51 protein-coding genes and 1 pseudogene (1 of these 52 running past the window's edge) are annotated in these 55,721 nt (G+C 66.3%); 25 read left to right on the forward strand and 27 right to left on the reverse strand.

Annotation, left to right across the window (positions count from 1 at the left end; genetic code table 11):
- Nucleotides 1–494 precede the first annotated feature (494 nt).
- Entirely contained in the window at nt 495–2,600 is a 2,106-nt protein-coding gene (locus R1L06_RS01675) for a phosphoglycerol transferase I (protein WP_317216759.1), read from the reverse strand.
- Nucleotides 2,601–2,844: 244 nt separating this feature from the next.
- Nucleotides 2,845–4,491: pseudogene (locus R1L06_RS01680) on the reverse strand (ABC1 kinase family protein); the annotation flags it as partial.
- A gap of 208 nt (nt 4,492–4,699) precedes the next feature.
- Between R1L06_RS01680 and R1L06_RS01685 the strand changes: the two are divergent.
- A complete protein-coding gene (locus R1L06_RS01685) occupies nt 4,700–5,626 on the forward strand; it encodes a DUF808 domain-containing protein (RefSeq protein ID WP_317216760.1) in 927 nt (308 codons plus the stop codon).
- A gap of 272 nt (nt 5,627–5,898) precedes the next feature.
- On the opposite strand, the gene R1L06_RS01690 is transcribed toward R1L06_RS01685, so the two are convergent.
- On the reverse strand, nt 5,899–7,437 hold the full coding sequence (locus R1L06_RS01690; protein ID WP_317216761.1) for a diguanylate cyclase domain-containing protein: 1,539 nt from the start codon (nt 7,435–7,437) through the stop codon (nt 5,899–5,901).
- Nucleotides 7,438–7,542: 105 nt separating this feature from the next.
- On the opposite strand from R1L06_RS01690, the gene R1L06_RS01695 reads away from it, so the two are divergent.
- Together R1L06_RS01695 and R1L06_RS01700 are read left to right on the forward strand one after the other, a co-directional pair.
- Complete coding sequence (locus R1L06_RS01695) at nt 7,543–8,178, forward strand: Rossmann-fold NAD(P)-binding domain-containing protein (RefSeq protein ID WP_317216762.1); 636 nt, start codon at nt 7,543–7,545, stop codon at nt 8,176–8,178.
- A complete protein-coding gene (locus R1L06_RS01700) occupies nt 8,178–8,885 on the forward strand; it encodes a helix-turn-helix transcriptional regulator (protein ID WP_317216763.1) in 708 nt (235 codons plus the stop codon). Before R1L06_RS01695 ends, R1L06_RS01700 begins: the two co-directional genes overlap by 1 nt.
- Before the next feature lie 55 nt (nt 8,886–8,940).
- Here the strand turns inward: R1L06_RS01700 and R1L06_RS01705 are convergent, their stop codons facing one another.
- Nucleotides 8,941–10,413: a S1 family peptidase gene (locus R1L06_RS01705; RefSeq protein WP_317216764.1), complete on the reverse strand. Its 1,473-nt coding sequence runs from the start codon at nt 10,411–10,413 to the stop codon at nt 8,941–8,943.
- Nucleotides 10,414–10,766: 353 nt separating this feature from the next.
- Here R1L06_RS01705 and R1L06_RS01710 point away from each other — a divergent pair, with 353 nt between their 5' ends.
- On the forward strand, nt 10,767–11,153 hold the full coding sequence (locus R1L06_RS01710) for a VOC family protein (protein ID WP_317216765.1): 387 nt from the start codon (nt 10,767–10,769) through the stop codon (nt 11,151–11,153).
- Nucleotides 11,154–11,189: 36 nt separating this feature from the next.
- Here the strand turns inward: R1L06_RS01710 and R1L06_RS01715 are convergent, their stop codons facing one another.
- The 5 genes from R1L06_RS01715 to pdhA all read right to left on the reverse strand — a co-directional run bounded on the left by R1L06_RS01715 (nt 11,190) and on the right by pdhA (nt 16,290).
- A complete protein-coding gene (locus R1L06_RS01715; RefSeq protein WP_317216766.1) occupies nt 11,190–12,173 on the reverse strand; it encodes a hypothetical protein in 984 nt (327 codons plus the stop codon).
- A gap of 234 nt (nt 12,174–12,407) precedes the next feature.
- Nucleotides 12,408–13,796, reverse strand: coding sequence for a dihydrolipoamide acetyltransferase family protein (locus R1L06_RS01720; RefSeq protein WP_317216767.1), 1,389 nt, complete (start codon nt 13,794–13,796; stop codon nt 12,408–12,410).
- Complete coding sequence (locus R1L06_RS01725) at nt 13,793–14,146, reverse strand: SH3 domain-containing protein (RefSeq protein ID WP_005411349.1); 354 nt, start codon at nt 14,144–14,146, stop codon at nt 13,793–13,795. Before R1L06_RS01725 ends, R1L06_RS01720 begins: the two co-directional genes overlap by 4 nt.
- 1 nt (nt 14,147) lies before the next feature.
- Nucleotides 14,148–15,215 (reverse strand): alpha-ketoacid dehydrogenase subunit beta, encoded by a 1,068-nt coding sequence (locus tag R1L06_RS01730; protein WP_019338598.1) that lies wholly within the window; start codon nt 15,213–15,215, stop codon nt 14,148–14,150.
- Nucleotides 15,208–16,290 (reverse strand): pyruvate dehydrogenase (acetyl-transferring) E1 component subunit alpha, encoded by a 1,083-nt coding sequence (gene pdhA, locus R1L06_RS01735; RefSeq protein ID WP_049461216.1) that lies wholly within the window; start codon nt 16,288–16,290, stop codon nt 15,208–15,210. Before pdhA ends, R1L06_RS01730 begins: the two co-directional genes overlap by 8 nt.
- Before the next feature lie 335 nt (nt 16,291–16,625).
- On the opposite strand from pdhA, the gene R1L06_RS01740 reads away from it, so the two are divergent.
- From R1L06_RS01740 to R1L06_RS01755, 4 genes are all read left to right on the forward strand, one after another.
- Entirely contained in the window at nt 16,626–17,501 is an 876-nt protein-coding gene (locus R1L06_RS01740) for a tryptophan 2,3-dioxygenase (RefSeq protein ID WP_032127145.1), read from the forward strand.
- A gap of 181 nt (nt 17,502–17,682) precedes the next feature.
- A complete protein-coding gene (locus R1L06_RS01745) occupies nt 17,683–19,182 on the forward strand; it encodes a peptide MFS transporter (RefSeq protein WP_032127146.1) in 1,500 nt (499 codons plus the stop codon).
- Between the two features lie 19 nt (nt 19,183–19,201).
- Nucleotides 19,202–19,807, forward strand: a complete 606-nt coding sequence (locus tag R1L06_RS01750; protein WP_125894233.1) for a thioredoxin family protein — start codon at nt 19,202–19,204, stop codon at nt 19,805–19,807.
- A gap of 226 nt (nt 19,808–20,033) precedes the next feature.
- The gene (locus tag R1L06_RS01755) at nt 20,034–21,173 is read left to right on the forward strand and encodes a hypothetical protein (protein WP_317216768.1); all 1,140 of its coding nucleotides are present in this window, start codon (nt 20,034–20,036) and stop codon (nt 21,171–21,173) included.
- Nucleotides 21,174–21,204: 31 nt separating this feature from the next.
- Here the strand turns inward: R1L06_RS01755 and R1L06_RS01760 are convergent, their stop codons facing one another.
- Nucleotides 21,205–22,260 (reverse strand): PDDEXK nuclease domain-containing protein, encoded by a 1,056-nt coding sequence (locus R1L06_RS01760; protein WP_317216769.1) that lies wholly within the window; start codon nt 22,258–22,260, stop codon nt 21,205–21,207.
- Nucleotides 22,261–22,641: 381 nt separating this feature from the next.
- Nucleotides 22,642–23,199: a MarR family winged helix-turn-helix transcriptional regulator gene (locus R1L06_RS01765; protein ID WP_088027642.1), complete on the reverse strand. Its 558-nt coding sequence runs from the start codon at nt 23,197–23,199 to the stop codon at nt 22,642–22,644.
- Nucleotides 23,200–23,265: 66 nt separating this feature from the next.
- On the opposite strand from R1L06_RS01765, the gene hppD reads away from it, so the two are divergent.
- Complete coding sequence (gene hppD, locus R1L06_RS01770) at nt 23,266–24,378, forward strand: 4-hydroxyphenylpyruvate dioxygenase (RefSeq protein WP_176433087.1); 1,113 nt, start codon at nt 23,266–23,268, stop codon at nt 24,376–24,378.
- 103 nt (nt 24,379–24,481) lie between these two features.
- Nucleotides 24,482–25,789 carry a homogentisate 1,2-dioxygenase gene (gene hmgA / locus R1L06_RS01775; RefSeq protein WP_317216770.1) on the forward strand — a complete coding sequence of 436 codons (1,308 nt, stop codon included), beginning with the start codon at nt 24,482–24,484 and terminating at the stop codon, nt 25,787–25,789.
- 133 nt (nt 25,790–25,922) lie between these two features.
- Here the strand turns inward: hmgA and R1L06_RS01780 are convergent, their stop codons facing one another.
- Nucleotides 25,923–26,456 carry a hypothetical protein gene (locus R1L06_RS01780; protein WP_317216771.1) on the reverse strand — a complete coding sequence of 178 codons (534 nt, stop codon included), beginning with the start codon at nt 26,454–26,456 and terminating at the stop codon, nt 25,923–25,925.
- Between the two features lie 125 nt (nt 26,457–26,581).
- On the opposite strand from R1L06_RS01780, the gene R1L06_RS01785 reads away from it, so the two are divergent.
- On the forward strand, nt 26,582–27,235 hold the full coding sequence (locus R1L06_RS01785) for a hypothetical protein (protein WP_317216772.1): 654 nt from the start codon (nt 26,582–26,584) through the stop codon (nt 27,233–27,235).
- Nucleotides 27,236–27,308: 73 nt separating this feature from the next.
- Nucleotides 27,309–28,274, forward strand: coding sequence for a sodium:calcium antiporter (locus tag R1L06_RS01790; RefSeq protein WP_032127153.1), 966 nt, complete (start codon nt 27,309–27,311; stop codon nt 28,272–28,274).
- A gap of 459 nt (nt 28,275–28,733) precedes the next feature.
- Here the strand turns inward: R1L06_RS01790 and R1L06_RS01795 are convergent, their stop codons facing one another.
- The 8 genes from R1L06_RS01795 to R1L06_RS01830 form a co-directional block, all read right to left on the reverse strand.
- Nucleotides 28,734–29,123, reverse strand: coding sequence for a Na+/H+ antiporter subunit G (locus R1L06_RS01795; RefSeq protein WP_049401677.1), 390 nt, complete (start codon nt 29,121–29,123; stop codon nt 28,734–28,736).
- Complete coding sequence (locus R1L06_RS01800; protein WP_005411334.1) at nt 29,120–29,404, reverse strand: K+/H+ antiporter subunit F; 285 nt, start codon at nt 29,402–29,404, stop codon at nt 29,120–29,122. Before R1L06_RS01800 ends, R1L06_RS01795 begins: the two co-directional genes overlap by 4 nt.
- The gene (locus tag R1L06_RS01805) at nt 29,401–29,907 is read right to left on the reverse strand and encodes a Na+/H+ antiporter subunit E (RefSeq protein ID WP_049401676.1); all 507 of its coding nucleotides are present in this window, start codon (nt 29,905–29,907) and stop codon (nt 29,401–29,403) included. The genes R1L06_RS01800 and R1L06_RS01805 overlap by 4 nt, the downstream gene beginning before the upstream one ends.
- Nucleotides 29,904–31,439 (reverse strand): monovalent cation/H+ antiporter subunit D, encoded by a 1,536-nt coding sequence (locus R1L06_RS01810; protein ID WP_049401675.1) that lies wholly within the window; start codon nt 31,437–31,439, stop codon nt 29,904–29,906. The genes R1L06_RS01805 and R1L06_RS01810 overlap by 4 nt, the downstream gene beginning before the upstream one ends.
- Nucleotides 31,436–31,828, reverse strand: a complete 393-nt coding sequence (locus R1L06_RS01815; RefSeq protein ID WP_317216773.1) for a Na+/H+ antiporter subunit C — start codon at nt 31,826–31,828, stop codon at nt 31,436–31,438. Before R1L06_RS01815 ends, R1L06_RS01810 begins: the two co-directional genes overlap by 4 nt.
- On the reverse strand, nt 31,828–34,659 hold the full coding sequence (locus R1L06_RS01820) for a monovalent cation/H+ antiporter subunit A (RefSeq protein ID WP_317216774.1): 2,832 nt from the start codon (nt 34,657–34,659) through the stop codon (nt 31,828–31,830). Before R1L06_RS01820 ends, R1L06_RS01815 begins: the two co-directional genes overlap by 1 nt.
- Nucleotides 34,660–34,991: 332 nt before the next feature.
- Nucleotides 34,992–35,477: an Mpo1 family 2-hydroxy fatty acid dioxygenase gene (locus R1L06_RS01825; protein ID WP_317216775.1), complete on the reverse strand. Its 486-nt coding sequence runs from the start codon at nt 35,475–35,477 to the stop codon at nt 34,992–34,994.
- A gap of 372 nt (nt 35,478–35,849) precedes the next feature.
- The gene (locus R1L06_RS01830; RefSeq protein WP_317216776.1) at nt 35,850–36,776 is read right to left on the reverse strand and encodes a phosphoribosylaminoimidazolesuccinocarboxamide synthase; all 927 of its coding nucleotides are present in this window, start codon (nt 36,774–36,776) and stop codon (nt 35,850–35,852) included.
- Between the two features lie 141 nt (nt 36,777–36,917).
- On the opposite strand from R1L06_RS01830, the gene R1L06_RS01835 reads away from it, so the two are divergent.
- From R1L06_RS01835 to yegS, 4 genes are all read left to right on the forward strand, one after another.
- Complete coding sequence (locus tag R1L06_RS01835) at nt 36,918–37,247, forward strand: J domain-containing protein (protein ID WP_005411327.1); 330 nt, start codon at nt 36,918–36,920, stop codon at nt 37,245–37,247.
- 30 nt (nt 37,248–37,277) lie between these two features.
- Nucleotides 37,278–37,952: a ribulose-phosphate 3-epimerase gene (gene rpe / locus R1L06_RS01840; RefSeq protein WP_032127160.1), complete on the forward strand. Its 675-nt coding sequence runs from the start codon at nt 37,278–37,280 to the stop codon at nt 37,950–37,952.
- Nucleotides 37,953–38,010: 58 nt separating this feature from the next.
- Complete coding sequence (locus R1L06_RS01845; RefSeq protein WP_317216777.1) at nt 38,011–38,493, forward strand: GNAT family N-acetyltransferase; 483 nt, start codon at nt 38,011–38,013, stop codon at nt 38,491–38,493.
- Nucleotides 38,494–38,794: 301 nt separating this feature from the next.
- Entirely contained in the window at nt 38,795–39,730 is a 936-nt protein-coding gene (gene yegS / locus R1L06_RS01850; protein WP_032127162.1) for a lipid kinase YegS, read from the forward strand.
- Nucleotides 39,731–39,745: 15 nt separating this feature from the next.
- Here the strand turns inward: yegS and R1L06_RS01855 are convergent, their stop codons facing one another.
- Complete coding sequence (locus R1L06_RS01855; protein ID WP_317216778.1) at nt 39,746–40,819, reverse strand: ankyrin repeat domain-containing protein; 1,074 nt, start codon at nt 40,817–40,819, stop codon at nt 39,746–39,748.
- Here R1L06_RS01855 and R1L06_RS01860 point away from each other — a divergent pair.
- The 7 genes from R1L06_RS01860 (at nt 40,715) to R1L06_RS01890 (ending at nt 48,793) form a co-directional block, all read left to right on the forward strand.
- Complete coding sequence (locus R1L06_RS01860) at nt 40,715–43,072, forward strand: Tle-like phospholipase domain-containing protein (protein WP_317216779.1); 2,358 nt, start codon at nt 40,715–40,717, stop codon at nt 43,070–43,072. The two genes, R1L06_RS01855 and R1L06_RS01860, sit on opposite strands and share 105 nt — an antisense overlap.
- Before the next feature lie 178 nt (nt 43,073–43,250).
- Nucleotides 43,251–44,726 (forward strand): anthranilate synthase component I, encoded by a 1,476-nt coding sequence (gene trpE / locus R1L06_RS01865; RefSeq protein WP_317216780.1) that lies wholly within the window; start codon nt 43,251–43,253, stop codon nt 44,724–44,726.
- Nucleotides 44,727–44,793: 67 nt separating this feature from the next.
- Complete coding sequence (locus R1L06_RS01870) at nt 44,794–45,573, forward strand: SIMPL domain-containing protein (protein ID WP_049461246.1); 780 nt, start codon at nt 44,794–44,796, stop codon at nt 45,571–45,573.
- A gap of 2 nt (nt 45,574–45,575) precedes the next feature.
- Nucleotides 45,576–46,163 carry an anthranilate synthase component II gene (locus R1L06_RS01875; RefSeq protein WP_014038739.1) on the forward strand — a complete coding sequence of 196 codons (588 nt, stop codon included), beginning with the start codon at nt 45,576–45,578 and terminating at the stop codon, nt 46,161–46,163.
- Nucleotides 46,164–46,179: 16 nt separating this feature from the next.
- Nucleotides 46,180–47,211, forward strand: a complete 1,032-nt coding sequence (gene trpD, locus R1L06_RS01880; RefSeq protein ID WP_049401667.1) for an anthranilate phosphoribosyltransferase — start codon at nt 46,180–46,182, stop codon at nt 47,209–47,211.
- A gap of 74 nt (nt 47,212–47,285) precedes the next feature.
- Nucleotides 47,286–48,080 carry an indole-3-glycerol phosphate synthase TrpC gene (gene trpC, locus R1L06_RS01885; protein ID WP_049401666.1) on the forward strand — a complete coding sequence of 265 codons (795 nt, stop codon included), beginning with the start codon at nt 47,286–47,288 and terminating at the stop codon, nt 48,078–48,080.
- Nucleotides 48,077–48,793 (forward strand): haloacid dehalogenase-like hydrolase, encoded by a 717-nt coding sequence (locus R1L06_RS01890; protein WP_032127168.1) that lies wholly within the window; start codon nt 48,077–48,079, stop codon nt 48,791–48,793. The genes trpC and R1L06_RS01890 overlap by 4 nt, the downstream gene beginning before the upstream one ends.
- Nucleotides 48,794–48,961: 168 nt before the next feature.
- Here the strand turns inward: R1L06_RS01890 and R1L06_RS01895 are convergent, their stop codons facing one another.
- Complete coding sequence (locus tag R1L06_RS01895) at nt 48,962–49,723, reverse strand: sulfite exporter TauE/SafE family protein (RefSeq protein WP_014038735.1); 762 nt, start codon at nt 49,721–49,723, stop codon at nt 48,962–48,964.
- A 62-nt stretch (nt 49,724–49,785) separates the two neighbouring features.
- Nucleotides 49,786–50,475, reverse strand: coding sequence for a cAMP-activated global transcriptional regulator CRP (gene crp / locus R1L06_RS01900; RefSeq protein ID WP_010482649.1), 690 nt, complete (start codon nt 50,473–50,475; stop codon nt 49,786–49,788).
- Nucleotides 50,476–50,624: 149 nt separating this feature from the next.
- Here crp and speD point away from each other — a divergent pair, with 149 nt between their 5' ends.
- A complete protein-coding gene (gene speD / locus R1L06_RS01905; RefSeq protein WP_006473908.1) occupies nt 50,625–51,419 on the forward strand; it encodes an adenosylmethionine decarboxylase in 795 nt (264 codons plus the stop codon).
- Nucleotides 51,420–51,587: 168 nt separating this feature from the next.
- Nucleotides 51,588–51,908 carry a DMT family transporter gene (locus R1L06_RS01910; RefSeq protein WP_005411314.1) on the forward strand — a complete coding sequence of 107 codons (321 nt, stop codon included), beginning with the start codon at nt 51,588–51,590 and terminating at the stop codon, nt 51,906–51,908.
- A 109-nt stretch (nt 51,909–52,017) separates the two neighbouring features.
- Here the strand turns inward: R1L06_RS01910 and R1L06_RS01915 are convergent, their stop codons facing one another.
- The 4 genes from R1L06_RS01915 to R1L06_RS01930 form a co-directional block, all read right to left on the reverse strand.
- Nucleotides 52,018–52,644, reverse strand: coding sequence for a superoxide dismutase family protein (locus tag R1L06_RS01915; protein ID WP_317216781.1), 627 nt, complete (start codon nt 52,642–52,644; stop codon nt 52,018–52,020).
- 31 nt (nt 52,645–52,675) lie between these two features.
- Nucleotides 52,676–53,245, reverse strand: a complete 570-nt coding sequence (locus tag R1L06_RS01920; protein WP_317216782.1) for a superoxide dismutase family protein — start codon at nt 53,243–53,245, stop codon at nt 52,676–52,678.
- Nucleotides 53,246–53,338: 93 nt separating this feature from the next.
- Nucleotides 53,339–54,787: a nitrogen regulation protein NR(I) gene (gene ntrC, locus R1L06_RS01925; protein ID WP_317216783.1), complete on the reverse strand. Its 1,449-nt coding sequence runs from the start codon at nt 54,785–54,787 to the stop codon at nt 53,339–53,341.
- A protein-coding gene (locus tag R1L06_RS01930) for a two-component system sensor histidine kinase NtrB (protein ID WP_317216784.1) crosses the window boundary here: on the reverse strand, nt 54,780–55,721 show its 3' portion. It continues 120 nt past the right edge of the window; only the last 942 of its 1,062 coding nucleotides appear in the window; its start codon lies beyond the right edge, outside the window — the gene reads right to left on this strand; it ends in the stop codon at nt 54,780–54,782. Before R1L06_RS01930 ends, ntrC begins: the two co-directional genes overlap by 8 nt.

A 55,721-nucleotide genomic window follows, 5' to 3' on the forward strand; every position in this document is an offset into this window, starting at 1 on the left:
GCTCGATGGCGCCATCCATGGCGCCAACGGTCCTGCAGCCCCACACCGCCCCACCTCCGACAGATTCCCGCTGCTGTGGGTAGGTGTCGACCTTGGTCGACACGGTAGATCCACGCCATGCGTGGATGCTCTTCTTTCAATCTTCGAAATATTCGACTTCGATTGAGATCCATCCACGCATGGCGTGGATCTACGACAGATCGAAGGAAACTGTCGAAGGTGGGGCGGTGTCGGAGTGCGGGGGTGTCAGCCGCATGGGCCCGAGGCATGCCTCGGGCGGGTTGGGGAGGACGCCCAACCCCGGTCTTGCCATGTGCGCAGGACTGCGCACACGAGCAAGCGGCTGCCAAGCCTACAGGGACGTACTTGCGGCGTCCCCGCACTCCGGCACCGCCCCGCCAAACCACGGAATGCACGCTGTTGCTGTTGCTTCTGAGGTTGCCGGCCAGCGGCCGGCACTACCACGGGTGCAGGGCGCAGCCCTGCAAAGAACCCTATCCTCGTGGTCGGCTGCGCGAGGGCACCAGTGCGAACGTATCCACCGCCAGCTTCTCGGCATGGTTCAACCACGCGCGGATCTCCAGATCATCCACTTCGTGGTCCAGCCCGAACGACACGTTGATCTTGCCGTTGGCATCGGGCTGCACCCACTGTTGCGCCAGCACCACCTTGCGCTGCGAGGACACCGCCTCGATCCAGAAGCCGCGATCCGGGCGCGTGCTTGCCACCAGCTGCAGCATGTACTGGCCGGCACGGGTACGGCGACCCTTCTGCGTGATCATGTGCGCCTGGCGCACGCTCGGGCGCGGGCCCTGGAACGCATCCAGCGGTGCATCCACGGTGATGCCGCCACGCAGGTCGTTGTCGCGGTACAGCTTGATGCCGTTGTCGCGGTTGACCAGCAGGGCGCACCAGTCACCGTCGGCCGAGCCGTCCTCGAACGCGGTGCAGCGGTCGACGTAGGCCAGGGTGTTGTCCGGGTTGGCATCGTCGAACTGGCGTGAGGTGTTTTCCAGGTACACGGACTTCAGACTCCAGTCCTTGTCGTACTCCAGCAGCACCGGCGGCTGCACGTGCTGCAGGCCGACCACCACCTGGTCATCGCCGTCGATCTTCAGCTCGCGGGTCGGTTCGCCCAGCCACAGTGAACGCGCGAAGGCCAGGTACTGCGGGTAATCGCGGCCGCCATCGCGCCGGGTGGCCACGCTGGCGCTGGGCGCGCGCTGGCTGTCGATCAGCGAACGGCCGAAGCCCATCGTCTTCAGGTTCGGGTCCAGCAGGCTGAGCAGGGTCGCACCGGAATCCAGCGTGGTGCCGGCGTCGGCGCTGAGCTGCTGCGGGGCAATGCCATCCCCCAGGAACAGCAGCAGGTTCTCGCGCTTCTGCCGGGTCAGGATATGGGTCAGATCGTTGGGCATCGCCAGGTGGTCGGAAGCGATGACGATCAGCGTGTCCTTGCCGTACGGGCTGGCCTGGATGCGTTCGACGAGCTGCGAGATCAGGCGGTCGCTGCACTTGAGCGCGTTGAGCATGTTGATGTTGCCGTACTGGCTCTGGTAGCGCTCGCCCTTGCACGACACCGGCAGATGACCGGCCGGGTGGTGGGTGTCCATGGTCAGCGTGGTCAGCATGAACGGCGAACCGGCGCGCGAGAGCTGCTCGAAGCGCTGGTAGGCGGTATCCAGCAGCACGTCATCGTGCACGCCCCACGCCGAGTAGTGGATGCGGCCGATCTTCTTCTGCTGCTTGAACCATGCCAGATCATGGACTTCATCAAAGCCGTGGCTGGCGAGGAACTGGCCCTTGCCGGCGAACTGGCCGTTTGCACCGCCCAGGTAATGATTGGTGTAGCCCTGCTGCTTCAGGTAGTCGCCCAGGCACACCGCCTTGGGCAGGAAGCTGCCCATGCGGTCCATGCTGTTCTCATCGCCCTGCGAAGTGGTCAGCGGCACGCCGCACATCGACGAGACCAGGCCGGCGATGGTCCAGCCGCTGCCCTCGGCCGAGGCCAGGTTGCGCACGTCCAGCGACTCGGACGCCAGGCGGTTGAGGTTGGGCATCAGACCGGGAAACACGGCCTCGTCCAGGTAGGTACGTTCCAGGCTTTCGCCGTAGATCCAGACGATGTTGCGCGGGCGCTGCAGCGGCTGCGTCGGCACCTGGTACTCGGGGGCGATGCGGGCGAAGTCGACCGGGCGCAGCTGCTGGTACAGGCGCTGGCCGTCGCGGGCCAGCGGACTGATCATGATCGTGGTCACCCATACGGCCGCGAAACCGGCGAACAATGCGCCACCATGGCCGGGCCGGCGCCAGCGCTTCACCCGTGTGGCGAACAGCGGTAGCAGCGAGACCAGCGCCAGCACGATGAAACCGGCGATATAGCCCTTGAAGTCGGAGACACCGGCGCCTTCCATGTCGGCGCCCAGGTGGTACAGGGTGGCGGCATTGAGCCCATCACCGGACAGCTTGTCGATCAGCCACCACGCGCTGAGCATGAGCAGCAGCAGCGAGAATGCACCAGCCTTCCACCACACCCACTTGTCGGACGCGAGGAACAACCAGCACAGCAGCAACAACGACAGCAGCAGTATCCAGAGCATAGGCAGCTTCGGCAGTGACGGGGTGGTGGTGATGGACGTCGTACCGACGCGTGTCCATCCGACCGACGCTGCCACAAGCACATGCACATGACAGGCCGATGACCCGATAGTGCATGCACGAACCTGACTGAAATGTTTGTTGAAATAACACGCGCGCAATCTCGCTCAGAAGGTAAAACGAGCGTGAAGGGCTTCGTTGGATTACATTAAAAACCGCATGAATACGGCGGTTTTCGCTGATGCGCTAGCGATGCCCGCGTTCTTCGCGTGCCCGCGCACGACGGTCGAACAGCAATGCACTGGTCACGATGCCAAGGCCGAGCACCACGCCGATGAACAGCAGAATCAGCGCAATGAGCGGGTAGCCGAACAGGTGCCAGCCGGTGTCGATCTTCATCATCATCGCCGCAGCCATGATCAATGCGGCACTGATGATGCCGGCAGCCACGCGGTTGGCGATCTTCTGCAGGTTCTCCATCAACCGCGATTCTTCCAGGCCGGTTACCTTCATCTGCAGGCGGTTTTCGGCCAACAGCGCCATGATGTCCGACAGCTTGCGCGGCCCATCGCGCAGCAGCTGCTGCAGCTCCATCGCCTCGCTGGCGAGGTTGGCGGCAGACAGCGATTTCTTCAGGCGCGCACGCATCACGTGCTGCAGCTGGCGCTCAACGATGCGGCGGGTTTCCAGCTCGGGTGCCAGCAGCCGGCACACGGTTTCCAGATTGAGCAGCGCCTTGCCCAGCAGGCTCAGTTCCGGCGGCGTGCGCAGGCCGCAGGCGGTGGCGATGCGCACCATGTCCAGCACCACGCGGCCTTCGGAGAAGCTGCCGCTGGCGGCGTAGCGCGCGATCAGCTGGCCGGTCTCGCGCAGGTAACGCTCTTCGTCGAAGGCCTCCAGCCGCGTGCTGATGCTGATCAGATCGTCGGCTACTTCCTCGCCACGGCCATCGACCGCGGCGAACAGGATCTTCAGCAGCCGCTCGCGCAGGCGCGGCGGCATGTGCGCGACCATGCCCAGGTCGAAGATCGCCAGACGTCCATCGGGCATCACCCGCAGGTTGCCGGGATGAGGGTCGGCGTGGATCTCGCCATGCACGAAGATCTGGTCCAGGTAGCCGCGGATCAGCGCCGCCGCAAGCGGGTCCATCGACTGCTCGGTGCGGCGCACATCGGGAATCGCATCCACGCGCACGCCGGTGGCCAGTTCCATGGTCAGTACGCGCTGGCTGCTGTAGTCCCACAGCGGCTGCGGAATCCACAGGCGGCGGAACGGCTTCAGGTGCCGGCCGAAACGGGCCAGGTTCTCGGCCTCGGCGTGGTAGTCCAGCTCCTGCATCAGTGTCTTGGCGAACTCGTTGAGCCAGTCGCGCAGGCGCACCCGACGGCCGACCTGGGTCAGGTGGTCGGCCGCCAGCGCGAAGCTGCGCAGTGCCTCCAGGTCCGAGCGCAGCTGCGCGGCCACCTCGGGCTTCTGCACCTTCACCGCCACCTGGCGCCCATCGTGCAGCACCGCGCGATGCACCTGCGCGATCGACGCGCATCCCAGTGGCTCGGGATCGAACGCGGCAAACAGCTTGTTCACCGGCGCGCCCAGCTCCTGCTCGACGATGGCATGGATGCGCTCGACCGGGATCTCGGCCACCTTTTCCTGCATGCGCTCCAGCGCCGTGGCGAACTCCACCGGCACCATGTCCGGGCGGGTGGACAGCATCTGGCCCAGCTTGACGAAGGTCGGCCCCAAGGCCTCCAGGTCGCTGACGAACTGTTCCGGGTTGCCATCGGCGGGGACGTCGGCCTGGTTGCTGGCGGCATCCAGGTTCATGCCCGAGAACACGCCCGAATGGCGGTAGCGCATCAGCAGGCGCAGGATCTGGCTGCGCCGGTTCATGCCTTTGACCAGCGGGGGATTGCCATTGGCGGTGGGCGGATTGCTCAAGCGGAACTCCCATGCGACGAATACAGGTAGTGCCGGCCGCTGGCCGGCAATGTCCGGATTCCGCAGTGTCGCCGGGGGGCGGTAGGCATGCGGTGAACCCGATCTCTTCCGCAGTCCACGCCGGATCGGTCAGAATCCGCTCATTCCCTCACTTGGACGCCCCATGGCCGGTGCCAGCCTGTTCGCCCTGCTCGACGATATCGCCTCCCTGCTGGACGACGTCTCGGTCCTGACCAAGGTTGCGGCGAAGAAGACCGCCGGTGTGCTCGGCGACGACCTGGCGCTGAACGCGCAGCAGGTCACCGGGGTCAACGCCAACCGCGAACTGCCGGTGGTGTGGGCGGTGGCCAAGGGCTCGCTGGTCAACAAGGTGATCCTGGTACCGGCGGCGCTGGCGATCAGTGCACTGGAGGCGTGGCTGCACAGCCGTGGCTGGAACGTGCCGCTGATCGTGCCATTGATGATGATCGGCGGTGCCTTCCTCTGCTTCGAGGGCGTGGAGAAGCTGGCGCATCGCTTCCTGCATTCGGCTGACGACGATGCCGAGCATCAGGCCGAGCGGCGCAAGGCGCTGGCCGATACCCAGGTGGACATGGTGGCGTGGGAGAAGGACAAGGTAAAAGGCGCGATCCGCACCGACTTCATCCTCTCGGCCGAGATCATCGTGCTGACCCTGGGCGTGGTCGCCACCGCACCGTTCACCAAGCAGGTGGTCACCCTGGCCGTGGTTGCACTGGCGATGACGGTCTTCGTCTATGGGCTGGTCGCGGGCATCGTGAAGCTTGATGACGTCGGCCTGTACCTGTCGCGCAAGGGCGGTGCCATTGCTGCCTTCGGTCGTGGCCTGGTGGCCTCGGCGCCGTGGCTGATGAAGTTCCTGTCGGTGGCCGGCACCATCGCCATGTTCCTGGTGGGTGGCGGCATCCTGGTGCACAACGTGCCGGCACTGCACCACGCGGTGCAGGCACTGGGTGGCGAAGGGCAGTGGGGCTGGCTGATCAGCGCTGCGGCCAATATGGTGGTGGGCATCATCGCCGGCGCCATCGTGCTGGCGGCGGTGACCGGCTTCCAGAAGCTGCGCGGTAAGTAAGCGGCGGCCCATTGCCCGGTGGAGGCCGACCTTGGTCGGCGCATTGTTTCCGCGTGTGCCAACCAAGGTTGGCACCTACCGAAGCGCTGTCCTTTGCGTTGGTAGAGGCCGACCTTGGTCGGCGCTTTGCCCCGGCGTGTGTTAACCAAGGTTGGCACCTACCGAAGCGATGTCCTTGGCGTTGGTAGAGGCCGATCTTGGTCGGCGCTTTGTTCCGGCGCGTGCCAACCAAGGTTGGCACCTACCGAAGCGGTTCGCGGTGGGCCGGGCGATCAACCCGCCTGCACCCGGTTCTTGCCCTGCCGCTTGGCCGCATACAGCGCGTCATCCGCGCGCCGCAGCAGGGTCTCGGTATCGTCGCCGGGCTGCCATTGCGCCAGCCCGGCACTGAAATGCACCGGCACGCGCTGGTCCTGCACGGCCAGCACGCGGTGTGCCAGTGAACGCTGCAGGCGCTGCACGGTGGCCATGCTGTCGGCGCCCTGGGTCTCCGGCAGCACCAGCACGAACTCGTCGCCACCCAGCCGCGCGATGCCATCGGTGGCGCGCAGCAACAGCTTGCAGACGGCCACCAGGTGCTGCAGCAGTGCATCGCCACCGGCATGGCCATGTGCATCGTTGGTCTGGTGGAAATCATCCAGGTCGATCACCGCCACGCCCAGCGGCGAGTTGTTGCGCGCGGCGCGGGCCAGTTCACGCTGCAGCAGTTCGTCCAGGCCGCGGCGGTTCAGCGCCTGGGTCAGTGGATCGATGCGCGCCAGGTCACCGGCGGCGCGCAGTTCCTGCTCCAGCTCGGCGATGCGCTGCTCTGCACGTTCCACTTCCTGCCGCGCGTTGGCCAGGTGATCGCGCGCCTGCGCGGCCTGCTGCTGCACCTTGCCGGTGTCGCGCATCACGTCCTGCAGCAGCTGGTTGAGGTCGGCGATGCTGCGTGCCTCGCGCAACTGCAGCGCGTAGCTGCCGATGCGGTCGTGGTATTCGCCGGTGCTGGTGGCCATGCCATCCATGCGCTCGATGAACTCGCCCATCAAGCCGCGCATCGCCGCCTTCGAATCGTCGATGCCCTGGCGCAGCAGGCCCTGCTTGTAGATCACTTCGCGCAGTTCGGCGCGGGTGCGCTCGACCGCCTCAGCTTCCAACGGCCCGTCCAGCAGCTGGCGTACTGCGGCGATCTGGCCCTGCAGCCAGCTGCGGTCATCCAGCAGCTCGCTCACGTTCTCCAGCAGCAGCGCGAACAGCTCAAGCAGCAGCGCCTGCTGCTCCTGCCAGCTCTCGGCACGCACGCCGACCTGGTGGCCGAGCTCGCGCACGCCCTGTTCGATCGGTTCCAGCGCCGTGCCCGGTTGCCACTGGCGCAGCTGCATGGCCAGCGTCTGCGCCTGCTCGCGCAGGTCCGGATCGTGCTGCAGCAGGGCCACCACCGCGCCGCCCAGCAGCAGGCGCAGCTGCTCGGACAGGCGCAGGCTTTCCGGCTGCCCATCCGGCGAATGCTGTTCGATGGTGCGGATGTACTTGTCGATCAGCTGCCGCATCGCGCGCCCATAGCGCGGCCAATCGGCGCTGGCCTGCGCCGACTGCAGGCGGTCGCCCATGTCGCCCAGTTCGCCGGGCAGGGTGGCCATGCCATTGGCGAACGCGGCCAGCAGCGGCTCCGGTGCGTCGGCCCCGGCGAACAGCTGCTGCAGGGCCACGCCACCGCCACCCTGCAGCACCACGCGATCGCCCAGCCCATCGTCCACCACCGCGCGCACGCGTGCCGGCGGCCCAAGGGCGGTACCGGGGGCAGGGCGGTGGTCGGGCTGGTCCGTCATGGAGCGAATCCTGGGGCTGGCAGGGACTGGTTCCAGCATATCGGCGCGGCCGCCGACGGCTTGAACGGCTAGGATGGGCGACAGGATGCCGCAGTGGAGGTGGTGATGCGCGTGATGTTGCTGGGGGCGACCGGCCTGGTCGGCGGGCTGGCCCTGCCCCGGCTGCTGGACGACCCGCGCTGCAGTGGCGTGGTGGCGCCCACCCGCCACCCTTTGGGCATGACCCACGGGAAGCTGGAGAACCCGGTACTGGCCTTCGACGCGTTGCCCACTTCGCCAGCATGGGCGCGCGTGGACGCGGTCATCTGCGCGCTCGGCAGCACCATTGCCCAGGCCGGCAGCCGCGAGGCTTTCCACCGCATCGATCATGACTACCCGCTGGCGTTCGCGCGGCTCGCACAGGCACAGGGTGCGCAGACTTATGTGCTGAATTCCGCGGCCGGTGCCAACCCGCAGTCGTCGATCTTCTACAGCCGGGTGAAGGGTGAATTGGAACGTGACCTTCGTGCGCTGGGCTTCCATTCGTTGACCCTGGTCCGCCCAGGGCTGATCGGGGGCGAGCGCAACGAGGTGCGTCGTGGCGAGCGCCTGGCGTTGATGGTGCTGGGTGCTTTGGGGTCGATGTTGCCACGGGCGTGGCGGATCAACCCGGCCAGCGAGATCGCCAAGGCACTGGTCGAGGCCGCGCTGGCCCCGCGGCCGGGTGAGCACGTGGTTGCATCGAGCGAACTGGTCGGCTGATGTCACGTGCGCTGCGCCTGACCCAGTTGCTGCAGCTGCTGCGCCGCCATCGGCGGCCGGTGGCCGGGCAGACGCTGGCCGAAGCGCTGGGCATCAGCCTGCGCACGCTGTACCGCGATATCGAGACCCTGCGTGAGCAGGGCGCTGACCTGCGTGGCGAGGCCGGCGTTGGCTACCAGCTGGCGCCGAGCGACACCCTGCCACCGATGACCCTGCCACCTGCGGAGATCGATGCATTGGTGCTGGGCCTGCGCTGGGTCGCGGCACGCACAGAGCCTGCGTTGGCCGAGGCCGCGCGTGATGCCCTGGCCCGCATCGCGCATGTGTTGCCTGCCGCGCGGCGCGAAGCGCTGCGTGATTGCGGCCTGCGCGTGGGTCCCTCGCGTGCGGCAGCCAAGGTACCCGCTGCGCGCCTGCAGGCTGTGCGCGAAGCGGTGAGCGCGCAACAACGACTGCAGTTCGGCTACCAGGATGCGCAGGGCCAACGTACCGAGCGCATCGTCTGGCCGTTCGCACTGGGCTACTTCGATGAAGTGCCGATGCTGGCGGCGTGGTGTGAGAGTCGCGAGGACTTCCGTCATTTCCGCTTGGACCGCATCCGCCAGGTGCGCGTGCTGGAGGATCGCTACCTCGTGCCACGCGCCACCCTGCTGCGGCGCTGGCAGAAGGCGCAGGGCATCGCACCGGATTGGTTGGACCGCTCGTAACCCCAACGAGGAATGGCGCTGTGCATCAACGCGGTGGGCTTACACAGCTGGTGGGCTATGTGCCGGGGGAGGCCGGGGTGGTACAGGTAATCGTCGACTCTATGGCCTGGGTTACGAGGCCCGACGCATCTTCCAAGAATGTCCTGACTCTCGAAACTTGAGGTTCACCAGGTTTACTGGGTGTACAACCCCAAGTGAAGGTGATGGGGGATGGGATGTTCTTATCGACTTTAGCGCGGCCCCCGTAGCAGATCCATCCGGCGGGACACGTCACGATCTCGAGGTTGATATATACCGGAAACCTCGGATACCCACTGAAGTTCATCGTGGCAGTAACACTGGCGCCTGTTCCAGACACGTTCGGAACGCTGTCCAGCTGAAATGGCTTCGTCAGGGTAGCGACGCCCAGGGTGGACATTCTCTCTATGGGCATGAAGAAAAGGTCATTCTCCCAAGGAGAGCCATCGTTTCCCCTGCCATGAACAAGGCCGTAGGCGGAGTTGCCGGCATAGACGGGACCACCACTATCGCCGCCTTTGTTCATCACGGTTCCATCAAGGCTGACGACTTGGACGTAGGTGCCGGCTTCCCCCTTCCAGTTGGCTGCGAACTCTGCGTCTTTGATGGATCCGCATGTGCGACCGGTCGTTACGCCGAACTTGCAGACCGTTGTGCCTGGTGTCATGTCGGCAAGTGATGCCTCATCGGTTATCGCCAGCTTTTCCCCATCGACAATGATTTCGTTCGACTGGGAGAAGATGACGCCGCCACGCTGCTGTGCACCCCACTGAACGTCGTAAGATCCTTTGTTGCGTTCACTCTTGAACAGAATGCGAGCGGTTGGGTTGCGTTGATAATTGTCGTTGTCACAGTGACCGGCAGTGGCCAAGCCTAGTTCGCGAGTTGCAGTTTCGACCACGTTGAAGCCTGCTGTGCAGAGTTGCTGCTGGTAGCCCTCCAGTCGCCGCCCGCCCGCCACACTGTTTGTTGGCTCTATGAAACCTGTGGTCTCTTTTACGCGGATGAAGTCGACGACGGAGAGAAGATTGGAAAGTCTGGCGCGTACGGCATCGGGATCGCGTACATATACCTCGACGATGGAATTCTTTATGTCTACCGTGGCCGCAAATTCGATGCCCGCCTTGACGAGCTGCTCGGACACTTCCGCCTGGGTGGCGCGGAGAAGCTCGAGAGAGCGTGGCGAATTTTCCGCGACGTAGAGGCGATCTTTGGTATAGGCAGATAGTTGGCCCGAGGCATCGCCAGTGAACTTCACGACGATCCTGAATTCAGGGGAGTGTTCGATGTAAAGGCCGGCGAACGTCTCAGGCTTCTCCCTCTGAAGCCGTGCGCTGAGTTTACCGGCGGCGCGTTCCGCATCCATTCGTTGCGCGGCTTCGAACGTGCCTATGTGCATGGTTTCCGCGTAGTGCTGTATTGCCACATCCTTGGGGGCGTCGTCCGCAAAGGCGGGAGAAGCGGTGATGATGGCTGCCAATAACGGGAGATATCTGCGTATTGTGATCATGAACTTTCCTTTTCATGTGTATTATGTGAAGTTGCGTTCCGTCTGCATTTGACTCTAAATCACTTCTGTCTGTTGCAACTGGTAACTGCGTCTCCCTTTGATTGGTCCGGGGGGCTCCAAAAGAGCGAAGGTCCATCGCCGACGACAGCTCCCATCATGACTTGGCTTTGCGATATGTCGCGAGATCACAGTGGGTCGCCTGTTTTTCCATCCGATGGCGGAAGTGCCCGCAATACGCGAGATGTTCGAACGACGATCGACTCTACCCGGTCGACTTCATCTGCTTGATCTACTGACAGAATCTGTCAGCAGACGTGTTCCACCATGATCGCTCCCAACAACGGAGCTTCCCCATGTTCACGCCCAGCACCCTGCTGCAGTACGTGCGCGACGTCGCCACCAGCGCCACCTTCTACAGCGGCATCCTCGGCAAACCGCCGGTCGAGCAGTCGTCCGGCTTCGCCCTGTTCCTGCTCGGCGATGGCGCCGCACTGGGCCTGTGGCAGCGTGACGGCGTGCAGCCGCCGGTGTCCGCGCAGGCCGGCGCCGCCGAACTGGCAATGGTGGTGGCCAACCCCGACGCCGTGCATCAGATGCACGATGCGTGGCGCGCACTCGGCGTGCAGATCCTGCAGGCGCCGTTGACGCTGGAGTTCGGCCATACCTTTGTCGGGGCAGATCCTGATGGCCACCGCCTGCGTGTGTACAGCCGCGCCGAGGGGTTGGTGGCGCGGAGTTGATTCAGGGAGGGAGCCGGTACGTGCCGGCTCCTGGAACTACCCTTGCTTCTGCGCTGCTTCGATGACGATTGAAAATGTCTCGTCGTCTTCCGAATTCCATGCAATGGCCAGCTGGGCCAGCTCTCCGACCACATCGCGGCCGGGATTGCACCGCCGGAGTTCCTTGATGAACTGCCGTATCCTACGGGGTGTCAGTTCACAACCTGGATAATCAAACAGATTGAGCGCGGCATCTGAAGAACGGTCCAGCAGTTCAGGTGCGAGGATGGAGTAGGCTTTGATGTAGCGGGAGAACGGAATGTCCGACAGGAAGTTGTCCGTTGCTGTCATGATCGACGCATCATGTGGTGGGTCGCGAAGAAACTCCCTCATGACTGCCAGGACGACCTCTACCGACGGTGGTTTCGTCAGAGGCCGGTAGAAGTGGTCGGCGTATGCACAGCAGCCTTCGTGGGTGACCGCAGCATCCGATAGCGTTGCCAGCGTTGAGATCCAGACGTCAGCGTCCAGCGGCGTAGCCGGTTCGGCGTCCCCTTGTTGATCGGTTCTGGCGATGAGCGCCCGGACGATGGGCTCGCCATTGCGCCATGACTGCAGACGAGAATCGATAATCGCGTAAACCTGCTCCTGCTTGTCCCACATGGCGTCCGGTGAAGGCATTTCGCTTTGCGGAAAAAGGGAGAAGAAATCCGAGGAATAGGGTGCGCGTTTGCAGAAGTAGCGAACGGTAAACTCCAGCAGTTCCGGGTCGAACGCCGCGCCGGGGATTTCGTCTTGGAAAGCAGCTTCGATGCATGCCAAGGCATCTTCCGGCGATAGAGCGGCCGCCACCGCAGATCCGATCGATGCGTCAAGGAACGCGCTATTTCGGGAGAGCCAACGCAGGAAGATGATGTCCAGAACCCAACTCGTGCTCGATGGATCCTCATCCCTCGGCAGCAGTGTGCTGAACGGGGAGGCGCGGAAAAGATCATCAACCTTGTTCCGGATTTCTTCGAGTGTGGGCGGTGTCTCGAACATGGGAATTCGACGTCTGCAGAGAGCCTCAATGCTATCGAGCCACTCTTGGGAATCCATGCAACTATTCTCAAAATGCTCCCTTGCGCTCTCGCCCGACCGTCGGAGAGCCCAGTAAATCCACGCCATGCGTAGATGGGGCGCGACGGAGCGGGCACAAAAAAACGCCGGGCAGTGCCCGGCGTTTCTCCACTTCATGTGCCAACCAAGGTTGGCACCCACCGATCAGGTGGCCGATCAGCTGGCCAGGGCCAGATCGTCCATCATCGCGCGCAGGAAGCGGGCCGCTTCACCACCGGTGGCCGCGCGGTGGTCGAAGGTGACCGACAGCGGGATCACCTTGTGCGCTTCCACGCCGCCCATCACCGGGGTCATCTGGTGGCGGGCACGGCCGGCACCGACGATGGCCACGCATGGCGGCACCACGACCGGGGTCGCGTAGCGGCCGGCGAACATGCCGAAGTTGGACAGCGAGATGGTGTAGCCGCTCAGTTCCGAGGCGGCGATCGAACGCGATTCCACCTGCTCGCGCAGGCGGTTGACGCCTTCGCGGATGCCGCGTGCATCGAGCATGTCGGCGTTGCGCAGGGCCGGCACGAACAGGCCGTCGTCGGTGTCCACGGCAATGCCGATGTCCACCTGCGCGTGCAGGGTGCGGGTCAGCGCTTCGCCATCGAACCAGGCGTTCATCGCCGGCACCTTCTGTGCGGCGACCACGATCGAACGCACCAGGCGCGCGGTGACGTCGTTGCCCGGCAGCCAGGCGTGGATGTCGGCATCGTCGTTCAGCGTGGTCGGCACGACCTTGCTGTGCGCATCGGCCATCACGCGCGCCATGTTGCGGCGCACGCCCTTCAGCGGTTCCGGCTGGCCCTTGGCGACCACGCCCGGCGGCTGGGTGCGCATCGGCTTGCCGGCAGCAGACAGCGGGGTGCGCGCTTCGCTCTGCACCGGGGCAGACACCTGCGCCGGGGCCGGCGCGGCATACGCAGCCGCGGCAACCGGCGCCGGAGCAGCGCCGAGCTTGGCGGTGCCGTTGGCGGCGGCCTGCTTGACGTCGGCCATGGTCACCGCGCCATCGGTGCCGGTAGCGGCCACGCGGCTCAGGTCCACGCCCAGCTTGCGCGCCATCGCACGCACGGCCGGTACGGCCTTGACGCCACCGACGGCCAGCGCCTGTTCGGCGTGCACGGCGTTGGAGCTCTGCATCGCACCGACCACGGTACCGGCGTCATCACGCTCGGCGGCGGCGGGCTTGGCGGCTTCGGCGGCCACCGGTGCGGCAGCGGCCGGCAGCGGCGGCGGGGTCGGTGCCGCGGCCGGTGCAGCGTGGCCGTGGCTGTGGCCGGTGTCCTGGCCATCGGCGCGCTGCGGCAGGTTGGGGTCCAGTTCGAAGCTGGCCAGCACCGAACCGGTCGGGATGATGTCGCCGGCCACGCCGGACAGCTTCAGTACCGTGCCGGAGAACGGCGACGGCACTTCGACGACGGCCTTGGCGGTCTCCATCGAGACCAGTGGCTCGTCCAGCTTGATCACATCGCCTTCCTTGACGAACCACTCGACGATGGTCGCGTCCGGCAGGCCTTCGCCCAGGTCGGGCAGGTTGAAGTTCTTGGTCTGGCTCATTTGCAGTTCTCTTCCAGCAGTTCCAGTTCGCGGGCCGGCAGCCAACCCGTCGCGCCATTGGCGCGCTCGGACCACCACCACCCGCCGTGTTCGTGATGAAGCTTCACCATCTCGCCGCTTTCCACATCCAGCTCGCGGGCGTCGTAGTCGCACAGCGCTTCGGCGCGACCCTCGTCCAGCAGCTGCAACCAGGCGATGGGCGCCCATCCAGCGCGCCCATCGTTGGTGCGTACCCAGGCAAACGCCGGCCATTCCTCGTCACGGACACCTACTTCGACGATCTGGCCGGTGTGGAACCGGAGCGGGTTGGGATACTGGCTGCGGTAAGCCCCCAAAAGGCGGGCCCGCATGTCAGCCGGCCGCCACCGCGCGCTTGGCCGCAGCCACGATCCGCTCAACGCTCGGCAGGTACTTCATTTCCAGGCGGAACAGCGGAATGTGGGTGTCGTAGCCAGTGACGCGCTCGACCGGGGCCAGCAGGTCGTAGATCGATTCCTCGGCCAGGCGCGCGGCGATCTCGGCGCCGAAGCCCGCGGTCTTCGGGGCCTCCTGCACGATCACGCAGCGGCCGGTCTTGGCCACCGATTCGGCGATGGTGGCGAAGTCCAGCGGACGCAGCGTGGCCACGTCGATGACTTCGGCACTGATGCCTTCACCGGCCAGCTTGTCGGCCGCTTCCAGCGCTTCCTTCACCTGCGCGCCCCAGGTCACCAGGGTCACGTCGGTGCCGTCGCGCAGCACGAAGCAGACGTCCAGCGGCAAGGCCTCGCCGTCGTTGACGACCACTTCCTTGTACTGGCGGTAGATGCGCTTGGGCTCCATGTAGATCACCGGATCCGGCTCGCGGATCGCGGCCAGCAGCAGGCCGTAGGCGCGCTGCGGCGACGACGGCAGCACCACGCGCAGGCCCGGCACGTTGGTGAAGATCGCCTCGTTGGCTTCGCTGTGATGTTCCGGCGCGCGGATGCCACCGCCCCACGGCACGCGCAGCACCATCGGGCAGTGCAGGCGGCCACGCGTGCGGTAACGCAGGCGTGCGGCGTGGCAGACGATATGGTCGACCATCGGGTACATGAAGCCATCGAACTGGGCCTCGGCCACCGGCTTCATGCCCTGCGCCGCCAGACCGATGGTCAGGCCGGCGATGGTGGTTTCATCCAGCGGGGTGTCGAGGATGCGTTCGGAGCCGAAGCGCTGCTGCAGGCCGGCGGTGGCGCGGAACACGCCGCCGTTGACGCCCACGTCCTCGCCCAGCACCAGCACCGACGGGTCGTGCTCCAGCTCCCAGGCCAGTGCCTGGGTGATGGCTTCGATCAGGGTGATGGGGGTGGTGGTCATGCTCTCTTCTCCGCGCGCGACGGCGGCGCTGTCGGCGGCGTTGGTGTGCGCGCCGGGCGCGCCGTTCTTGATCTCATCCATGGCGCTTCTCCAGGGCGATCGCCTGGGCACGCTGAGCCAGCAGGTCCGGCGGCGGATCGGCATACAGGAAGTCGAACATCGCCTCGACCGGCTGCACCGGCGTGTTGAGGTACAGGTTCACTTCCTCGTCCACGCGCGTGCCGCATTCGGCGACCCAAGCAGTTTCCTCTTCTTCGCTCCACACACCGGCGTTGATCAGGTACTTGCGCAGGCGCAGCATCGGCTCGCGCTGCCAGGCATCCTTCACTTCGGCGTCGTCGCGGTAGCGGCGCGCGTCATCGGCGGTGGTGTGGTCGGACAGGCGGTAGGTCATCAGTTCCAGCACGGTGCCACCGTTGCCGGCCAGCGCACGTTCGCGCGCCTGCTCCATCGCCGCCAGCACTGCGATCAGGTCGTTGCCGTCCACCTGCAGGCAGTGCAGGCCGCCGGCAAGGCCCTTCTGCGCCAGCGTTTCGGCACCGGTCTGGGCCGAACGCGGAACCGAGATGGCCCAGCCGTTGTTGACGATGCACAGGATCAGCGGCAGCTTGTAGGCGCCTGCCGAATTCAAGGCCGCATAGAAGTCGGTCTTGGAGCTGCCACCGTCGCCACACACCGCCACGGCGATCTGCGGTTCCTTGTTGAGCTTGAACTTCAGCGCGGCGCCTGCGGCGTGCAGGCACTGGGTGGAGATCGGCACGCAGAACGGGAAGTCCTTGGCCGCGTTGCCGCCGTAATCGTTGCCGCGTTCGTCGCCGCCCCAGTACATCAGCACGTCGTGCGGGCGCACGCCACGCATGAACATCGCGCCATACTCACGGTACGAAGGTGCGAACACGTCGTCCTTCTGCATCGCAGCGCCGATACCCACGTGCGCGGCTTCGTGGCCCAGGCAGGCGGCATAGGTGCCGAGCTTGCCGGTGCGCTGCAGCGCGATGGATTTGCTGTCGAACGTACGTACGAACAGCATCTGCTTGAACAGCGGCACCAGGACCTTGGGGTCGCGCAGCGACGCGGGCAGGTCATCGCGGACGAGCTTGCCGTCCGTATCCAGGTACTGCAGGTATTCGATCTTGAATTCAGCGGCAACCGTCATTGCGTACTGCACCTTCGACAGAGAAGTTACAAATGATATGAATCGCCATGTTAAGGAACGCGTACGGAATAGCCTTCCTGCGCCGCAACACGGCGATTCCCCGTTTTACCCCTGCCGGCGGGTGGGGGGCCAATAACAACAACGTATTCAGTCGTTGCTGCAAAGCATCAGAATACGCCTCTGGCTGACCGCCAGTACAACGGCCTGGGCGGTTCCACGCGCAGGCCTGGTATCGGCCGATGCTCCACGGCCAACCGCACGCCCGAGTATGGACCCGGCGGCTGCCAGCGCGGCGGCAACGCGCTACCCTTGCCGCCCCCGATCTGGTCCCGCCCATGTCCGTCGACAACAACCAACGCGATCTCGAAGCCGGCATCCACACCGACCTGCAGGGACGCCTGACCTATGGCGGCTACCTGCGGCTGGACCAGCTGCTCAGCGCGCAGCAGCCGCTGTCCAACCCGCCGCACCACGACGAGATGCTCTTCATCATCCAGCACCAGACTTCGGAGCTGTGGCTGAAGCTGCTTGGCCACGAACTGCGTGCCGCAATCGGCTTCCTGCAGCGTGATGAAGTCTGGCAGTGCCGCAAGGTGCTGGCGCGCAGCAAGCAGGTGCTGCGCCAGCTGACCGAGCAGTGGTCGGTACTGGAAACGCTGACCCCGTCCGAGTACATGGGCTTCCGCGACGTGCTGGGCCCGTCCTCCGGCTTCCAGTCGCTGCAGTACCGCTACATCGAGTTCCTGCTGGGCAACAAGAACGCGCAGATGCTGCAGGTGTTCGAGCACGACCCGGCCGGCCAGGCGCAGCTGCGCACCGCACTGGAAGCGCCCAGCCTGTACGAGGAGTTCCTGAAGTACCTGACCCGTTTCGGCCACGCCGTCCCGGCGGTGTACGAGGCCCACGACTGGACCCAGCCGCATGTGGCCGATGACGCACTGCAGCCGGTCTTCGAACGCATCTACCAGGACACCGACCGCTACTGGCGCGAGTACTCGCTGTGCGAGGACCTGGTGGACCTGGAGACCGCCTTCCAGCTGTGGCGATTCCGACACATGCGCACCGTAATGCGGGTGATCGGCTTCAAGCGCGGTACGGGCGGCTCGTCCGGCGTGGGCTTCCTGGCCAAGGCGCTGGAACTGACCTTCTTCCCCGAACTGTTCCAGGTGCGGACCAGCCTGCAGGCCGGGCCCCCGGCAGAACAGGGCTGATCCGTATTCAGCTTGGATCCCGGCCGGCGGCTGGATCGTTTCAGATGCAAGTTCAGGGAGCAGGCTGGCACCTGCCTCAAACGGCGTGTATTTGACGTGAACGCCAGAAGTCGGTGATCCTCGCGCGTTGCTCCAACTGCACAGCGGACGTGCTCGTCATCCACCGAACCAGGAAATCCGCATGAGCGTAAACGCCACTGCGAACACCCCAGAGCCGGCGCTGCCGGACTTCAAGACCACGCTGGGCCACCCGCGCCCGTTGTGGATGCTGTTCATGACCGAGTTCTGGGAGCGCTTTGCGTTCTACGGCATCCGCTGGGCCTTGGTGCTGTACATCGTCGCCCAGTTCTACAACGGCAGCGCTGCCGGTGAAGGCGACGCCAGCCGCATCTACGGCGCCTACCTGGCCCTGGTGTATGCCGCAGCGATCTTCGGTGGCTACGTGGCCGACCGGGTACTGGGTTACCAGCGATCGATCCTGACCGGCGCGATCATCATGGCCGCCGGCCTGTTCATGATCTCGCTGCCGCAGGAGCACATCTTCAAGCTCGGCCTGGCCACGATCATCGTCGGCAACGGCCTGTTCAAGCCCAACATCTCGACCATGGTCGGCAAGCTGTACGGCCTGAAGGACGAGCGCCGCGATTCGGGCTTCACCATCTTCTACATGGGTATCAACATCGGCGCGATGATCGCCCCGGTGCTGACCGAGTACCTGGCCCGCAAGGTCTTCGGTACCGACGCGATGCCGTCCTACAAGGTCGTGTTCATCGCCTCGGGCGTGGGCATGCTGATCTCGCTGGTGTGGTTCTACATCGGTCGCGCCGGCCTGAAGGGCATCGGTGCACCGCCGGCCGGCGCTGAAGGCTTCGGCCGCATCATCATGGTGCTGGCCGGTGCCGTGGTCGCCATCCCGGTCGCCTACTTCCTGCTGGCCACCGGCGCCACCGCACTGGCCTGGATCCTGGGCGCGATGTTCACCGCGCTGGCCATCCTGCTGCTGGTCGAGGGCATCCGCGAGGGCAAGGTGCAGCGCGACCGCGTGATCGCCATGCTGATCATCTTCGCCTTCAACGTGATGTTCTGGATGTTCTTCGAGCAGGCCGGCAGCTCGTTCACCTTCCTGGCCGAGAACATCGTCAACCGCCAGATGGGTGACTGGACCTTCCCGACCGCGTGGTTCCAGTCGGTCAACTCGGTGGCCATCATCACCCTGGCGCCGATCATCGCCTGGATCTGGGTGGCCCTGGGCCGCGCCAACCCGTCCATTCCGCGCAAGTTCGGCCTGGGCCTGCTGTTCAACGGCGCCGCCTTCGCCCTGCTGATGTACGCGCTGTCGCAGATGGTCGTGGACGGCAAGATCCCGTTCTGGACCCTGTTCATGGTCTACGTCATCCAGTCGGTGGGTGAGCTGTGCCTGTCGCCGATCGGCCTGTCGATGGTGACCAAGCTGGCCCCGGTGCGCCTGGTCGGCTTCGGCATGGGTGGCTGGTTCCTGTCCACCGGCATCGGCAACAACCTGTCGGGCATCTTCGCTGGCGTGGTCAGTGGTGAAGGCGGCATGACGGTCGAGTCGGCCCTGAAGGGGTATACCTTCGGGTTCTGGGCCCTGATCGGCTCCGGCGTGGTGCTGTTCCTGGTCGCCCCGCTGATCAACAAGCTGATGCACGGCGTCAAATGATGATGAGAGGGTAGTAGGCATGCGTAGCAAGCTCGGTGGTGCAGTGGTGGTGGTCTGTGTGGCGCTGATCGGCGCCTGTTCCCAACCGCAACCGCCTGCAGCCGCCGAGCCTACGCAGCCTCTGGATACCCGACCCACCGAGCCACCGGTCGCTGACCCCAGCGAACCGGTGGCCTCGGGCAACACCCCGGTGGCGGCGGACATCGCCGCCATCGCAGGGCTCGGCGCGCAGTTCGACCCGGCCCGCAACCCCGCCGACGATCTGGCCACCGCCAAGGTGGAAGCCCAGCGCGGCAAGAAGCGGATCCTGCTCGAGGTCGGCAACGCCGCCTGTGAGCGCTGCCGGGCGCTGGACGAGGTGGTGGAAGGCAACGGCGACCTGCGCCGCTTCCGCGATGCCCACTACGTGTGGGTGAAGGTCAACGCCAGCGACGAACAGCCCAACACCGCTTTCTTCGCCCAGTTCCCGATGATGGAACGCGACTACCCGTACCTGCTGGTACTCGATGCCGATGGCGGACTGCTGGTGTCGCAGGCGACCGGCGAGCTGCGCAAGGGCGAAGCCTTCCAGCCCGCGCGCGTGACCGCGTTCCTCAAGCAGTGGGCACCTGACAAACCGGAATAGGGTAGTGCCGGCCGCTGGCCGGCCGCTTCGGTGGATGCCGACCGCTGACCGCCACCCCCGGTGGGTGCCGACCGTTGGTCGGCACTGAGGCACATCCACGCGTGACGTGGGTCGATTGCGCGCGCCGTCACACTCTCTGAAACGGCGTCTCAACTTCACCGCACGTACGCCGTTACCGGCAAGGACCTCAGTCGACATCCCGTCGATGCAACCTTCCGGAACGCCCATGCACAGCGACCACGCCGAACGACTGCCCGAACCTGCCAGCGACCTGGCCGAGGCTGGGGCAGGCGAGGGCGTGACCCTGCCGCCGCAGGAGGCGTTGCTGGATGACGCCGGTACCGGCGAGGACACCGTTGAACTGGCACCGCCGCGTCACCGCCTGCCGCAGATCGCGCTGCCCGACAACGTGGTGCTGAAGGGCGCGGTGCAGAAGCTGGTCGAGCAGAAATCACGGCTCGATGCATTGGCCGCCGACGGCCAGCTGGCCGGGCTGCTGCCGCCGGAATGGCAGGGCCATGGCGTGCGGGCCATCGAACTGTCCACGTTCATCCAGGGCGTACTGCCATTCCTGCAGCCGGGCGAACGCGGCGAAACCGCGTCGGCGCGCCTGCCGGTGCGCCACGTGCTGGGTGACGACAGCCGCTGGGGCCTGGAGGACGTCTCTGAACCAAAGTCGTTGGCCTGGTACCTGGCCAGCGACGAGCGCGCCACCGCCGGCAGCAAGGACGTGGCGGAGGCCTATCTGGTGGGTGCAATGGGGCTGGCGTGGATGCAGGAAGGGCGCAGCCGCCCCGGCTTCCTGCGCGCGATGGGCCAGGACAGCCTGGCGGCGCGGGTGACCGTGCTCGGCTACCCGCCGGCCAACGAACTGGCGCTGTACAGCGTCACCGCGCACGGCCAGCCGCAGATCTGGTGCGTGCATGGCCGCCGCCGCATGCGCCCGCTGGTGGCGCCGTGGCTGAGCGTGCCGCTGCTGACCGCCTACGGCGTGCCGGCACCGGTCGCGTGGCCGTCCAGTTTCCCGCCGGTGGAGGCGGTGGCCGAACTGCTGGCGACCGCACGGCAGGGGCGCGCGCTGCCGGAAGTGGACCTGGGCAAGGTCGTGGCGAAGATCGCTGAAGATGCCGCATCCGACGCCTGGCAGCCGGTCAGCCTGCTGCAGCTCAACACCTGGTCACCGCGTTGGCACTTCTTCCTGGGCACCTTCGTTGGCCTGCCGTCGCTGCTGCTGGTGGCTGCTGCGCTGGCGCTGCCGGGCGCGGTCGAAGCGGCCACGGTTGCCGCCTCGCTCGGCTTCGCCGGGGGGGCCATCGCTGCGCTGGCGGTGCCGTGGATCCATGCGCGGCGCAAGCATCTGAGCTGAAGCATGAGCGCCATCCACGCGTGGCGTGGATCTACAGGGGGCCGGGTGCCGCAGTCTGCAGCTGTTGCCGGGCTCGCTCCATGGCGGTCTGCAGTCTTTGCTTGAGGACCTCACGAGAGGGCAGCGTGGTCAGGTATTCCGCAACATGGATGCCTGAGCGATCCAGCTCCAGCAATTCGATCTGACCCGCCTTCTTCCCCGTGCAGAGGATGATGCCCAACGGCGCCTGCTCGCCGTCCTCACGTTCGTAGCGGTCCAGCCAGCGCAGGTAGAGTTCCATCTGCCCTTTATAGGCGGGCTTGAACTCGCCGATCTTCAGCTCGATAGCGATCAGCCTGCGCAGACGCCGGTTGTAGAACAGCAGGTCCAGGTGGAAGTCGTCGCCGTCGATCTGGATGCGCTTCTGGCGGGCGACGAAACTGAAGCCCGTGCCAAGTTCGAGCAGGAAGCCCTGCATCTCGCGAAGGATCGCGCTTTCAAGGTCCTGCTCGTCCCAGCTGTCCTTCAGACCAAGAAAATCCAGGACGTAGGGATCACGCAGTACCAGCCCTGGAGACAGCTGCTGGTTGCCACGCAGTGCCGCCAACTCATCGGCGATGGTCTGCTCGGGTTGACTGGAAAGCGCCGTGCGCTCGTACAACATCGAATCGATGCGCTGGCGCAGCATGCGCACACTCCAGCCCTCGGTGGCGGCCATCTGCGCATAGAAGTCACGCTTGAGCGGATCCGCCAGGGGGATCAGTGCGATGAAGTGGGTCCAGCTCAATTGTCGTATCAGCGATACGACAATCTGCTCGTCCGCAAATGCGGTGGAGAACTGCACCATCCGGCGCAGGCTCTTTTCACCGAAGGAGGTACCGAATTCGGTCGTCAGCGCCTTGGCTATCCGGGTGAAGACAAGCTCTCCGTAGCGGGCCCGTCGGCCCCTCAACTGATCAGCGTGGATGCGCCGCCCGATCCGCCAGTACAACAGCGTGAGCTCGCTGTTGATGGTTCTGTGCATCCTGTTGCGCGCCGCGCAGATCAGCTCTCTGAGATCGGCCAGCAATTCCTGGCCATGCGGCAGCGTTGAATGCGAGTCATCCATGAGGGGGCCCGTCCGATGTGGATCCATGGCCGGGCTGATACCCGTTGAACGTTTACCGTCAGGCCGCACACGTGAGCAGTCCAATAGGAGAATTCACTGGATCAGCCCGTTTCGATACACCAGCCTGGCGGAAACGGGCCGTATCGGGCCAATGCGGAAATGTCGCCGGGCGAGGGCGACACTTCAGGACGGGATCTGCGGGGGGGTAATGCGTCCGATGGCATCGTTTGCGGTCGGTCCGCAGTCCGCCAAAGAGCGGGTCCCGTCAGATCAAAGGGGGCGGACGACAATCGCCCTGCCACTGTTCCGCTGCCGGTCGGGGTCGGAACCCGCGATCTGGGGGGACAAAACGACTTAATCCCCTCCGTCCCCTTTTTTCTTTCAGACCCCTTCGCCCATCCGCTCCAGGCCTTCGCCGGCCAGGCGCAGGATCAGCTTTTCCAGCACCTGCTCTTCCTCGTCGCTCAGCACCGACATCAGCTTGCGGGTGATCTCGATCACCATCGGCGCGATGGTCTCGTAGACCTCGAAGCCGGCCGCCGACAGCGCCAGCACCGAGCGGCGGCGGTCGTCGCCGTGGGTCTCGCGCTTGATGAAGCCGCGCTCCAGCAGGCGGGCCACGGCACGGCTGACCGCCACCTTGTCCATCGCCGTGCGGTCGGAGACCTCGCTGGCCGAGGAGCCCGGGTACAGCGCCAGGATGGTGATCACCCGCCACTCGGGAATCGCCAGACCGTAACGATCGCCGTATAGCTTGGCGATGTTGCCGCTGACCCGGTTGGACAGCACGCTCAGCCGGTACGGCAGGAACTGTTCCAGGTCGAGCAGGACGTGCGAGGAACGCAGGCGGGTCGAAACGGGATCGGCGGGGCTCATGTTGCGGTGCACCTTGCTGGTGGTTTCAAGTGTAACTATAAGGGGTAGGTCCAGACCCTGCATTCTCGCCGGGTCCCTACCTGCCCGCACCTGGTTTGTACCGATGCGGTACCGATTCGGAGCCACGCCATGAATACCGCAGTCCCGACCGCCTCGCACCCCAACCCCGGCATGCAGGTCACCACCTTCGAGAACCCGATGGGCATCGACGGCTTCGAGTTCGTCGAATTCGCCGCCCCGGCCGGCCGTGGCCAGGAGCTGCACGAGTACTTCCGGAAGATGGGCTTCAGCGCGGTGCTCAAGCACAAGCAGCGTCCGATTACCGTCTATCGCCAGGGCGACGTCAACTTCCTGGTCAATGAAGACCCGGATTCGTTCGCCTCGGACTTCGCCGAAAAGCACGGCCCGTGCGCCTGCGGCTTCGCCATCCGCTTCAAGAAGCCGGGCCAGGAGGTCTACCAGACCGCGCTGGGCAACGGCGCCGAAGCCATCGCCTTCAAGCCGGACAGCAAGGCGGTCAGCGCGCCGGTCATCAAGGGCATCGGCGACTGCATGCTGTACTTGGTCGACCGCTACGGCAGCGCTGGAAGCATCTTCGACGGCGACTACGAGCCGATCGCCGGTGCCGACCTGCACCCGGTGGGCTTCGGCCTGACCTTCATCGACCACCTGACCCACAACCTGTACTTCGGCAACATGCAGCAGTGGTCGGACTACTACGAACGCCTGTTCAACTTCCGCGAGATCCGATACTTCGACATCAAGGGCCTGAAGACCGGCCTGGTGTCCAAGGCGATGACCGCGCCGGACGGCATCGTGCGCATCCCGCTGAACGAATCGTCCGACCCGAAGAGCCAGATCAACGAGTACCTGGACGCGTACAAGGGCGAGGGCATCCAGCACATCGCCTGCTTCACCGAGAACATCTACGAGACCGTCGAAGCGATGCGCGCGCAGGGCGTGGATTTCCTCGACACGCCGGAGACCTACTTCGACGTGATCGACCAGCGCGTGCCGAACCACGGTGAAGACGTGGCGCGCCTGGCCAAGAACAAGATCCTGATCGATGCCGATCCGGAAACCCACCAGCGCAAGCTGCTGCAGATCTTCACCCAGAACTGCATCGGCCCGATCTTCTTCGAGATCATCCAGCGCAAGGGCAACGAAGGCTTCGGCGAAGGCAACTTCACCGCGCTGTTCGAGAGCATCGAGCGCGACCAGATCCGCCGCGGCGTACTGTAACGTTCAACGGTAGCGCCGGGTCATGCCCGGCGCCTGCTCATCTGTAGAGCCGAGCCATGCTCGGCTGCTTTCCGTTCCGGTCTCGCCGTACCCAGGAGCCCCCATGTCCACCGCCATCACCGCCCGCGGCTACCAGTCCGGTTTCGGCAACGAATTCGCCACCGAGGCCGTCGCCGGCGCGCTGCCGGTCGGGCAGAACTCGCCACAGAGGGTGGCCCACGGCCTGTACGCCGAACAGTTGACCGGCACCGCCTTCACCGCGCCGCGTGGCAGCAACCGCCGCAGCTGGCTGTACCGGATCCGCCCGGCGGTGACCCATGGTGAATTCACGCCGTTCGCGCAGTCGCAGCTGCAGTGTGATTTCGGTGCTCAGCCGGCCTCGCCGAACCAGCTGCGCTGGAGCCCGCTGCCGCTGCCGGAACTGCCGACCGACTTCGTCGAGGGCCTGTACACGATGGGTGGCAACGGTTCGCCGGATGCGCATTCGGGCGTGGGCATCCATCTGTATGCGGCCAACCGTGACATGGTCGGCCGCTACTTCTACGACGCCGATGGCGAACTGCTGATCGTGCCGCAGCTGGGTGCGCTGCGCCTGCTGACCGAGCTGGGCGTGATCGAGATCGAGCCGCAGCAGATCGCGGTGATTCCGCGTGGCGTGCGGTTCCGCGTCGAACTGCCCGATGGCCCGAGCCGCGGTTACATCTGCGAGAACTACGGCGCGCTGCTGAAGCTGCCCGACCTCGGCCCGATCGGCTCCAACGGCCTGGCTAACCCGCGCGACTTCGAGACCCCGCACGCGGCGTTCGAGGATATCGATGGTGATTTCGAGCTGATCGCCAAGTTCGAGGGCCGCCTGTGGCGTGCGCCGATCGACCATTCGCCGCTGGACGTGGTGGCCTGGCATGGCAATTACGCGCCGTACCGCTACGACCTGCGCCGCTTCAACACCATCGGCTCGATCAGCCATGACCATCCGGACCCGTCGATCTTCCTGGTGCTGCATTCGCCCAGCGACACGCCGGGGACCAGCAACATGGACTTCGCGATCTTCCCGCCGCGCTGGCTGGTAGCACAGAACACCTTCCGTCCGCCGTGGTTCCATCGCAACATCGCCAGCGAGTTCATGGGCCTGGTGCATGGCGCCTACGATGCCAAGGCCGAAGGCTTCGTGCCCGGCGGCGCGTCGCTGCACAACTGCATGAGCGGCCACGGTCCGGATGCGCCGACCTTCGACAAGGCCTCCAATGCGGACCTGTCCAAGGCCGATGTGATCAAGGACACGATGGCTTTCATGTTCGAGACCCGCGCGGTGATCCGCCCGACCGCACAGGCGCTGGCCGCCGGCCATCGCCAGGGCGATTACCAGCAGTGCTGGAACGGCCTGCGCAACAACTTCCGGTCGTCCCGCTAGCTGGGTGGGTGCCGGCCTTGGTCGGCACGGATCCTGATCGTATCCACGCATGGCGTGGATCTACCGGAGAGCGGTCGGGATGTGGAGCCGTAGATCCACGCCATGCGTGGATGATTACCGTCGGAACCTGCGCTTACGCCACTTCGGCGAACGCGTCGCAATGCTCCAGCGGCAGCGCTTCCAGCAGGCGTTGGCGCACGCGCTGGCAGTAGCCCTCCGAGGTCAGCCCGGGCAGCATCTGCATCGCCGACTGCAGCCGCTGCAGCACCTCGTCTTCCGCACGCGCCTGCTGCAGGTCGCGGAACAGTGCTGCCGCCTGCGGGTGGCGCTGCATCTCCAGGATGCCCAGCACATAGATGCGCGCGGCCACCAGCGAGCGGCGGCGTTCGACCGCGGGTGCAGCAAGTGCTGCAGGTGCGGCTGCCGGCGGTGTGGGCACCGGCGCTACCGCGGTTGCGGGCGACGGTGCTGGGACGCCAGTGCTCAGGTACCCCGCCTGCACAAGCTGGATGACCATCGCAGGTGCGTCCTGGCCGAGCAGGCCGGTCAGGTCGGCAATGGTGCGCTGGCCGTCGCACAGGATCAGCAGCCGTCGCTGGCGCATGTCCAGCGGCGCGCGGTGGGCCTGCAGCGCGGTTCGGGCGAGATCGGTCTTGCGCGGTTGCATGGAAGGGACGGCCAGATCGGTGCTCGCCGAGCCTGAACGAAGGCGATGAAACCGCGATGACAATGCAGCGCCTGCACACAGGATGGGCTAGCGTGCAGCCACCTTCGTGCCAGGGAACCGCACCGATGAAGCACCTTCCGCTTGCTGGTCTGTTGCTCCTTTCGCTCACCGCCTGCGGCGGCCAGGACAAACAGGGGGCGGCCGGCAGCGGCAGCGATACCCCGGCCGAAACCGCCTCGGCGACGGGGCCCGCGCAGTCGACGGATCCTGATCTGGCAGCCCGTCCAGCCAATGACCGCCGCGAGGACAGTCCCGCGCACCTGGAGGGCTTCGCCGGCGCGAAGCTGGGCGCCGGCATCGCTGAGGTCCGCAGTGGCTTCGGCGCGCCGTTGCAGGGGCTGGGCACCGATGCCAGTGGCAAACCGCTGCCGGCCGACGACAGCAACGATGGCTGCTATTTCCTGCGACCGCAGAATGCCGAAGACCCGCACCTGATGATCGAGGGCCGCAAGCTGGTGCGCTACGACGTGCGCAGCGCCGACATCATCGCACCGGGCGGCGGCAAGGTCGGCATGACCCTGGGCGAGTTGCAGGTGCTGTACCCCGAGCGCGGTGACGTCGGCCCCGACAAGTACGACGAGAAGGCCCAGCACCTGCGCGTGCGTCCGGCGCAGGAGGGTGGGGCGGTGATCGACTTCGCGCTCGGTGCGGACGGTCGGGTCGGCGCGTGGCGGGTCGGGCAGACCCCGCAGGTCGATTATGTGGAAGGCTGTGGCTGATCCTTGATCCACGGCCCAGCCATGCGCGCGGGGCCAGCGTAGAATCGCGCCACGACCGCTGGGGGAGTGCTCGATGATCGCCATTGCCATTGCCTGGTTCCTGCTCGGCCTGCTGTTGCTGGCGCTGGGCGGGGACTCCATCGTCAAGGCCGTGTCCGGCCTGGCGCAACGCTTCGGGGCCAGTCCGTTCACGGCTGGCCTGTTGCTGCTCGGGGTGACCACTTCGCTGCCGGAACTGGCGGTCAACGCGCGCGCGCTGGCGGTCGGTCAGCCGGAGCTGGCGCTGGGCAACGCGGTGGGCAGCAGCATCGTCAACCTGGGCCTGACCCTGGCCGTGGCGGCCATGGCTGCGCCACTGCTGCTGCGCGCGCGCCTGCAGACGGTGCTGTGGTGGTCGCTGCTGGCGGCCGGCGTGCTGCTGATCCTGTTCGGTCTTGATGGTGGCCTGGCACGCTGGGAGGGCGGCGTGCTGCTGGCCGGCTTCATCGTGGTGCAGGTGCTGCTGCTGCGCCGTGGTCGCAGCGAGAGTGCGGAGGTGCAGGCAGCCATCGCCGAGTCCGCACTGAGCCGCACCAGCCTGCCGTTGAATGTACTGCGGGTGCTGATCGCCGCGCTGGCCCTGTACTGGGGCGCACGCCTGGTGGTGGGGGCCGCAGCGGACTTCGGTACTGCACTGGGTTGGACGCCGCTGCTGGTCGGTCTGCTGCCGGTCGCGATCGGTACCGCGCTGCCGGAGGTGGCAACCGCGATTGCTGCCGCACGCCGTGGTCATGGCGACATGGTGCTGGGCCACGTGCTGGGTTCCAGCGTGGTCAACCTGTTGCTGGTGATTGGTGCGATGGCCGTACTGCAGCCGCTGGCGCTGCCGGCCTCGTTCGTGCGCCTGGAACTGCCGGCGCTGCTGGCCTTCGCACTGGTGCTGTACCCCATGCTGCGCGGCGACCTGAAGATCAGCCGCGGCGAAGGCGCGATCCTGCTGGTCGCGTTCGCGGGCTGGTTCGTGCTGGAGCTGCTGCTGGTGGGTGCCCCGGCGTTGTAAATCCACGCCACGCGTGGATGCGGTTGGTTCCGTGCCGACCAAGGTCGGCACCTACCGGTCACCTCGCCGATGATGCGGTAGCTGCCAACCTCGGTTGGCACTCGGGGAAACAGAGCGCCGACCAAGGTCGGCCTCTACCCGGCATTGTGGTCGGTAGATCCACGCCACGCGTGGATGCGGTTGGCTCCGTGCCGACCAACGGTCGGCACCCACCGGTCAACCCACCGATGATCCGGTAGCTGCCAACCTTGGTTGGCACTCGGGGAAACAAAGCGCCGACCAAGGTCGGCCGCTACCGGGCATTGCAGTCGGTAGATCCAGGCCATGCGTGGATGCGGTTGGTTCCGTGGCGACCAACGGTCGGCACCCACCGGTCCACCCACCGATGATGCGGTAGCTGCCAACCTTGGTTGGCACTCAGGGAAACAAAGCGCCGACCAAGGTCGGCCTCTACCGGATTCACCGGTTCTGCGTGGTTTCTTCTTCCCGCACCGGTTCCGGCGGCGGCAGCTGCTCTTCAGCAGCCGGCTCGTTGCCGGGCAGGCTGGGGCGGGTTTCCATCAGCAGCGACAGCGCGGCCTTGGCCATCATGTGCGCGCTGATCGGTGCGGTGATGAACAGGAACACGGTGATCAGCAGCTCGCGCGGCTGCGGGTCCTGGCCGAGGAAGATGTGGTAGCACACCGAGCACACCAGCACGCAGCCCACGCCCAGCGTGCTCGCCTTGGTCGGTGCATGCAGGCGTTTGAAGAAGGTGGACAGCTTCACCAGCCCCAGTGCGCCGACCAGGATGAAGAAGCAGCCGAACAGCAGCAGGATCGACAGGCCGATCTGGATCGCGGTGATCATTCGACGATATCCCGGCGCAGCACGAACTTGCTCAGCACCACGGTGCTGCCGAAGCCCAGCATGGCGATGATCAGCGCCGCCTCGAAGTAGATCGGCGAGTTGAGGTACATGCCGAACAGCATCAGCTCGGCAATCGCGGTCACCGACAGCGTGTCCAGCGCGAGGATGCGGTCGGGCACGGTCGGCCCGCGCAGCAGGCGCCAGGTGGCCAGCAGCATGGCCAGGCCGACCACGTGCATGCACACCACCAGGGTGGTCTGGATGACTTCAAAACCGGTCATGGGAAGATCTCCATCAACGGCGCCTCGTAACGGCGCTTGATCGTATCGATCAGGTCCTGTGGATCCTCCAGGTGCAGCACATGCACCAGCAGGAACTTGCGGTCGTCACTGAGCGCGGCCGAGACCGTGCCCGGGGTCAGCGTGATCATGCTGGTCAGCGCGGCGATGCCGTGGATGTTGGCAATGTCCAGCGGCAGCCAGATGAAGCCCGGATGGATGTTTTTCTCCGGGCCCAGCACCTGCACGGCGACGCGGATGTTGGACATCAGGATGTCCCACAGGGTCACGCACAGCAGCTTGGGCAGCGGGCGCAGGGTACCGATGCGGGCGAACTCGCGGTCCAGGCGCGCGGCGAACAGCGGCACCACCACGCCCAGCACCAGCCCCAGCACGAACTGGCCGAGGGTGAAGCTGTCGGACATCAGCAGCCAGAACGCCACCACCATGATGCTGAGCATCGGCGAGGGAATGACGCGGCGGAACAGGGAACGCTGGGCGGTCATGGCTGGCGGATCTCCGGCGTGGTCGCGCGCAACTGCTGCACGTACTCGCTGGGGTGCAGCAGCTGTGCGGCGGTGGCGTCGGTGTAGCGCATCAGTGGCGCGGCGGCCAGTGTCATGCCGATGCCGTAGGCCAGCAGGATGCAGGCCGCGTACAGCTCGACCCGGCGCAGGCGTGCCTTGCGCGGCTTCGGTGCATCGGCCTCGACCGGCGGCACGCGCCAGAACAGGCGGATGCCGCCTCGGGTCAGGCCCATGATCACCAGCAGGCTGCTCACCAGCACCGCCGTCCACACCGGGGCGGTGTACTGCGCCGGCATGCCGGCCAGCAGTGCGGCCTTGGCCAGGAAGCCGGACAGCGGCGGCAGGCCGGCCACGGACACCGCGCCGATCAGGAACAGCACCGCCGGCGTTTCCTTGCCCGGCATCGGCGCGACCACTTCCTTGCGGTCGCTGGCGCCACCGCGGCGGCGGCGGATCAGGTCGGCAATCAGGAACAGTGCGGCGGCGACGAAGCTGCTGTGCGGCAGGTAGTACAGGCCGGCGGACAGCACCTGCGGCGTGCCTACCGAGAAGGCGATGAACAGCGTGGCTGCCGAGACGATCACCAGATACGAGATCAGCACGCGCAGGCGGGTCGCGGCCAGCGCACCGAGGCCGCCCAGCACCAGCGTTGCCACGCCGGCCCACAGCAGCCAGTCGCGGCCATAGCCGGCCATCGCACCGGCATCGTCGCCGAACCACAGCATCTGGATGCGCAGCACCGAGTACAGGCCGACCTTGGTCATGATCGCGAACAGGGCGGCCACGGCGGCCGGTGCGCGCGAATAGGCTTCCGGCAGCCACAGGTACAGCGGCATCAGCGCAGCCTTGGCGCAGAACACCAGCAGCAATAGGCCCATCGTGGCCTTTACCAGGGTCAGCTGCGCCGGCGGCACCTCGGCAATGCGCTGCGACAGCTCGGCCATGTTCAGCGAGCCCAGCGAGGCGTACAGCAGGCCCAGTGCGATCAGGAACAGGGTCGAGGCGGTGACGTTGAACACCACGTAGTGCAGGCCAATGCGCATGCGCAGGCCGCGGCCGCCACTGAGCAGCAGGCCGTAGGAGGCGATCAGCATCACCTCGAAGAACACGAACAGGTTGAAGATGTCGCCGGTCAGGAACGCGCCATTCAGGCCGACCAGCTGGAACTGGAACAGTGCATGGAAGTGCGGTGCGCGCCGGTCCCAGCCCGAGCAGGCATGCAGCAGGCAGGGAATGGCCAGCAGCAGGGTGGTCAGCAGCATCCACGCCGACAGCCGGTCGGCCACCAGCGCGATGCCCAGACGCGACGGCCAGTCGCCGAGCAGGTAGACGTTGATCTCACCAGTGGCGGTGGCGGCAAACAGCAGGCCCACCGCCAGCGCCAGCGCCGACAGCGCAGTCCAGGCCACCGCGCGCTGCACCTTGGGGCCATAGCGGCGGTGTTCGACGAACAGCGACAGTGCAGCACCCAGCAGCGGAATCAGGATGGGCAGGATCACCAGGTGGTTCATGCGCGGTCCTCGCCCTGGCGCGGCGGCATGCGCTCATCCCGCAGGTCGTCATCCGGCTGGTGGGCGTCCACATGATCGCTGTGGTTGTCGCTGCGGCTGCGCATGGCCAGCACGATGCTGACCGCGGTCATCGCGAAGGCGATCACGATCGCGGTCAGCACCAGCGCCTGTGGCAGCGGATCGGTGTAGTTGCCCAGGTGACTGTCCACGCCTTCCTGCAGCACCGGTGCCTTGCCCAGCACCACGCGGCCACCGGCGAAGATCAGCAGGTTGGTGGCGTAGGACAGGAAGGTCATGCCCAGGATCACATCGAAGCTGCGCGCGCGCAGCAGCAGGTAGACGCCGATGGCGGTCAGCACGCCGATCGCGGAGGCCAGGGCCAGTTCCATCAGTGCATCTCCCCGGTACGTGCCGAGCGGCGTTGCAGGTCGATCTCGCCCTTGCGCGCGGTGCGGGTACGAGAGGGTTTCACGGTGGCCATCATCGACAGCATCAGCATCGCGCCACCGAACACCACCAGGTACACGCCGATATCGAAGCCGATCGCGCTGGCCAGCGGTACCTCGCCGATCAGCGGCAGGTGCAGGTCGAGGTGGCCGCTGGTCAGGAACGGCACGCCGAACAGCATCGACGCACTGCCGCTGAGGATGGCGATCAGCAGGCCCATGCCGATGCAACGGATGTAGTCGAAGCCGAAGCGCGATTCCACCGATGCGGTGCCCTGGATCACGTACTGGATCAGCAGCGGCACGGCCAGCACCAGGCCGGCGATGAAGCCACCGCCGGGCGCGTTGTGGCCGCGCAGGAACAGGAAGATCGACACGGTCAGGGTCAGCGGGAACATGATCTGGGCCAGGTCGGCTGGCACCGGCAGCTTGATCGGCGGGCCGGGCATGATCTGCTCCGGTGCCATCCGCGTGCGTCGCAGCAGTGCGTGCACCACCAGCGCGGCAATGCCGAACACGGTGATCTCGCCGAAGGTATCGAAGCCGCGGAAGTCGACAAGGATCACGTTGACCACATTCTGGCCGTAGGCCTCGGGCAGGGCGCGGGCGAGCAGCTCGCCGGCCACGGTGTTCGGCGGCAGGGTCATCGCGGTGTAGGCCAGCGCACCCAGGCCGGCACCGGCGATGATCGCGATCACCGCATCGCGGCGCTTGCGCCAGCGCGGGCGCTCCGGCCCGGACTGCGCGGGCAGGTAGTTCATGCCAAGCAGCATCAGCACCAGGGTCACCATCTCCACCAGCAGCTGGGTCAGCGCCAGGTCCGGTGCGGACAGGAACACGAAGGTCAGCGCCACCATCAGGCCGACGCCGCCGACCAGCAGCACCGCCAGCAGGCGCTGCTTGTAGACACGGAGGGTGGCAACGGCGCAGGCCATCATCACCAGCCACAGCACCCAGCCCAGCAGCGGGATCGGCTGCGGCGCGGTCCAGTTCGGCGAGGCCGGGTTGGCCACGAACGGCGCGGCGGCGACCGCGATCGCCACCAGCACCAGGCCCAGCAGCATGCGCTGCAGGCTGCCATTGGCGATGCCGTTGGTCAGGCGCATGGCCAGCGCGGAAAGGGCATCCAGCTGCGCATGGAACACGTTGCGGCCGGTGGTGCGGGTTTCCACCCCGTGCAGGTTGATCAGCTTGCGCAGGCCAAAGTACAGCGCCACGCCACCGACCACGCCGATCGCGCTCATCGCCAGCGGCAGGTTGAAGCCGTGCCACACCGCCAGGCTGTATTCGGGCATGGCGTTGCCGAGGATCGAGGCCGCAGCGGCATGCAGCACCGGCGCCACGGTCAGTGCCGGGGCGATGCCCACCGCCACGCAGATCACCACCAGCAGTTCCACCGGCACCTTCATCCAGCGCGGCGGCTCATGCGGCACGCGGTCGAGGTCGTGCGGGCCGGGGCCGAAGAAGGTGTCGTGCACGAAGCGCAGGCTGTAGGCCACGCCGAACACACCGGCCAGCAGCGCCGCGATCGATACGGCCGTGCGCATCGCGCCCGGGCCGCCACCGGCGGTCAGCGCTTCGGCGAACAGCATTTCCTTGGACAGGAAACCGTTGAGCAACGGGATGCCGGCCATCGCCAGCGAGGCGATGATCGCCAGCGCGCTGGTGAATGGCATCAGTTTGCGCAGGCCACCCAGCTTGCGCATGTCACGGGTGCCGGTTTCGTGGTCGATGATGCCGGCGGCCATGAACAGCGAGGCCTTGAAGGTGGCGTGGTTGAGGATGTGGAACACGCCGGCCACCACCGCCATCGGCGTGGACAGGCCGAACAGCAGGGTGATCAGGCCCAGGTGGGAAATGGTCGAGTACGCCAGCAGGCCTTTCAGGTCGTGCTGGAAGATCGCATTCCAGGCACCGATCAGCAGGGTCAGCGCGCCGATGCCGCTGACCGTGTAGAAGAACAGGTCGCTGCCGGCCAGTGCCGGGTGCAGCCGCGCCAGCAGGAACACACCGGCCTTCACCATGGTGGCCGAGTGCAGGTAGGCAGAGACCGGGGTCGGCGCCGCCATCGCGTGCGGCAGCCAGAAGTGGAACGGGAACTGCGCGCTCTTGGTGAAGATGCCGGCCAGCACCAGGAACAGTGCGTACGGGTACAGCGCGCTGGCGCGGATCTGCTCGCCGGCGGCCAGCACCACGTCCAGGTCGAAGCTGCCGACGATGCGGCCGATCAGCAGCACGCCACCGAGCAGGGCCAGGCCACCGCCGCCGGTGATCACCAGCGCCATGCGTGCGCCTTCGCGGGCGTCCTGGCGGTGCGACCAGAAGCCGATCAGCAGGAACGAGCTGATGCTGGTCATTTCCCAGAAAATCATCAGCAACAGCAGGTTGCCCGACAGCACCATGCCCAGCATGGCGCCCATGAACAGCAGCAGGTAGCAGTAGAAGCGGTGGGCGTTGTCCTGCTGGCTCAGGTAGTAGCGCGCATACAGCACCACCAGCGCGCCGATGCCGAGCACCAGCCCGGCGAACATCCAGGCCAGCCCGTCCAGGCGCAGGGTGAAGTCCAGACCGATCTGCGGCAGCCAAGGGACCATCGTCCGCACGACCTGGCCGTCGAGCACCGACGGGGTCAGCCAGCCGAGGATGGCCAGTCCGCCCAACGGCGCCAGCGCCGCCAGCCAGGCAGCAGTCGAGCGCGAACTACGGGGGAAGGCCGCAACAGCCGCTGCCATCAGGAACGGCAGGGCCAGCAGCAGGGGCAGGCTGGGGAGCATGCAGGGAATCCATGATTCACGAGCAGGTCAGGGAGGATAACAGGCTGCGAAATGTCGCCGAAACCCATCGAACAGCGATCAATTGCATGTAACGTCCGCTGATTCATTTTTTCTGCAGCGCAGCATCACGTTGCTGCGGTCCCTCCCCGGTTGCCCTCGGGGGACACCCTACGCCCACGCAGGGAGACCGCAGGCCCTGTCGCACAGGGGCTGCCGTCGACGGGCGGGCGATGGGGAACGGATCACCGGTGCAGGCTGGCAGGGCCGTCGTGGAGTGCGGGTGACGGAATCTGCCCGTTCAGGAAACGAAGGCGCGGTCGGCCACGGGCAGGTCAGTAGCGCCAGTCGAGCTTGCGGTAGAACTTGGCCATCACCCAGGCCGGGCCGATCAGCAGGTAGGTCAGGTCGGTCAGGAAGCTGGGCTTGCGTCCCTCGAACTTGTGACCGATGAACTGCGCGATCCAGGCCACCACGAATACGCCCACCGCCAGCCAGAACAGGTTGTGCAGGCCGATCTCGGCCTCCAGCAGCCTGCACAGGCAGCCGAACACGAAGAACTGGATGAGCATGCCGATGCCCAGCGGGCGCGACAGCTTGTTGTAGAAGCACCAGGCGCTGAACATCGCGAACGCCGACCAGATGCCGTACTGGAACCAGGTGATCAGCGGCGGCAGGCACCACAGCAGGGCCACCACCGACCACAGGATCGCCGGCACCGCCACCACGTGGATGCGCTGGTTGATCTGATTGCGGTGGTCGTCGGAGTAGCTGGCGAAATAGCGGTCGATCGGCCGCGCAAGCTCGGTGGATGTCTGCATGCTGCGTTGCTTCCTCGGACAACGGTAGTGCCGGCCGCTGGCCGGCAATCCAGAGCATAGCCGAGTTCGCGAGGTTGCCGGCCAGCGGCCTGCACTAGCCCCAGGCAACCGTCAGTGGAGCCAGGCCATGCCTGGCTGCAGGCTTGCGAGGTTGCCGGCCAGCGGCCGGCACTACCCCAGGCAACCGGCAGTAGAGCCAGGCCATGCCTGGCTGCAGGTTCGCGAGGCTGCCGGCCAGCGGCCGGCACCACCCCAGGCAACCGGCAGTAGAGCCAGGCCATGCCTGGCTGCAGGTTCGCGAGGTTGCCGGCCAGCGGCCGGCACTACCGCATTCAGAACGCCCCCGCCTTTCCGGCCGGGGGCGCAGGCGGATCAGTCGACGCTGATCCCGGCCAGGCGCTGCAGCGCCTCGGCGTACTTGGCGCGGGTGCGCTCGATGATCTCGGCCGGGATGCTCGGGCCCGGGGCGGTCTTGCCCCAGTCCAGCGTCTCCAGGTAATCGCGCACGAACTGCTTGTCGTAACTCGGCGGGCTGGTGCCCACTTCGTACTCGTCGGCCGGCCAGTAACGCGAGGAATCCGGCGTCAGCATCTCGTCCATGATGTACAGGCGGCCATCGGCGTCGGTACCGAACTCGAACTTGGTATCGGCCAGGATGATGCCGCGCTCGCGGGCGTATTCGGCGGCGAACTTGTAGATGCGCAGGGTGGCATCGCGCACGCGCTCGGCCATCTCGGCACCGACCTGCTTCACCATCGCATCGAAATCGATGTTCTCGTCATGGTCGCCCACGGCGGCCTTGGTCGAAGGGGTGAAGATCGGCTCGGGCAGCTGCTCGGCCTGGCGCAGGCCGTCGGGCAGGTCGATGCCGCTGACCTTGCCGGTGCGCTGGTAGTCCTTCCAGCCGCTGCCGATCAGGTAGCCGCGGGCGATCGCTTCCACCGGCACCGGCTTCAGCTTGCGGGTGACCACCGCGCGCTTGGCGTACAGGGCCGGGTCCACGCCTTCGGGCAGCGCGCTGGCCACGTCGATGCCGGTCAGGTGGTTGGGCATCAGGTGCGCGGTCTTGGCGAACCAGAAGTTGGAGACCTGGCAGAGCATCTCGCCCTTGCCCGGGATCGGGTCGGGCAGGACCACGTCGAACGCCGACAGGCGATCGGTGGCCACCATCAGCAGGTAGTCGCCCGGCGGGGTCCCTGCAGGCAGCCGCTCGCGCGGGATATCGAACACATCACGCACCTTGCCGCGATGGCGCAAGGGCAGGCCGGGGAGATCGGATTGCAACAGCGTGGTTGGCACGGGCACTCCTGGGGCGTTGTCGATACGGCTGCCCAGCGGACCCGGCGGGCCCGCTGACCAGCGGGCGGCCTAGTGTAAAGCGGTCCGGGCCCGCTGTGACGTAAAATGAGCGTCCATTTCGTCGGCCGACCCCGGAGCGCCATGCGCTGGTACGGAAAACTGCTCGGATTCATCGCCGGCGCCCTGCTGTTCCGGCCCAATCCGCTGTTTGGCGCGGTGGTCGGCCTGTTGATCGGCCACGCCTTCGATTCGGACTGGTTCCGCCTGAACAAGGAGAACCCGTACCGGGAGCTGGGGCTGACCTCCGAGGCCACCGATGCCGAGGTCGAGCGCGCCTACCGCAAGCTGATTTCCCAGTACCACCCCGACAAGCTCGGCGGCGCGGCCCCCGAGCTGCAGCAGCAGGCCGAGCAGAAGTCGCGGCGGATCAACGCCGCCTACGACCGCATCAAGACCCTGCGCAAGCGCTGACCCTCTTTCCTACCGTTGCAAGGCCCGGCCATGTCCAACTGCCTCATCGCCCCCTCCATCCTGTCCGCCAACTTCGCCCGCCTCGGCGAGGAAGTCGACAACGTCCTCGCCGCCGGCGCGGACTGGGTCCACTTCGATGTGATGGACAACCACTACGTGCCGAACCTGACCATCGGCCCGATGGTCTGCCAGGCGCTGCGCAAGCACGGCGTCACCGCGCCGATCGACGTGCACCTGATGGTCGAGCCGGTGGACCGCATCATCCCGGACTTCGCCGAAGCCGGTGCCACCTACATCAGCTTCCACCCGGAAGCGAGCCGCCACGTGCACCGCACCATCCAGCTGATCCGCTCGCTGGGCTGCAAGCCGGGCATCGTGCTCAATCCGGCCACCCCGGTGGACATCCTCGACTGGGTACTGGACGACCTGGATCTGGTGCTGCTGATGTCGGTCAACCCGGGCTTTGGCGGCCAGGCCTTCATTCCCTCGGCGCTGGACAAGCTGCGCGTGGTGCGCAAGATGATCGATGCCAGCGGCAAGGACATCCGCCTGGAGATCGACGGCGGCGTGAAGGCCGACAACATCGGCGAGATCGCCGCCGCCGGCGCCGACACCTTCGTTGCCGGTTCGGCCATCTTCAACGCCAAGACCAGCTACCAGGACGTGATCGCGCAGATGCGCGCGAACGTCGCTGCGGCACGCTGACAAAAAGGGGACGGAGGGGATTAAGCTCGCTTGATCTCCTCCGTCCCCTTTTCCGCCCATGGCACTGTTGAACATCCGCTCGGCCACCGTGGCCGACGCCGGCCTGATCCTGCATTTCATCCGCGAACTGGCCATCTACGAGAAGGCCGAGCATTCGGTGCAGACCGATGAGATCGGCATCGCCGAGAGCTTGTTCGGTGCCGATGCCACGGCGCGCGCGCTGATCTGCGAAGCCGACGGCGAGCCCATTGGTTACGCCGTGTATTTCTACAACTACTCCACCTGGTTGGGCCACAAGGGCATCTACCTGGAAGACCTGTATGTCAGCCAGGAAAAGCGCGGCGCAGGCGCCGGCAAGGCGCTGCTGAAGTACATCGCACGCCAGGCCGTGGCCGAGGGTTGCGGTCGTTTCGAATGGTCGGTGCTGGACTGGAATACCCCGGCCATCGAGTTCTACACCGCCGCTGGCGCCACGCCGCAGGACGAGTGGACCGTGTACCGGCTGCAGGGCCAGGCATTGCACGATTTCGCCAACGGCTGAGGCGAAGTGCATCCACGCATGGCGTGGATCTACCCACCGGGTGGGTGCGAACCGCAACCCGGTGTGTGCGATCCGCAGCCTGGTGGGTGCGAACCTTGGTTCGCACTCCCTACGCACCAAAAAAAAGCCACGCCAATCACTGGCGTGGCCTCGCTGCATGCGTGGGAGGCTGATCCTGCCTCCATCCGTCGTCCCTGCTATGGCCTTCCATTCTCCAGCAGCTGAATGACACCTGCGTGACATTCACTGCGGACAAACGGCGCATTGCTAGCCTGTGCCACCCACGTCCTGGAAGCACCGCATGACCACCCCGCGCTGGCGCCTGATCCTCAACGGAAAATCCGCAGGCAATGACGAGCTGCGCGACGCGGTCGGTCATTGGCGTGGGCAGGGCGTGCAGCTGGAAGTGCGGGTGACCTGGGAAGACGGTGACGCCGAACGCTACGTGGCCGAGGCGATCGATCATGGCGTGGACGTGATCGTGGCCGCCGGTGGCGACGGCACGCTCAGCGCGGTGGCCGAGACACTGGCGCATCGTGAGGAGCCGGCAGATGCGTTGCCCTCGCTGGCGCTGATCCCGATGGGCACCGCCAACGACTTCGCGACTGCGGCCGGCATCCCGACCGAGCCGAAGGCGGCCTTGGCCTTGATCGGGCAGGCCACGCCGCATGCCATCGATCTGCTGCGCGTGGACGCCGATGGCACGCAATGGTGGTGCGCCAACCTCGCCAGCGGTGGCTTCGGCACGCAGGTGACGGTGGAGACCGATGCCGGCCTGAAGAAAATGCTGGGCGGGCTGGCCTACGTGATCACCGGCATTGCCAAGCTGGGGCGGATCGAGCCGATCCATGCGCGCCTGTCGGGCCCGGATTTCGCGTGGGAAGGCGACTTCATCGCGCTCGGCATCGGCAATGGCCGCCAGGCCGGTGGTGGCCAGCAATTGTGCCCGCAGGCGCTGATCGATGATGGGCAGCTGGACGTGACGGTGCTTCCGGAGCTGGAAGGTGAAGTCACCGCCACGCTCGGCCAGATGCTGAAGTCGGGCACCCAGGCCGCACTGGAACAGCTGGCAACGCGCGCGCGCCTGCCGTGGCTGCAGGTGGAATCCGAGCGTCCGTTGACGCTCAACCTGGACGGCGAACCGGTACAGGCGCGCCAGTTCCGCATCGCGTGCGTGCCGGGCAGGGTGCGCATGCACCTGCCCGTGGGCTGTGCACTGTTGTCCGAGCCGCGCTGAGCCGGACCGGAACTCCTACAACGGCGGTATGTCCTGCTCCTTCGCCGGGAACCCGAATGCTTCGCGCTTCTCGCGGATGTACTGCGGAAGCGGCGGCCGGGCAATGCCGTGATCGATCAGCCACTGCTGGCACTTCTTCTGCCAGGGCAGCAGGTCCGGTGTGGTGATTTCCCAGTAGATGGCTTCGACCATGGCCATCCGATCGGGCGCGCCCGGTTGCGCCGATGACGGCGATGCAATCGTGGGGTCCGCACCATGCTCAAGCAGCCAGTAGGCCTGCTCGAAGCCGCCACGGCCGGTGTACCAGCTGAGAACGGTATCGGCCTGGCCGATGTTGGATTCGTTGACGTGCGCGCCTCGCTCCACCAGCAGCTGGATGTTCTTCCACAGGTTGCCGGAAATGAAAGCCTGGAACAGCAGCGTTTCGGTATTGGAGGTGCGCGTGTCCGGGTCGCCGCCATGATCCAGCAGCAGGGCCAAGTAGCGCGGATCGTCCATCTTCGCGGCATAGACCATGGCGTTGTTGTGGCGGAACGTCTCGCCGTCCAGCGTTTCAATACGCCGTGCATTCGGGTCGGCGCCGTTGTCGAGCATCGCGCGCAGGCCTTCCAGGTTCTGTGCGCGCAACGGCCACGCGATGAGCGGAATGCCATCCTGCTTCGAGAACTCCTTGTCGGGGTTCACGCCTTCGGTCTTGATCAGGCGCGTGATCGTCGCCGCATCACCCTGTTCGGCGGCGATGGCCAGTTCAAGTGCCTTGCCCTCGAAATAGCGCTCCGCGCCATGTGAAGACGTGCGCGCGCAGGCGCTCAGCAGCATCAGCAGCATCAGCGCCAGGCAGGAAAATGGCGTAAAGGAACTGTGAGGGTGACGGTGCATGTGATCCCTTGACATGGACGCGTTCGGGGGATGATAGCGTTGGCTGTGGTCATTCCAGCAGGTCCTGGATGACCGTGTCTTCACTGATGAGCAATGGAGTCTGCCATGAGCGGTCACGATCCCGAGCAGCAGGAACGCCTGTTGCAGGCCCGCGCCAAGAGCGTCCAGGCGCAGCAGCACCTGGTCGAGCAACTGCAGGGAGGTGGACATGCCACCGAGGCGGCGCGCTTGCGCGAGACCTATCACGCCCGCGAGCTGGGTTCGCTTGCTGGTGATGTGTATGCCTCGGCAAAGGGCAAAGGTGAGCCGCCGGTCGGGTGGACGCGGGCCAGTGCCGTGACCGACCCGGACACGCTCAAAGCGGCGGGCATCAGCCTGGGGGCGTCCGACCTGAAGACGCTGATGCGGCCGAACGACTCGGGCTTCCGCGCAGAGATCTACATTCCGGACAAAAGGGTGTTCGGTGATGGCGCCAAGCCGGTGCTGGTGTTCAAGGGATCAACGGGCGAAATCATCGATCCCCGGGCGAAAGGCGGGCGGCGTGAGTCCGGAGGCGAGGATTTCCTCAACAATGGACGCCAGGGCGTAGGCATGCAGAGCGACTACTACGATCGGGCCATGGCACTGGCGAGTCGCTTGAAGACCTCTGGTACCCAGTTTGAACTCGCCGGTCATTCGCTTGGCGGCGGCATGGCCTCTGCCGCTTCGGCGGTTACCGGTGTACGTGCGACCACCTTCAATTCGGCGGGGCTGCATCCGGCCACCGCCGATCGCTACGCGAAATCCCACGGATTGCCGGTGTTCAACACGCGCGACACGGTGCACACCTACCAGACGTCGGGTGAAGTGCTCAACGATGTGCAGAACGGATTGAAGCGGCTCAACGAGCATCACCGGCAGGGCTTTGGCCTGTTGGCCAGCGAGACCAGCCAGCTGCTGCGTCAGCCCGGCGTGCAGCAGATGGTTACCCGCAAGCTGCAGGAGATGATGCCGGCGGGTGCGCAGACGGCCACGGCCCAGCTGGTTGACCAGCTGGCGTCGAAATCCGGGGCAGAGGCATTGCGCAATGTTCCGGTGGCCGCGGGCAGGATGGAACTGTTGCTGGACGCCAAGACCGAAGTGAACGGAAAGGTGGTGGACCGCCGCCATCGAGAAGCGCCAAGCCAGCTTGCCGAATACGGTGGCCCGCTGGCCGAGGTGCTGATCGCAGGTGCGCGCGGCATGCGTGCCGGACGGGTTGCCGGTGAACATGTCGAGCAGGTCGGCGCGCTGGCGGGCCGGGGCATGAGCTTGTCCGGCGTGGCCGTCGAGCGTGCGTCGACCCTGCAGGGAAATGCGATCGGCACCGTGGTCGACTACGGTGGCAAGAGCATGCGGGTGGGCATCGAAGGCGGTGCGACGGTCATTGCCAAGGGTCGCGAGCTGCAGGGTCTGGTCGAATCGGTCAGCCACCGCGTGCAGGCCAAGGGCAGTTACGGCTGGAACATCGGGGCCAGCGTGCTGGGTGCGCTCGGTGCCGACGACATGGCCAGACAGATGCGTGAGCACGGTGATGCGGCGCGCAATCAACACGAAACCAAGGCCCGTGAAGCCACCCGTGAAGCGGCGGCGGATGCCGGCCGCATCCGTGCCGGCGGCCATCATCTGGGCGGCCAGCTGCAGCAGGGCGTGCATGGCGTGGCCAATGGGCTGCGCAACGGCTATGCCGTGTACGGCGCGACTTTCCACATGGGCATGAACTGGAGCAGCCATCAGATCACCGGGCTGACCTCGCAGGCGCCGGCCGTGCTGGCCGGCACCGTCGGGCTGGGCGCGATGGCCAACAAGGGCATTGCCACGCACCTGCCCACGCCGGCACTGCCGCAGAACCTGGTCAACCTGGCCAAGACGTCGTGGGTGATCGGGCGCGGCAGTGCGACCATGGGGGAGTCGGTGGACCGGCATGGCATGAGCGAGACGATGAACCCCAGTCTCGACGCGGCAATCGCGAGCCAGGAGGCGGCCGCGCGCAAGCTGCTTGGACGGCCGCATGCGCAGCTGCAGGAGGGGGGCGCGAAGATACCCGCGCTGAACGATCCGGGGCACATCGATTTCCATCTGTTCAAGGGCGCGCAGACCGGTGTGCACGGCCTCGATGTGGCACATGGCCGCATCCCGAACCTGCAGAGCGATCAGCTGGCCGGGGCGTTGGCTGTGCAGGCCAAGCGCGAAGGGTTGCAGGCCATCTCCCATGTGCTGCTCAGTGACGACCGCACGCGGGCATTCGCGGTCGACACCCGGGATCTGCAGGCGGCCCACCGCCGACATGCGCATGTGGACGTGGCGGCCGGCATGGCCCAGCCGCTGGTCGTGAGCACGGCGCAGGTTGACGCCCTGAACACCGGTCGCGAACAGGCGACGGCAGCCGGACTGGCCCAGCAACAGGGGCTGGAGGCCCAGGAGAACGCCCGGCGGATGGGCTAATGGCCGAATGAACCGCGACGCCGCGACGGGGTTCCCCTCCCGCCCAGGCTGCGATACAGTCAAGGGGTGTCCAGCCTGACGACCCCGCATACCCTTTCTTCCGCACGCCGTTGGTGGCGATGGTGGCCCGTTGCCGTCGTCCGCCCCCATAACGCTGTGTCCCGGAAGGAAAGTCGTCTTGAACTCGTACGCTCAGTTTCTGCAGCAGGCCGCTGAAGGCCACACCCATATTCCCGTCGTCCGTGAAGTGCTGTCCGACCTGGACACGCCGCTTTCGGTCTATCTGAAGCTCGCCGACGGCCCCAATACCTACCTGTTTGAATCCGTCGAAGGCGGCGAGCGCTTTGGTCGTTACTCGATCATCGGCCTGCCGGCACGTCGCGTGTACGCCTTCCACGGCCACACCCTGACCGTGCGCGAGGATGGTCAGGTGGTGGACACCCGCGAGGTGGCCGACCCGTTCGCCGAAGTCGAGGCGCTGCGCAGCGCCCACTCGGTGCCCAAGCTGGAAGGCCTGCCGGGCTTCACCGGTGGCCTGGTCGGCTGGTTCGGTTTCGAGTGCATCGGCTACATCGAACCGCGCCTGGCCCCGCCGGCCGGCCGCGACGAGCTGGGCACGCCGGACATCCTGCTGCTGGACTCCAACGAGCTGGCAGTGTTCGACAACCTCAAGGGCCGGCTGTACCTGATCGTGCATGCCGACCCGCGTGTCGACGGTGCCTTCGAGCAGGCCCAGGCGCGTCTGGATGCACTGACCGCCAAGCTGCGCGCACCGGGGGCCGGCTATCCGGCACCGCTCAACAGCGACGTGCTGGACGAATCCGATTTCGTCTCCGGATTCACCCGCGAAGGCTTCGTCGATGCGGTCCAGCGCAGCAAGGAATACATCCGCGCCGGTGACATCTTCCAGGTGGTGCTGAGCCAGCGCCTGAGCGTGCCGTTCAAGGCGCGCCCGGTGGATGTGTACCGTGCGCTGCGTGCACTGAATCCGTCGCCCTACATGTATTTCCTCGATGTCGGCGACCTGCAGGTGGTCGGTTCCTCGCCGGAAATCCTGGTGCGTTTGCAGGATGGCGAAGTGACGGTGCGCCCGATCGCTGGCACCCGGCCGCGCGGTGCCACTGTCGAACAGGACCTGGCGCTGGAAGCCGAGCTGCTGGCCGATCCGAAGGAGCGCGCCGAGCACCTGATGCTGATCGACCTCGGCCGTAACGATGCCGGTCGCGTGTCCAAGGCCGGCACCGTGGAAGTGGGCGAGCAGTTCGTGATCGAACGCTACAGCCACGTCATGCACATCGTCAGCGAAGTGACCGGGCAGCTGCAGCCGGGCCTGAGCTATGCCGACGTGCTGCGTGCCACCTTCCCGGCCGGCACGGTCAGCGGTGCGCCGAAGATCCGCGCGCTGGAAGTGATCCGCGAGCTGGAACCGATCAAGCGCAATGTCTACGCCGGCAGCATCGGCTACATCGGCTGGCATGGCGATGCCGATACCGCGATCGCGATCCGCACCGCGGTGATCAAGGACGGCCGCCTGTATGTGCAGGCCGGCGCCGGCATCGTCTACGACTCGGACCCGGACAAGGAATGGGACGAGACGATGAACAAGGGCCGCGCGCTGTTCCGCGCCGTCGCCCAGGCCGCCAAGGGCCTGTAAGCCTGCCTCGCCACGGCCGCTGCGCCGTGGTCGTTCCGCCGTTCCCGTTCAAGACAAGGAGTACCGCATGAAGCTGCTGAGCGCATTGCTGTGGTCGTCACTGCTGGCCACGATGGCCCCGTCTGCGTGGGCGCAGGCCAACACCATTCCCTCCCAGCCGCACCTGCTGGTGAAGGGCGAGGCGCGCCGCGAGGTGATGCCCGACCGGTTCGGCCTGCAGTTGAACATCGAAGAGACCGACATGGATGCCGACGCCGCGCGCCGCCGCGTGCAGGACAACGTCGCGCGCGTGCTGGCGCTGTTCAAGCAGCACAAGGCGGTGGAGGGCAGCGTGCGTGCGGACAATCTGCGGATCGGCCCGGCCACGCGCTATGAGCAGAACCGGCAGGTCTTCGTCGGCACCCGCGTGTCGCGCCAGCTGCGTGCCAGCTTCGCCAGCGTGAAGGCGATGCAGGACGTGCTGGGTGCACTGAAGGCCAACGAGAACCTGCAGGTCAGCAGCGTGGCCCCGACCTACTCGGGCGAAGTGGCGCTGCGGCGCGAACTCAAGGGCGAGGCCGCCGCGTCGACGCGCCAATCCGCGCAGGGCCTTGCCAATGCCTACGGCACGAAGCTGCGCGGGCTGTACAGCATCTCCGATGTGGCGCCGAACTTCGCCTATGGCGTGCAGGCGGGCAATTGGCCCAGAAGCGACGACATGGTGACACCGCCATCGCCGCCGTCACCTGCGGCGCAGATGGACATGATCGAGACCACCGGCTCACGCCTGCGCGAATCCATCGAAGCCGGCCCCATCACCTACACCGAAAACGTATACGCCATTTTCCTGATAAGCGACGGAACCTGACCATGTTGTGGATGATCGACAACTACGACAGCTTCACCTACAACCTCGTGCAGTACCTGCAGACGCTGGGCGCCGAGGTGAAGGTGGTGCGCAACGATGCGATGAGCGTGGACGAGATCGCCGCGCAGAAGCCTGAGCGCATCGTCATCTCGCCCGGCCCGTGCACGCCCAACGAAGCGGGCGTGTCGCTGGAGCTGATCCAGCGCCTGGGCCCGACCACGCCCATCCTCGGCGTGTGCCTGGGCCACCAGGGCATCGGCCAAGTCTACGGCGGCACGGTCATCCGTGCCGGCAACATCATGCATGGCAAGACCTCGCCGATCCGCCATGAAGGCAAGGGCGTGTTCGCCGGCCTGCCGGACCGCTACCAGGCCACCCGCTACCACTCGTTGGTGGTGGACAAGAACAGCCTGCCCGATGTGCTGGAAGTGACCGCCTGGACCGAGAACGACGACGGCTCGATCGAAGAGATCATGGGCCTGCGCCACCGCCAGTTCCCGGTGGAGGGCGTTCAGTTCCACCCCGAATCCATCCTCACCGAACATGGCCACGCCCTGCTGCGCAATTTCCTGCAGCGTCCGGCGGCCTGATCCAAGGAGCATTCCCATGAGCTTCTCCCCCCAGGAAGCCCTGCAACGCACCATCGAACACCGCGAAATCTTCTTCGACGAAATGGTCGACCTGATGCGGCAGATCATGCGCGGCGACGTGTCGCCGATGATGACCGCCGCCATCCTCACCGGCCTGCGCGTGAAGAAGGAAACCATCGACGAGATTGCCGCGGCGGCCACGGTGATGCGCGAATTCGCGCTGGCGGTGCCGGTGGCCGATACCACCCACCTGGTCGACATCGTCGGCACCGGCGGCGATGGCTCGCACACCTTCAACATCTCTACCTGCGCGATGTTCGTCGCCGCTGCGGCCGGTGCGCGCGTGGCCAAACATGGCAACCGCAGCGTGTCGTCCAAGTCCGGCAGCGCCGATGCAGTCGAAGCACTGGGTGCGGCCATCGAGCTGCAGCCGGCGCAGGTCGCCGCGGCCATTGAACAGACCGGTATCGGTTTCATGTTCGCGCCGATCCATCATCCGTCGATGAAGGTGGTCGCGCCGGTGCGCCGCGAGATGGGTGTGCGTACCATCTTCAACATCCTTGGCCCGCTGACCAACCCGGCCAGCGCACCGTCGGTGCTGATGGGCGTGTTTCACCCCGATTTAGTGGGTATCCAGGCACGCGTGCTGCGCGAGCTGGGCACCGAGCGCGCCATGGTGGTCTGGGGCCGCGACAACATGGACGAGATCTCGCTGGGCGCCGGTACCCTGGTGGGCGAGCTGCGCGACGGCAAGGTACGCGAGTACGAGATCCACCCGGAAGACTTCGGCATCGCCATGTCGGCCAGCCGCAACCTGCGCGTGGATGGCCCGGAGCAGTCCATTGCCATGCTGCGCGCCGTGCTGGACAACCAGCCCGGTCCGGCGCTGGACATCGTGGCCCTGAACGCCGGCGCCGCGCTGTACGTGGCCGGCGTGGCCAGCGACATCGGCGACGGCCTGGCCCGTGCCCGTGCCGCCATCGCCAACGGCAGCGCCCGCCAGCGCCTGCAGCAGTATGTAGAGACCACCCGCGCGCTGGTTGCCTGAGCGCGCGGTTCAGCCTGACCCTCTTGATGGCCGATAATGGCCGTCCTCACCGCCCCCGCACCGAATCGAAGACGATGAGCGACATCCTGCAGACGATCCTGGCCCGCAAGGCCGAAGAAGTGGCCCAGCGCCGTGCCCAGCGTCCCCTCGAGGACCTGCAGGCGGCCGTGGCCAGCGCCCCGCCGGTACGTGGCTTCGTGCGCGCGCTGCAGGCGGCAGTGGCCAACGGCGATCCGGCGGTGATCGCCGAGGTGAAGAAGGCCAGCCCGTCCAAGGGGGTGATCCGCCCGGATTTCCGCCCAGCCGACATCGCCGTCAGCTATGAGTTCGGCGGCGCCAGCTGCCTGTCGGTGCTGACCGATGTGGACTTCTTCCAGGGTGCCGATGCCTACCTGCAGCAGGCCCGTGAGGCCTGCACGCTGCCGGTGCTGCGCAAGGACTTCGTGATCGACGCCTACCAGGTGTACGAGGCGCGCGTGCTGGGTGCCGACTGCATCCTGCTGATCGTCGCTGCGCTGGACGACACGCAGTTGGCCACGCTGTCCGAACTGGCGATGTCGCTGGGCATGGACGTACTGGTGGAAGTGCACGACATCGACGAGCTGGAGCGTGCGCTGCAGGTACCGGCACCGATGATCGGCATCAACAACCGCAACCTGCGCACCTTCGAGGTGTCGCTGCAGACCACGCTGGACATGCAGAAGGCGGTGCCGCGCGATCGCCTGCTGGTCACCGAGAGCGGCATCCTCGGTCCGCAGGACGTGGCACTGATGCGCGATGCCGGCATCCACTCGTTCCTGGTGGGCGAGGCCTTCATGCGCGTGGAAGAGCCGGGCGAGGGCCTGCGTCAGCTATTCTTCGCGGCATGAAAACGCACTATCCGACGCCGCGCGACGATGCGCCGCTGGTGGTCTTCGATTTCGACCACACCCTCTACGACGGCGATTCGGGTACTCACCTGTTCGCTTCGCTGATCAAGCGCAACCCGCTGCGCATGCTGGCGGCGCTGCTGGTCACGCCGATCGCCGGGCCGATGGTGGCTCTGCTGCCGACCCGCCGTACCGGCATTTCGGTCTATGTGTGGATCGGCAGCTTCGGCCTGCACCGTGCGCGCGATTTCAACAAGGTCATCGACGCCTATGTGCTGCGCAACGAGGCGCAGATGCGCGCCAAGCTGCTGCCACAGGCGCTGGAGGTGTTCGCCGCGCACCGGGCCAAGGGTGACCGCGTGGTGGTTGCCACGGGCGCGCCACCAGAGCTGGCACGCGCGATCCTGGCCTTCGTCGCCCACCAGGACGTACCGGTGATCGGCACCGAGGTCGGCCCACGGCTGGGTGGCGTCGGCCCGACCCGCCACTGCCACAACGAAGAGAAGATGCGCATGCTGCGCGAGCGCGGCTACGGCGACATCGATATCGCCTACTCCGACAGCACCGCCGACCTGCCGCTGCTGCTGGCCGCCAAGGCGCCGGTGGTGGTGAACCCGAAGCCGGGCAGGGTGGACTTCTTCCGCCGCGTGCTGCCGGCCGGCACCCGCATCCTCAACTGGGGCTGCGTGGACCGCGGCGGTGACAAGGCGTAACGCGCGGAATCCGCCGGGGATGGGATGACGGAGTGCCGGGCTGCGACCCGGTAGTGCCGGCCGCTGGCCGGCAACTTCATGATTGCGGAAGGGCTTGCGGGGTTGCCGGCCAGCGGCCGGCACTACCGAATCCCGTGCAGCTAGCGCCGGGCCATGCCCGGCGAGCGCTCAGCGCGCCAGATACCCGGTCAGCGCATGCCCGATCTGGAACAGGCTGATGCCCAGCACCAGCACGCCCACGGCCACCAGCACCCAGCGCTCCTTCAGGCGCTTCACCAGCAGTGCGGCCACCGGCGCGGCCATCATGCCGCCGATCAGCAGGCCGGCCACGATCTGCAGGTGATGCAGCCCCATCGACAGCAGGAACGTTGCTGAAACTGTCAGGGTGACCACAAACTCGGCCGCGTTCACCGTGCCGATGGTGGTGCGTGCCTGGCCGCCGCGGGCCAGCAGGGTGGAGGTGGCCACCGGCCCCCAGCCGCCCCCGCCGCTGGCATCCAGGAAGCCGGCGACGAAGCCCAGCACGGGCACCCGCTTGACCTCGCCCTTGGGCATCAGGCGGCCGGCGGCACGTGCCAGGATGATGATGGCCAGCACCAGCAGGTACAGGTAGATGAGCGGGCGGATCACCTCGCCGGGCAGCTGGGTCAGGCCGTAGGCACCCACGGCGCCGCCTACGGCGCCGGGCAGCGCCAGGCGCAGGAACAGGCGCTTATCGACATTGCCGGCGACCAGATGCGACACACCGGAGGCGCCAGTAGTGAACACCTCGGCGGTGTGGATGGCTGCACTGGCCTGCGCGGGCGGAATGCCCATGGCCAGCATCACCGACGACGACACGAGGCCGAACGCCATGCCCAGCGCGCCGTCCACCAGCTGGGCGCCCAGGCCGATGAGGATGAACCACCAGAATGCGCTGCTCAGTTCCATGCACCGAGCCTAGCGCGTGAAAGAGTGCGGACCAAGGTCCGCACCCACCGGCTGCTCAACGATCAACGGGTGCCGTACAGCACCACGGTCTTGCCGCGGGCGTGCAACAGGCCATCGGTCTGCAGCTTCTTCAGCACGCGGCCGGCCATTTCGCGCGAGCAGCCGACCAGGCGGGCCAGTTCCTGGCGCGAGACGCGCAGCTGGCTGCCCTGCGGATGGCTCATCGCCTCCGGCTCCTGCGCCAGGTCGTGCAGGGTGCGCACGATCCGGTCGGTAACGTCCAGGAATGCCAGGCGGCTGGCCTTGCGGCTGGTGTCGAGCAGGCGCTTGGAGATCTGCTGGCCCAGCGCGTACAGCAAGCGCGGGGCATCGGCCGACAGCGGGCCGAGGAACAGCTGGTGCAGGCGCTCGTAGCTGATTTCGGCCAGCTCGCAGGCGGTACGGGTCCTCAGGATCACCTCGCGGCGGTCCGATTCAACGAACAGGCCCATCTCGCCGACGAACTCGCCGGCACCGAAGTAGCCCAGCACCAGCTCGCGATCGTCATCTTCCTCGGCCATGATCGAAACCGAGCCGCTGATGACGTAATACAGGGTTCCCGCCGGGTCACCGGGTCGGAAGACGTCGGTACGGGTGGGGTATCGCCGCCTGTGGCTGTGCGCCAGGAAACGATCGATTGTGGCGATATCCAGGGCCAGTGGACTGCTAGCTAGGCGCACGGTTGACACGATAGGAGCGCTCCCTCTGCGCATGAACGGATTCACGGGGTCGATAGCGGAGCTTAACCAGCGCAATTGTTAAGGGCAAACAGTGTGCCAGATGTGAGCGCTCTTCACGTTCCCCCCGGGGACAGTTTGCCCCATAATTCCCCCTTTCCCTTCTTACACAGGAATCGACCGCCGTGGTCAAGCCGTTGCCTCGCCTGAGGCTGCAGGGTTTCAACAACCTCACCAAGGCGCTGAGCTTCAACATCTATGACGTGTGTTACGCGCGCACCGAAGAGGAGCGTCAGCGTTACATTGAATACATCGATGAAGAGTACAACGCCGACAGGCTGACTCAAATCTTGACCGATGTCGCCGAGATCATCGGCGCCAACATCCTGAACGTGGCCCGCCAGGACTACGATCCGCAGGGTGCCTCGGTGACCATCCTGATCTCCGAAGAACCGGTGATCGACAAGAAGCAGGCCGGCAAGGAGCTGATCTCCGATGCCGTGGTCGCGCACATGGACAAGTCGCACATCACCGTGCACACCTATCCGGAAACGCACCCGCAGGAAGGTATCGCCACCTTCCGCGCCGACATCGACGTGGCCACCTGCGGCGTCATTTCGCCGTTGAAGGCGTTGAACTACCTGATCGAAAGCCTCGAGTCGGACATCGTGATCATGGACTACCGCGTCCGTGGCTTCACCCGCGATGTGAAGGGCAAGAAGCACTACATCGATCACAAGATCAACTCGATCCAGAACTTCCTGGCCAAGAACATCAAGTCGCGTTACGAGATGTTCGACGTCAACGTCTATCAGGAAAACATCTTCCACACGAAGATGCACCTGAAGGACTTCGACCTGGACCAGTACCTGTTCGAGGAAAAGGCCAAGAACCTGTCGTTCAAGGAACGCATGAAGATCGAAGCGCTGCTCAAGCGCGAGATCGAAGAGCTGTTCCACGGCCGGAACCTGTCCGAGTAAGCCCCATGTGCGATGCCCGCAGGCATCGCCGCCCAGGCGGGACGACCCGCCCCGTGGAACCAGTGCCCCGCACGCGTTACAGTTCCACGGTGATGTACCGACCCACGGCCCGGTGTGAAAACACCGGGCCGTTTCGTTTTTCTCAGAAAAGGTAAGGAGCCCCCACCCATGCCCTGGATCTACCTGCTGCTGGCCGGCCTGTTCGAGATCGGTTTCGCCCTCGGAATGAAGTACTCCGAAGGCTTCAGCAAACCCCTTCCCACCGCTGCCACGGTCGTGTCCGCGCTGATCAGCCTGTACCTGATGAGCCAGGCGATGAAGAGCATCCCGGTCGGTACCGCCTACGCGATCTGGACCGGTATCGGCGCCATGGGCGTGGCGGTGCTGGGCATCTACCTGTTCAACGACAGCGCATCGCCGGCCCGCCTGGCCTGCGTGGGCCTGATCGTGGCCGGTGTGATCGGCCTGAAGCTGGTCTCGCCCAATTAACTGGTAGTGCCGGCCGCTGGCCGGCAACCTCCGGATATGCGATTGCCGGCCAGCGGCCGTCACTACCGATAAAGAAAAACGCCGGCTTGCGCCGGCGTTTTCTGATGGCTTACTGCGCCTTCTGGATCACTGCGCAGGCCAGGCGCGCACCGGCGTTGCCGGTCGGCTGGGTTTTGTAGTCATCCGCATCGGCATGGACGATCAGGCCGCGGCCGATGATGTCGAAGTCATCGCCCTTGCCGATGTTGACGTTGCTCGACACCGGACCGTCGATGGTGGCCACGCCCTTGTCGTCGGCCTTGATGTTGGGCATGTCGCCACCGTGGTGCGGATCGGCGGACACGCTGCCGTGATCCTGCTTGCCCGGGTTGAAGTGGCCACCGGCGCTCATGCCGTCCGGCGCGCTGCAGTCGCCCTTCTCGTGAATGTGGAAGCCGTGCTCGCTGCCCGGCTTCAGGCCGCTGATCTGGCCGGTCACGTGGACCTTGCCGTCAACCACCTTGAAGGTGACGCTGCCCTTGGTCTCGTTGCCCTGGGTCGGCGCCAGCTCGGCCGTGGCCGAGGCGTCGGCCGCCGGGGCGGCAGCGGGTGCCGGTGCTGCGGCCGGTTCAGTGGTTGCGCCCTCGGCCGGCGCGGCCGGCGCGGTTTCAGCCTGCGGCGCGGCCGGCTGCTGGTTGCAGGCCGCCAGGCCCAGTGCAGCAATGGCTGCGAACAGCGAAGTGTGGATCAAACGCATGGAATCTCTCCCTGGATGATGCCTGCAGTGATCAGCGGACAACCCGGATCACGCCACAGGCGATGCGGACGCCGGCATTGCCGGCGGGCTGGCTGCGATAGTCGTCGGCGTTGGCATGCACGACCAGTGCACGTCCGGCGATATCGGTGGCGGCGCCTCCGCCAAGGGTAACGCCCTTGAGGTGGATATCGACGTTGGCGCGGCCCTGGGCGTCGGCACGCAGATTGTCCATGTCGCCCAGGTGGTGCTTGCCGGTGCCGGCGCGGTCATGCGCAGCGCCACCGGGATTGAAGTGATTGCCGGCACTGCTGGCATCCACCGCGCTGCAGTCACCGCGCTCATGAATGTGGAAACCGGCCTGTTGCATCGGCTGCAGGCCACCGATCAGCCCAGTGATGTGGATGCCACCGGGCTCCACCATCAGCGCGATGCGGCCACTGACGATGCTGGCCGAGGCCGGCGCCAGATTGGCCTCGGCCTGTTTGGCGGCGCTGACGACCACCGGCGGCGGCGGGGTGGGTTCGGCCTTCTTCGGCGCACTGCCACAGGCAGACAGCAGCGCGGCGGCGGACAACGGCAGGATGGCAATGGACAGACGCATCGAAGACTCCTTGCAGGTGACACTACGGACGGCATCGTCCATGAACGATCAACGGTTCGGCAAGCGGGCGCGAGGATCGCGTGCAGGGACCGTTCAATGGCCCCCGCGACGGCGGCCAGCGCCCAGCTTGCGGGTAAGGGTATTGCGGCCAAGGCCCAGGCGGGCCGCGGCTTCAGCACGGCGGCCATGGGTGATCTGCAGCGCGGCCTCCAGCAGGGCATGGTCGACCCGCTCACGCACCTGCGCGTGCAGCCCTTCCACGCCTTCGGCCAGCTGCCGGCGTGCCCATTCGGCCAGCAGCGCCTCCCATTGCCCCGGATCGGCGCTGGTGGTGCTGCTGCGACGACCGCGCGTACGGTTGAGCGCGGTATCGACGTCGGCCACACCAATGGTGTCAGCGGCGGCCAGCGCCGCCATCCGCCAGCACACGTTTTCCAATTCGCGCACGTTGCCCGGCCAGTCGTGTTCGCGCAGCGCCTGCAGTGCGGCGGCGGTCAGGCGCTTCGGTGGCGTATCCAGCTTGCGTGCGGCGGCGGCCAGGAACGTGCTGGCCAGTTGCGCGATGTCCTCGCGACGCTCGCGCAGCGGTGGCAGCTGCAGGCGCACCACATCCAGGCGATGCAGCAGATCGGCACGGAACTTCCCCTGCGCGACCAGCCCTTCCAAATCCTGGTGGGTGGCGGCAATCACACGCACGTCGACGCGGATCAACTCGCGGCCACCGACGCGGAAGAACTCGCCCTGTGCCAGCACGCGCAACAGACGGGTCTGCAGCGGCAACGGCATATCGCCTATTTCATCGAGGAACAGCGTGCCGCCGTTGGCCTGCTCGAAGCGACCGATATGGCGACGCTGGGCACCGGTGAAGGCGCCGGCTTCGTGGCCGAACAACTCGCTTTCCAGCAGCTCGGACGGGATTGCAGCAGTATTGAGCGCGACGAACGGCCCCTGCGCGCGCGGTGATTCGCGATGCAGCGCATTGGCCACCAGCTCCTTGCCGGTGCCGGTTTCGCCGGTGATCAGCACCGCCAGCGGCGCCTGCGCCAGGCGGCCGATGGCACGGAACAGCGCGCGCATCGGCGGGGTATCGCCCACCAGTTGCGGTGGCTGGTCGCCATGCGCTTCCGCCGCAGGTGTGGGCGCCGCCAGTGCCGGTGCAACGGCCGGCAGCACACGCTGCGCCAGCGCCACGGCGTCGTCCAGATCGAACGGCTTGGACAGGAATTCATGCGCGCCACCGCGGAACGCACCGGCCGTGCTGGCCACGTCGGTGTAGGCCGACATCACCACCACCGGCAGCTGCGGCAGCGAGGCCTTGAGCTTGTCCAACAGCACCAGGCCATCGTCACCCGGCATGCGCACATCGGTGAACAGCAGCGCCGGTGGCGGGCCTTCGCTCAACGCCTGCAGGGCGGGGGCGGCGCTGTCGAAATCGACGACCTGGTAGCCCGCCTCGCGCAGCGCGGTGCACAGCACGAAACGCACGGCCCGATCGTCATCGACCACCCAGATGCGCTGCGGGGACGAAGAGGACTCAGACATCGTGCGGGGCCTCCTCGGCCGGGGCGGCGCCGCTGACGATCGGCAGCAGCAGGGTGAACACGGTATGGCCCGGGCGCGAGCGGTAGGTCAGTGTGCCGCGATGTTCGCGTGCGACCTGCTGCGCCAGCGCCAGGCCCAGGCCAGTGCCTTCGGCGCGACCACTGACCAGCGGCAGGAACAGATGCTCGGCCAGCTCCTCGGGCACGCCACGGCCGTCGTCGGCGATTTCCAGGCGCAGCGCCAGCGTGTGCAGTTGCTCGGCGATGCGCACGCCATGCTCCACGCGGGTGCGCAGGGTGATGCTGCCGGCGCCGGCCTGGATCGCGTTGCGCACCAGGTTCCACACTGCCTGGGTGAGGCGGTCGGCGTCGCCATGGAATTCGGGAATGCTGGGGTCGTAGTCGCGCTGCAGGCGTACCGCCCAGCCGGCCTCGTTCTCGGCCAGGCGCAGCACGCGCTCCAGCGCGGCATGGATGTTCAGTTCGGCATGCGGCGCGGCCGGAGCCGGCGACAGCAGCTGGTCAAGCAGGCCGTTGAGGCGCTCGATCTCGGACCCGATCAGCTCGATCAGCTCGCGTTCGCTGGCATCGCGCTGGGCCGCGCGGCGGGCCAGCAGCTGGGCCGCGCCCTTCAACCCGGCCAGCGGATTACGAAGCTCGTGGGCCAGTCCCTTCAGCGCCGCGCTGAGCGCGCTGGGCAGGGCCTGGGTCGGGTCGAGCCCGGGGAATTCATCGACCGGATGCGCCTCCAGCAGCCAACCGCCATCGTCGCGGCGGCTCATCCAGCCCTCGGCGAAGCGCGGGGCCTCGCCGGGCACCGCCAGCGCCAACCGGTTCAGGCGCAGGCTGTCGCGCTCATCGCGAGCCAGGAAATGGGCCAGGGCTTCGCCCTGCACTTCCAGTGCGGCCAGCGGCCGCCCCAGCAGGCGCCGGAC

The sequence above is a fragment of the Stenotrophomonas mexicanensis genome (assembly GCF_032911605.1).
Taxonomy (GTDB): Bacteria; Pseudomonadota; Gammaproteobacteria; order Xanthomonadales; family Xanthomonadaceae; genus Stenotrophomonas; species Stenotrophomonas maltophilia_A.

Excerpts from the sequence above, each read along its gene's own strand:
- R1L06_RS01750 (WP_125894233.1), top strand. The coding sequence starts at position 19,202 with ATGCGTAGCAAGCTCGGTGGTGCAGTGGTGGTGGTCTGTGTGGCGCTG.
- R1L06_RS01805 (WP_049401676.1), bottom strand. The coding sequence starts at position 29,907 with ATGACCGCCCAGCGTTCCCTGTTCCGCCGCGTCATTCCCTCGCCGATG.
- R1L06_RS01920 (WP_317216782.1), bottom strand. The coding sequence starts at position 53,245 with ATGCGTCTGTCCATTGCCATCCTGCCGTTGTCCGCCGCCGCGCTGCTG.
- R1L06_RS01755 (WP_317216768.1), top strand. The coding sequence starts at position 20,034 with ATGCACAGCGACCACGCCGAACGACTGCCCGAACCTGCCAGCGACCTG.
- R1L06_RS01740 (WP_032127145.1), top strand. The coding sequence starts at position 16,626 with ATGTCCGTCGACAACAACCAACGCGATCTCGAAGCCGGCATCCACACC.
- R1L06_RS01875 (WP_014038739.1), top strand. The coding sequence starts at position 45,576 with ATGTTGTGGATGATCGACAACTACGACAGCTTCACCTACAACCTCGTG.
- R1L06_RS01760 (WP_317216769.1), bottom strand. The coding sequence starts at position 22,260 with ATGGATGACTCGCATTCAACGCTGCCGCATGGCCAGGAATTGCTGGCC.
- R1L06_RS01790 (WP_032127153.1), top strand. The coding sequence starts at position 27,309 with ATGATCGCCATTGCCATTGCCTGGTTCCTGCTCGGCCTGCTGTTGCTG.
- rpe (WP_032127160.1), top strand. The coding sequence starts at position 37,278 with ATGTCCAACTGCCTCATCGCCCCCTCCATCCTGTCCGCCAACTTCGCC.
- R1L06_RS01725 (WP_005411349.1), bottom strand. The coding sequence starts at position 14,146 with ATGCGGGCCCGCCTTTTGGGGGCTTACCGCAGCCAGTATCCCAACCCG.
- R1L06_RS01700 (WP_317216763.1), top strand. The coding sequence starts at position 8,178 with ATGTCACGTGCGCTGCGCCTGACCCAGTTGCTGCAGCTGCTGCGCCGC.
- R1L06_RS01745 (WP_032127146.1), top strand. The coding sequence starts at position 17,683 with ATGAGCGTAAACGCCACTGCGAACACCCCAGAGCCGGCGCTGCCGGAC.
- R1L06_RS01715 (WP_317216766.1), bottom strand. The coding sequence starts at position 12,173 with ATGTTCGAGACACCGCCCACACTCGAAGAAATCCGGAACAAGGTTGAT.
- crp (WP_010482649.1), bottom strand. The coding sequence starts at position 50,475 with ATGCGCAGAGGGAGCGCTCCTATCGTGTCAACCGTGCGCCTAGCTAGC.
- trpD (WP_049401667.1), top strand. The coding sequence starts at position 46,180 with ATGAGCTTCTCCCCCCAGGAAGCCCTGCAACGCACCATCGAACACCGC.
- R1L06_RS01910 (WP_005411314.1), top strand. The coding sequence starts at position 51,588 with ATGCCCTGGATCTACCTGCTGCTGGCCGGCCTGTTCGAGATCGGTTTC.
- R1L06_RS01705 (WP_317216764.1), bottom strand. The coding sequence starts at position 10,413 with ATGATCACAATACGCAGATATCTCCCGTTATTGGCAGCCATCATCACC.
- R1L06_RS01810 (WP_049401675.1), bottom strand. The coding sequence starts at position 31,439 with ATGAACCACCTGGTGATCCTGCCCATCCTGATTCCGCTGCTGGGTGCT.
- pdhA (WP_049461216.1), bottom strand. The coding sequence starts at position 16,290 with ATGACGGTTGCCGCTGAATTCAAGATCGAATACCTGCAGTACCTGGAT.
- R1L06_RS01870 (WP_049461246.1), top strand. The coding sequence starts at position 44,794 with ATGAAGCTGCTGAGCGCATTGCTGTGGTCGTCACTGCTGGCCACGATG.
- R1L06_RS01785 (WP_317216772.1), top strand. The coding sequence starts at position 26,582 with ATGAAGCACCTTCCGCTTGCTGGTCTGTTGCTCCTTTCGCTCACCGCC.
- R1L06_RS01780 (WP_317216771.1), bottom strand. The coding sequence starts at position 26,456 with ATGCAACCGCGCAAGACCGATCTCGCCCGAACCGCGCTGCAGGCCCAC.
- R1L06_RS01895 (WP_014038735.1), bottom strand. The coding sequence starts at position 49,723 with ATGGAACTGAGCAGCGCATTCTGGTGGTTCATCCTCATCGGCCTGGGC.
- R1L06_RS01820 (WP_317216774.1), bottom strand. The coding sequence starts at position 34,659 with ATGCTCCCCAGCCTGCCCCTGCTGCTGGCCCTGCCGTTCCTGATGGCA.
- R1L06_RS01915 (WP_317216781.1), bottom strand. The coding sequence starts at position 52,644 with ATGCGTTTGATCCACACTTCGCTGTTCGCAGCCATTGCTGCACTGGGC.
- R1L06_RS01815 (WP_317216773.1), bottom strand. The coding sequence starts at position 31,828 with ATGGAACTGGCCCTGGCCTCCGCGATCGGCGTGCTGACCGCCATCGGC.
- ntrC (WP_317216783.1), bottom strand. The coding sequence starts at position 54,787 with ATGTCTGAGTCCTCTTCGTCCCCGCAGCGCATCTGGGTGGTCGATGAC.
- R1L06_RS01765 (WP_088027642.1), bottom strand. The coding sequence starts at position 23,199 with ATGCAGGGTCTGGACCTACCCCTTATAGTTACACTTGAAACCACCAGC.
- hppD (WP_176433087.1), top strand. The coding sequence starts at position 23,266 with ATGAATACCGCAGTCCCGACCGCCTCGCACCCCAACCCCGGCATGCAG.
- R1L06_RS01860 (WP_317216779.1), top strand. The coding sequence starts at position 40,715 with ATGAGCGGTCACGATCCCGAGCAGCAGGAACGCCTGTTGCAGGCCCGC.
- R1L06_RS01795 (WP_049401677.1), bottom strand. The coding sequence starts at position 29,123 with ATGATCACCGCGATCCAGATCGGCCTGTCGATCCTGCTGCTGTTCGGC.
- trpC (WP_049401666.1), top strand. The coding sequence starts at position 47,286 with ATGAGCGACATCCTGCAGACGATCCTGGCCCGCAAGGCCGAAGAAGTG.
- R1L06_RS01695 (WP_317216762.1), top strand. The coding sequence starts at position 7,543 with ATGCGCGTGATGTTGCTGGGGGCGACCGGCCTGGTCGGCGGGCTGGCC.
- hmgA (WP_317216770.1), top strand. The coding sequence starts at position 24,482 with ATGTCCACCGCCATCACCGCCCGCGGCTACCAGTCCGGTTTCGGCAAC.
- R1L06_RS01675 (WP_317216759.1), bottom strand. The coding sequence starts at position 2,600 with ATGCTCTGGATACTGCTGCTGTCGTTGTTGCTGCTGTGCTGGTTGTTC.
- R1L06_RS01855 (WP_317216778.1), bottom strand. The coding sequence starts at position 40,819 with ATGTCCACCTCCCTGCAGTTGCTCGACCAGGTGCTGCTGCGCCTGGAC.
- R1L06_RS01835 (WP_005411327.1), top strand. The coding sequence starts at position 36,918 with ATGCGCTGGTACGGAAAACTGCTCGGATTCATCGCCGGCGCCCTGCTG.
- R1L06_RS01710 (WP_317216765.1), top strand. The coding sequence starts at position 10,767 with ATGTTCACGCCCAGCACCCTGCTGCAGTACGTGCGCGACGTCGCCACC.
- R1L06_RS01730 (WP_019338598.1), bottom strand. The coding sequence starts at position 15,215 with ATGGATGAGATCAAGAACGGCGCGCCCGGCGCGCACACCAACGCCGCC.
- R1L06_RS01825 (WP_317216775.1), bottom strand. The coding sequence starts at position 35,477 with ATGCAGACATCCACCGAGCTTGCGCGGCCGATCGACCGCTATTTCGCC.
- R1L06_RS01845 (WP_317216777.1), top strand. The coding sequence starts at position 38,011 with ATGGCACTGTTGAACATCCGCTCGGCCACCGTGGCCGACGCCGGCCTG.
- R1L06_RS01685 (WP_317216760.1), top strand. The coding sequence starts at position 4,700 with ATGGCCGGTGCCAGCCTGTTCGCCCTGCTCGACGATATCGCCTCCCTG.
- R1L06_RS01720 (WP_317216767.1), bottom strand. The coding sequence starts at position 13,796 with ATGAGCCAGACCAAGAACTTCAACCTGCCCGACCTGGGCGAAGGCCTG.
- R1L06_RS01890 (WP_032127168.1), top strand. The coding sequence starts at position 48,077 with ATGAAAACGCACTATCCGACGCCGCGCGACGATGCGCCGCTGGTGGTC.
- yegS (WP_032127162.1), top strand. The coding sequence starts at position 38,795 with ATGACCACCCCGCGCTGGCGCCTGATCCTCAACGGAAAATCCGCAGGC.
- R1L06_RS01690 (WP_317216761.1), bottom strand. The coding sequence starts at position 7,437 with ATGACGGACCAGCCCGACCACCGCCCTGCCCCCGGTACCGCCCTTGGG.
- R1L06_RS01800 (WP_005411334.1), bottom strand. The coding sequence starts at position 29,404 with ATGACCGGTTTTGAAGTCATCCAGACCACCCTGGTGGTGTGCATGCAC.